Source organism: Paraburkholderia monticola (assembly GCF_001580545.1).
In the GTDB taxonomy this organism is placed as follows: Bacteria; Pseudomonadota; Gammaproteobacteria; order Burkholderiales; family Burkholderiaceae; genus Paraburkholderia; species Paraburkholderia monticola.
The window spans coordinates 572,006-628,687 of the sequence record NZ_LRBG01000004.1; the positions used below are offsets into that span (position 1 = coordinate 572,006).

General features: G+C 61.2%; 57 protein-coding genes and 1 pseudogene (2 of these 58 only partly in view). 39 read left to right on the top strand and 19 right to left on the bottom strand.

The features are described 5' to 3' along the window. Together CI15_RS07435 and CI15_RS07440 are read right to left on the bottom strand one after the other, a co-directional pair. On the bottom strand, nt 1-53 hold the 5' portion of the coding sequence (locus CI15_RS07435) for a DUF3108 domain-containing protein (RefSeq protein WP_062125695.1). 1,303 nt of this gene lie to the left of the window's left edge; only the first 53 of its 1,356 coding nucleotides appear in the window; it begins with the start codon at nt 51-53; its stop codon lies beyond the left edge, outside the window. Nucleotides 54-93: 40 nt separating this feature from the next. Continuing rightward, the gene (locus CI15_RS07440; protein WP_062125696.1) at nt 94-1,020 is read right to left on the bottom strand and encodes an IclR family transcriptional regulator; all 927 of its coding nucleotides are present in this window, start codon (nt 1,018-1,020) and stop codon (nt 94-96) included. A gap of 147 nt (nt 1,021-1,167) precedes the next feature. Here CI15_RS07440 and CI15_RS07445 point away from each other — a divergent pair, with 147 nt between their 5' ends. The 6 genes from CI15_RS07445 to rfaE2 all read left to right on the top strand — a co-directional run bounded on the left by CI15_RS07445 (nt 1,168) and on the right by rfaE2 (nt 7,401). Beyond that, nucleotides 1,168-2,151: a fumarylacetoacetate hydrolase family protein gene (locus CI15_RS07445; RefSeq protein ID WP_062125697.1), complete on the top strand. Its 984-nt coding sequence runs from the start codon at nt 1,168-1,170 to the stop codon at nt 2,149-2,151. 164 nt (nt 2,152-2,315) lie between these two features. After that, nucleotides 2,316-3,545 (top strand): ABC transporter substrate-binding protein, encoded by a 1,230-nt coding sequence (locus tag CI15_RS07450; protein WP_062125698.1) that lies wholly within the window; start codon nt 2,316-2,318, stop codon nt 3,543-3,545. A gap of 53 nt (nt 3,546-3,598) precedes the next feature. Beyond that, nucleotides 3,599-4,456: an enoyl-CoA hydratase/isomerase family protein gene (locus tag CI15_RS07455; protein ID WP_062125699.1), complete on the top strand. Its 858-nt coding sequence runs from the start codon at nt 3,599-3,601 to the stop codon at nt 4,454-4,456. Nucleotides 4,457-4,537: 81 nt separating this feature from the next. Further along, the gene (locus CI15_RS07460) at nt 4,538-5,317 is read left to right on the top strand and encodes a PhaM family polyhydroxyalkanoate granule multifunctional regulatory protein (protein WP_062125700.1); all 780 of its coding nucleotides are present in this window, start codon (nt 4,538-4,540) and stop codon (nt 5,315-5,317) included. A 576-nt stretch (nt 5,318-5,893) separates the two neighbouring features. After that, a complete protein-coding gene (locus CI15_RS07465) occupies nt 5,894-6,772 on the top strand; it encodes a ferritin family protein (RefSeq protein ID WP_062125701.1) in 879 nt (292 codons plus the stop codon). Between the two features lie 146 nt (nt 6,773-6,918). Next, nucleotides 6,919-7,401, top strand: coding sequence for a D-glycero-beta-D-manno-heptose 1-phosphate adenylyltransferase (gene rfaE2 / locus CI15_RS07470; RefSeq protein WP_062125702.1), 483 nt, complete (start codon nt 6,919-6,921; stop codon nt 7,399-7,401). A 67-nt stretch (nt 7,402-7,468) separates the two neighbouring features. On the opposite strand, the gene CI15_RS07475 is transcribed toward rfaE2, so the two are convergent. The 3 genes from CI15_RS07475 to CI15_RS07485 all read right to left on the bottom strand — a co-directional run bounded on the left by CI15_RS07475 (nt 7,469) and on the right by CI15_RS07485 (nt 9,552). Beyond that, the gene (locus CI15_RS07475; protein ID WP_062125704.1) at nt 7,469-7,708 is read right to left on the bottom strand and encodes a hypothetical protein; all 240 of its coding nucleotides are present in this window, start codon (nt 7,706-7,708) and stop codon (nt 7,469-7,471) included. Between the two features lie 96 nt (nt 7,709-7,804). Next, a complete protein-coding gene (locus CI15_RS07480) occupies nt 7,805-8,638 on the bottom strand; it encodes a type III pantothenate kinase (RefSeq protein ID WP_062125706.1) in 834 nt (277 codons plus the stop codon). After that, nucleotides 8,635-9,552: a biotin--[acetyl-CoA-carboxylase] ligase gene (locus tag CI15_RS07485; RefSeq protein ID WP_062125708.1), complete on the bottom strand. Its 918-nt coding sequence runs from the start codon at nt 9,550-9,552 to the stop codon at nt 8,635-8,637. Before CI15_RS07485 ends, CI15_RS07480 begins: the two co-directional genes overlap by 4 nt. Before the next feature lie 135 nt (nt 9,553-9,687). Here CI15_RS07485 and CI15_RS07490 point away from each other — a divergent pair, with 135 nt between their 5' ends. The 10 genes from CI15_RS07490 to CI15_RS07535 all read left to right on the top strand — a co-directional run bounded on the left by CI15_RS07490 (nt 9,688) and on the right by CI15_RS07535 (nt 18,492). Next, entirely contained in the window at nt 9,688-10,821 is a 1,134-nt protein-coding gene (locus CI15_RS07490; RefSeq protein WP_062125709.1) for an MlaE family ABC transporter permease, read from the top strand. Continuing rightward, nucleotides 10,818-11,696: an ABC transporter ATP-binding protein gene (locus tag CI15_RS07495; RefSeq protein ID WP_062125711.1), complete on the top strand. Its 879-nt coding sequence runs from the start codon at nt 10,818-10,820 to the stop codon at nt 11,694-11,696. The genes CI15_RS07490 and CI15_RS07495 overlap by 4 nt, the downstream gene beginning before the upstream one ends. 46 nt (nt 11,697-11,742) lie before the next feature. Beyond that, nucleotides 11,743-12,714: an MlaD family protein gene (locus tag CI15_RS07500; protein ID WP_062125713.1), complete on the top strand. Its 972-nt coding sequence runs from the start codon at nt 11,743-11,745 to the stop codon at nt 12,712-12,714. A gap of 30 nt (nt 12,715-12,744) precedes the next feature. After that, nucleotides 12,745-13,371, top strand: a complete 627-nt coding sequence (locus tag CI15_RS07505; protein WP_062125715.1) for an ABC-type transport auxiliary lipoprotein family protein — start codon at nt 12,745-12,747, stop codon at nt 13,369-13,371. A 31-nt stretch (nt 13,372-13,402) separates the two neighbouring features. Beyond that, nucleotides 13,403-14,560 carry a VanZ family protein gene (locus tag CI15_RS07510; RefSeq protein ID WP_062125716.1) on the top strand — a complete coding sequence of 386 codons (1,158 nt, stop codon included), beginning with the start codon at nt 13,403-13,405 and terminating at the stop codon, nt 14,558-14,560. Nucleotides 14,561-14,715: 155 nt separating this feature from the next. Then, a complete protein-coding gene (locus tag CI15_RS07515; protein ID WP_062125718.1) occupies nt 14,716-15,039 on the top strand; it encodes a (2Fe-2S) ferredoxin domain-containing protein in 324 nt (107 codons plus the stop codon). Between the two features lie 32 nt (nt 15,040-15,071). Then, a complete protein-coding gene (locus tag CI15_RS07520; protein ID WP_062125720.1) occupies nt 15,072-15,716 on the top strand; it encodes an alpha/beta hydrolase in 645 nt (214 codons plus the stop codon). A 323-nt stretch (nt 15,717-16,039) separates the two neighbouring features. After that, nucleotides 16,040-17,269 (top strand): D-alanyl-D-alanine carboxypeptidase family protein, encoded by a 1,230-nt coding sequence (locus CI15_RS07525; RefSeq protein ID WP_062125722.1) that lies wholly within the window; start codon nt 16,040-16,042, stop codon nt 17,267-17,269. Nucleotides 17,270-17,282: 13 nt separating this feature from the next. Continuing rightward, the gene (locus tag CI15_RS07530; protein WP_062125724.1) at nt 17,283-18,251 is read left to right on the top strand and encodes a D-amino acid aminotransferase; all 969 of its coding nucleotides are present in this window, start codon (nt 17,283-17,285) and stop codon (nt 18,249-18,251) included. After that, nucleotides 18,223-18,492, top strand: coding sequence for a DUF493 family protein (locus CI15_RS07535; RefSeq protein WP_062125726.1), 270 nt, complete (start codon nt 18,223-18,225; stop codon nt 18,490-18,492). Before CI15_RS07530 ends, CI15_RS07535 begins: the two co-directional genes overlap by 29 nt. 21 nt (nt 18,493-18,513) lie before the next feature. On the opposite strand, the gene CI15_RS07540 is transcribed toward CI15_RS07535, so the two are convergent. After that, nucleotides 18,514-19,497 (bottom strand): transcriptional regulator GcvA, encoded by a 984-nt coding sequence (locus CI15_RS07540; RefSeq protein ID WP_062126176.1) that lies wholly within the window; start codon nt 19,495-19,497, stop codon nt 18,514-18,516. 98 nt (nt 19,498-19,595) lie between these two features. Here CI15_RS07540 and CI15_RS07545 point away from each other — a divergent pair, with 98 nt between their 5' ends. The 7 genes from CI15_RS07545 to CI15_RS07575 all read left to right on the top strand — a co-directional run bounded on the left by CI15_RS07545 (nt 19,596) and on the right by CI15_RS07575 (nt 27,797). Further along, nucleotides 19,596-19,922 carry a DUF2917 domain-containing protein gene (locus CI15_RS07545; RefSeq protein ID WP_062125729.1) on the top strand — a complete coding sequence of 109 codons (327 nt, stop codon included), beginning with the start codon at nt 19,596-19,598 and terminating at the stop codon, nt 19,920-19,922. 117 nt (nt 19,923-20,039) lie between these two features. Continuing rightward, complete coding sequence (lipB, locus tag CI15_RS07550; protein ID WP_062125731.1) at nt 20,040-20,789, top strand: lipoyl(octanoyl) transferase LipB; 750 nt, start codon at nt 20,040-20,042, stop codon at nt 20,787-20,789. A gap of 13 nt (nt 20,790-20,802) precedes the next feature. Continuing rightward, nucleotides 20,803-21,810 carry a lipoyl synthase gene (gene lipA, locus CI15_RS07555; protein ID WP_062125733.1) on the top strand — a complete coding sequence of 336 codons (1,008 nt, stop codon included), beginning with the start codon at nt 20,803-20,805 and terminating at the stop codon, nt 21,808-21,810. Between the two features lie 109 nt (nt 21,811-21,919). After that, nucleotides 21,920-22,672 (top strand): glycerophosphodiester phosphodiesterase, encoded by a 753-nt coding sequence (ugpQ, locus tag CI15_RS07560; RefSeq protein WP_062125735.1) that lies wholly within the window; start codon nt 21,920-21,922, stop codon nt 22,670-22,672. Between the two features lie 372 nt (nt 22,673-23,044). Further along, nucleotides 23,045-24,325, top strand: a complete 1,281-nt coding sequence (locus CI15_RS07565) for a dicarboxylate/amino acid:cation symporter (RefSeq protein ID WP_062125736.1) — start codon at nt 23,045-23,047, stop codon at nt 24,323-24,325. A gap of 45 nt (nt 24,326-24,370) precedes the next feature. Continuing rightward, on the top strand, nt 24,371-26,416 hold the full coding sequence (locus tag CI15_RS07570) for a sensor histidine kinase (RefSeq protein ID WP_062125738.1): 2,046 nt from the start codon (nt 24,371-24,373) through the stop codon (nt 26,414-26,416). 31 nt (nt 26,417-26,447) lie between these two features. Further along, entirely contained in the window at nt 26,448-27,797 is a 1,350-nt protein-coding gene (locus CI15_RS07575) for a sigma-54-dependent transcriptional regulator (protein ID WP_062125740.1), read from the top strand. A gap of 60 nt (nt 27,798-27,857) precedes the next feature. Here CI15_RS07575 and CI15_RS07580 read toward each other — a convergent pair whose 3' ends face one another. Next, nucleotides 27,858-28,394, bottom strand: coding sequence for a peroxiredoxin family protein (locus CI15_RS07580; RefSeq protein ID WP_062125742.1), 537 nt, complete (start codon nt 28,392-28,394; stop codon nt 27,858-27,860). A 201-nt stretch (nt 28,395-28,595) separates the two neighbouring features. Between CI15_RS07580 and CI15_RS07585 the strand changes: the two genes are divergently transcribed. Continuing rightward, nucleotides 28,596-29,279, top strand: a complete 684-nt coding sequence (locus tag CI15_RS07585; RefSeq protein ID WP_062125744.1) for a hypothetical protein — start codon at nt 28,596-28,598, stop codon at nt 29,277-29,279. Between the two features lie 332 nt (nt 29,280-29,611). Here CI15_RS07585 and CI15_RS07590 read toward each other — a convergent pair whose 3' ends face one another. Next, nucleotides 29,612-30,973, bottom strand: coding sequence for a YifB family Mg chelatase-like AAA ATPase (locus CI15_RS07590; protein WP_241495809.1), 1,362 nt, complete (start codon nt 30,971-30,973; stop codon nt 29,612-29,614). Nucleotides 30,974-31,302: 329 nt separating this feature from the next. On the opposite strand from CI15_RS07590, the gene CI15_RS36405 reads away from it, so the two are divergent. The 6 genes from CI15_RS36405 (at nt 31,303) to CI15_RS07615 (ending at nt 38,547) form a co-directional block, all read left to right on the top strand. Then, complete coding sequence (locus tag CI15_RS36405; protein WP_153041067.1) at nt 31,303-33,003, top strand: site-specific integrase; 1,701 nt, start codon at nt 31,303-31,305, stop codon at nt 33,001-33,003. Next, the gene (locus tag CI15_RS36410; protein WP_153041068.1) at nt 32,993-35,284 is read left to right on the top strand and encodes a hypothetical protein; all 2,292 of its coding nucleotides are present in this window, start codon (nt 32,993-32,995) and stop codon (nt 35,282-35,284) included. Before CI15_RS36405 ends, CI15_RS36410 begins: the two co-directional genes overlap by 11 nt. Further along, on the top strand, nt 35,274-35,912 hold the full coding sequence (locus tag CI15_RS07605; RefSeq protein ID WP_062125750.1) for a hypothetical protein: 639 nt from the start codon (nt 35,274-35,276) through the stop codon (nt 35,910-35,912). The genes CI15_RS36410 and CI15_RS07605 overlap by 11 nt, the downstream gene beginning before the upstream one ends. After that, a complete protein-coding gene (locus CI15_RS07610; RefSeq protein ID WP_062125752.1) occupies nt 35,902-37,137 on the top strand; it encodes a site-specific integrase in 1,236 nt (411 codons plus the stop codon). The genes CI15_RS07605 and CI15_RS07610 overlap by 11 nt, the downstream gene beginning before the upstream one ends. A gap of 109 nt (nt 37,138-37,246) precedes the next feature. Next, nucleotides 37,247-37,438, top strand: coding sequence for a hypothetical protein (locus tag CI15_RS36415; RefSeq protein ID WP_153041069.1), 192 nt, complete (start codon nt 37,247-37,249; stop codon nt 37,436-37,438). Nucleotides 37,439-37,908: 470 nt separating this feature from the next. Beyond that, the gene (locus tag CI15_RS07615; protein WP_062125753.1) at nt 37,909-38,547 is read left to right on the top strand and encodes a toll/interleukin-1 receptor domain-containing protein; all 639 of its coding nucleotides are present in this window, start codon (nt 37,909-37,911) and stop codon (nt 38,545-38,547) included. Nucleotides 38,548-38,627: 80 nt separating this feature from the next. On the opposite strand, the gene CI15_RS36420 is transcribed toward CI15_RS07615, so the two are convergent. Next, nucleotides 38,628-39,362, bottom strand: a complete 735-nt coding sequence (locus CI15_RS36420) for a hypothetical protein (protein ID WP_153041070.1) — start codon at nt 39,360-39,362, stop codon at nt 38,628-38,630. Between the two features lie 724 nt (nt 39,363-40,086). Here CI15_RS36420 and CI15_RS36425 point away from each other — a divergent pair. The 4 genes from CI15_RS36425 (at nt 40,087) to CI15_RS07630 (ending at nt 44,725) form a co-directional block, all read left to right on the top strand. Then, complete coding sequence (locus CI15_RS36425) at nt 40,087-40,380, top strand: hypothetical protein (protein WP_153041071.1); 294 nt, start codon at nt 40,087-40,089, stop codon at nt 40,378-40,380. A 107-nt stretch (nt 40,381-40,487) separates the two neighbouring features. Beyond that, entirely contained in the window at nt 40,488-41,225 is a 738-nt protein-coding gene (locus CI15_RS07620; RefSeq protein ID WP_062125755.1) for a hypothetical protein, read from the top strand. 328 nt (nt 41,226-41,553) lie between these two features. Beyond that, nucleotides 41,554-42,714 (top strand): patatin-like phospholipase family protein, encoded by a 1,161-nt coding sequence (locus CI15_RS07625; protein ID WP_206597764.1) that lies wholly within the window; start codon nt 41,554-41,556, stop codon nt 42,712-42,714. Nucleotides 42,715-42,727: 13 nt separating this feature from the next. Then, nucleotides 42,728-44,725 carry a TRAFs-binding domain-containing protein gene (locus CI15_RS07630; protein WP_153041072.1) on the top strand — a complete coding sequence of 666 codons (1,998 nt, stop codon included), beginning with the start codon at nt 42,728-42,730 and terminating at the stop codon, nt 44,723-44,725. Nucleotides 44,726-45,263: 538 nt separating this feature from the next. On the opposite strand, the gene CI15_RS07635 is transcribed toward CI15_RS07630, so the two are convergent. Then, on the bottom strand, nt 45,264-45,542 hold the full coding sequence (locus CI15_RS07635) for a hypothetical protein (protein ID WP_062125761.1): 279 nt from the start codon (nt 45,540-45,542) through the stop codon (nt 45,264-45,266). 219 nt (nt 45,543-45,761) lie between these two features. Between CI15_RS07635 and CI15_RS07640 the strand changes: the two genes are divergently transcribed. Next, complete coding sequence (locus CI15_RS07640) at nt 45,762-46,493, top strand: hypothetical protein (protein ID WP_062125763.1); 732 nt, start codon at nt 45,762-45,764, stop codon at nt 46,491-46,493. Between the two features lie 17 nt (nt 46,494-46,510). Beyond that, complete coding sequence (locus CI15_RS07645; RefSeq protein ID WP_062125764.1) at nt 46,511-46,708, top strand: hypothetical protein; 198 nt, start codon at nt 46,511-46,513, stop codon at nt 46,706-46,708. A gap of 50 nt (nt 46,709-46,758) precedes the next feature. Here the strand turns inward: CI15_RS07645 and CI15_RS07650 are convergent, their stop codons facing one another. The 7 genes from CI15_RS07650 to CI15_RS07680 are packed head-to-tail and all read right to left on the bottom strand — an operon-like array spanning nt 46,759 to nt 53,062. Continuing rightward, nucleotides 46,759-47,082: a hypothetical protein gene (locus tag CI15_RS07650; protein ID WP_062125767.1), complete on the bottom strand. Its 324-nt coding sequence runs from the start codon at nt 47,080-47,082 to the stop codon at nt 46,759-46,761. Nucleotides 47,083-47,084: 2 nt separating this feature from the next. Next, nucleotides 47,085-47,267 carry a hypothetical protein gene (locus tag CI15_RS07655; protein WP_062125769.1) on the bottom strand — a complete coding sequence of 61 codons (183 nt, stop codon included), beginning with the start codon at nt 47,265-47,267 and terminating at the stop codon, nt 47,085-47,087. Between the two features lie 13 nt (nt 47,268-47,280). Further along, nucleotides 47,281-49,800, bottom strand: coding sequence for a hypothetical protein (locus CI15_RS07660; RefSeq protein WP_062125771.1), 2,520 nt, complete (start codon nt 49,798-49,800; stop codon nt 47,281-47,283). Beyond that, entirely contained in the window at nt 49,787-50,800 is a 1,014-nt protein-coding gene (locus tag CI15_RS07665) for an AAA family ATPase (protein WP_062125773.1), read from the bottom strand. The genes CI15_RS07660 and CI15_RS07665 overlap by 14 nt, the downstream gene beginning before the upstream one ends. Continuing rightward, on the bottom strand, nt 50,800-52,173 hold the full coding sequence (locus tag CI15_RS07670) for a TIR domain-containing protein (protein ID WP_062125776.1): 1,374 nt from the start codon (nt 52,171-52,173) through the stop codon (nt 50,800-50,802). Before CI15_RS07670 ends, CI15_RS07665 begins: the two co-directional genes overlap by 1 nt. Before the next feature lie 55 nt (nt 52,174-52,228). After that, complete coding sequence (locus tag CI15_RS07675) at nt 52,229-52,540, bottom strand: hypothetical protein (protein ID WP_062125779.1); 312 nt, start codon at nt 52,538-52,540, stop codon at nt 52,229-52,231. A 9-nt stretch (nt 52,541-52,549) separates the two neighbouring features. After that, complete coding sequence (locus CI15_RS07680) at nt 52,550-53,062, bottom strand: DUF805 domain-containing protein (protein ID WP_153041073.1); 513 nt, start codon at nt 53,060-53,062, stop codon at nt 52,550-52,552. A 1,002-nt stretch (nt 53,063-54,064) separates the two neighbouring features. On the opposite strand from CI15_RS07680, the pseudogene CI15_RS37505 reads away from it, so the two are divergent. Next, nucleotides 54,065-54,184: pseudogene (locus CI15_RS37505) on the top strand (ATP-binding protein); the annotation flags it as partial. Nucleotides 54,185-54,421: 237 nt separating this feature from the next. Continuing rightward, nucleotides 54,422-55,162: a hypothetical protein gene (locus tag CI15_RS07685; protein ID WP_062125784.1), complete on the top strand. Its 741-nt coding sequence runs from the start codon at nt 54,422-54,424 to the stop codon at nt 55,160-55,162. Here the strand turns inward: CI15_RS07685 and CI15_RS36430 are convergent. Next, complete coding sequence (locus tag CI15_RS36430) at nt 55,091-55,555, bottom strand: NERD domain-containing protein (protein ID WP_153041074.1); 465 nt, start codon at nt 55,553-55,555, stop codon at nt 55,091-55,093. The genes CI15_RS07685 and CI15_RS36430 overlap by 72 nt on opposite strands. A gap of 278 nt (nt 55,556-55,833) precedes the next feature. Next, entirely contained in the window at nt 55,834-56,172 is a 339-nt protein-coding gene (locus tag CI15_RS35030; protein ID WP_206597765.1) for a helix-turn-helix domain-containing protein, read from the bottom strand. A gap of 236 nt (nt 56,173-56,408) precedes the next feature. Between CI15_RS35030 and CI15_RS07700 the strand changes: the two genes are divergently transcribed. Then, a protein-coding gene (locus CI15_RS07700) for a hypothetical protein (RefSeq protein ID WP_062125790.1) crosses the window boundary here: on the top strand, nt 56,409-56,682 show its 5' portion. Its footprint extends 203 nt past the window's final position; the window shows 274 of its 477 coding nt (coding positions 1-274); it begins with the start codon at nt 56,409-56,411; its stop codon lies off the right edge, out of view.

Sequence of the window (56,682 nt, forward strand, 5' to 3'; positions counted from 1 at the left end):
CTGCCCAATGGTGGCAGGCGATCCTGACGGCGGGAGGCGGAAGCAAAATCCATCGGCGCTCGAATGGTTGAGGGTTGCGGGACCGGCCGTGTATCAATCGTTATCGCTACGCGGCGTCGCGCTATAGCCGAGTTCGTACGACAGCTTGTGCGCGCATTCGCGCAACGCTGTGTCGATCTCGCCGCCCCAGCGAATGTCGAACGCGCCTTCATGGCCGAGCGCGACGAGACCGAGCGCGAGCTCACCAGTGGAATCGAACACCGGCATGCAGAACGCGTGGATCGTCGGCAGCAGCATGCCTTCGACGCGCGCGGCCTCGTGCTCGCGCACTTCGGCGAGCAGCCTGTCGACGTCTTCCCGGGTGCGCGGTGCGCCGTGATAAGCCGAGCGCCGCGAGTCGGTCAGCTCGCGCTCGAGCATCGCGGCGGTCTTGCCGGACGGCAGGTAAGCCGCGAACAGCAGGCCGGTGGCGGAGCTGAGCAGGGGCATCACGTCGCCGAGTTTCAACGATGCCTTGGCCGGATAGCTCGATTCCATCCAGTGCACCATCGTCGGTCCCTGATTGCCCCACACCGCGATGCCGACCGTCAGATCGAGCCGGTCACGTAGTTCGGCGAGCGCGATGCGCGCGAGCTTCACGCCATCGACACGCGCAAGCCGCGCGAGCCCCAACTGCAGCGCAAAGCCGCCCAGTTCGTAGCGGCCCGACAGCGGGTCCTGCGCGACCACGCCGAGGCGCAGAAAGCTGACCAGATAGCGATGCGCCTTCGCCGGACTCATGCCCGCGCGCTGCGCGAGATCGCGCAGCATCATCGCGCGCGGCTCGTAGGTCAGCACGTCTAGCAGTCTGAAGCCGACCTCGATCGACTGGATGCCCGAGCGCAGCTTCTCTTCACCCGCTTCGCCGGTTTCATCGTCGACGCCGGTTGCGTCGGTGACATCGGCGGAGTCGAGCAAAGCGTCGGCCGACGCGGGGTCGGTGCGGGTGCGGATCGTGCCGGAGCGAGCGTTGGCGGACATGTGCAAAAAGCGCGGGCAGCGCGGTCGGTTTGGTAATGGCGTCAGTTTCAATGACAACGACGACGAACACGCAGATACTGGGCCGCGCGGATTCACCATCGTAGAATAGATTCCCTCCATCGTCACTAATACACGGTTCACAGCTCTATGAAACTTGCTTCGCTGAAGGACGGCACGCGCGACGGTCAACTGATCGTCGTGTCCCGCGACCTGCACACCGCGGCCATCGCCGACGCGATCGCGCCCACGTTGCAGCGCGTGCTCGACGACTGGGCCTTCTACGCGCCGCAACTGCACGACCTGTACGACGCGCTCAATCAGGGCCGCGCGCGCAACAGCTTTTCGTTCGACGCGAAGGCGTGCATGGCGCCGCTGCCGCGTGCGTTCCAGTGGGCCGACGGCTCGTCGTACGTGAACCATGTCGAGCTCGTGCGGCGCGCACGCGGCGCGGACATGCCGCCGGAGTTCTGGACCGATCCGCTGATGTACCAGGGCGGCAGCGACGACTTCATCGGTTCGCGCGACGACGTGGTGTGCGCATCGGAGGAATACGGCATCGACTTCGAGGCCGAGGTGGCGGTCATCACCGGCGATGTGCCGATGGGCGCGACACCCGACCAGGCACTGCGCGGCGTGCGGCTGGTGACGCTCGCCAACGACGTGTCGCTGCGCAACCTGATCCCCGCCGAACTCGCGAAGGGCTTCGGCTTTTTCCAGAGCAAGCCGGCCACCTCGTTCGCGCCGGTCGCGGTGACGCCCGACGAACTCGGCGAACACTGGCGCGAAGGCCGCGTGCATCGGCCGATGATCGTTCACTGGAACGGCAGGAAGGTCGGCCAGCCCGACGCGGGCACCGACATGGTGTTTCACTTCGGTCAGCTGATCGCGCACGCGGCGAAAACGCGCAATCTGCGTGCCGGGTCGATCGTCGGTTCGGGCACGGTGTCGAACAAGGACGCGAAGCGCGGCTACTGCTGTATCGCCGAGAAACGCTGCCTCGAAACGATCGAGCACGGCGCGCCGCAAACCGAGTTCATGAAGTACGGCGACACCGTGAAAATCGAAATGCTCGACGAAGCGGGCAAGTCGATTTTCGGCGCGATCGAGCAGAGCATCGCGCCGCTCGAATGAAGCGCCGGCCGCGAAAGGGTTTCGCCCGATGCCGCCGCCTGCGGGCGCGGCTACACTGACTGGCGCGCCGGCTGGGACGGCGCGACAGCATAGCGTGCAGCGACGCATCGGTAGCACATCGGCAATACATCACAACGAAAACCCGACGTGAGGAGACAGCAAGCATGCCGCGATTGGACTTCCCCGCAGCTGAAAACCGGCGCGCCCGCGCGTGGCCCGTTGGCGCCCGCACGAGCCGCCGCTTGCTCAAGCGCGCCGCAACGCTGTGCGCCGCGCTCGCCTGCGGTTTGCCGCTGACCTCGTTCGCTCAGGTGAAGATCGGTCTCGTGCTGTCGCTGACCGGGCCGGCCGCGTCGCTCGGCATTCCCGCGCGCGACACGGTCGCGCTGCTGCCCAAACAGATCGGTGGCCAGAACGTCGAATACATCGTGCTCGACGATGCGTCGGACACGACCCAGGCCGTGCAGGACACCAAGAAGCTCATCAGCGAGAATCACGTCGACGCGATCATCGGCTCGTCGATCACGCCGAATTCGCTCGCGATGATCGACGTGGTCGCCGAGGGCGAAACGCCGATGATCTCGCTTGCGTCGTCCGCGAAAATCATCGAGCCGGTCGACGCGAAACGTCACTGGGTCTTCAAGACGCCGCAGACCGACGCGATGATGGCCTCGGCGATCGCCGAGCATGCGAGCGGACACGGCGTGAAGACGATCGCCTTCATCGGCCAGGCCGACGCGCTCGGCGAGACGTTCTACGCCGAGGTCGCGAAGTTCGCGCAGCTGCATCACATCGATGTGGTCGCGAGCGAGCGCTTCAATCGCACCGATCCGAGCGTGACGGGCCAGGTGCTGAAGATTCTCGCGACCCATCCCGACGCGGTGGTGGTCGGCGCGGCCGGCACGCCCGCCGCGCTGCCACCGAAGACGCTGCGCCAGCGCGGCTACAAGGGCGTGATTTATCACAACCACGGCGTCGGCAATAACGATTTCCTGCGCGTGTGCGGCGCCGATTGCAACGGCACGTTCCTGCCCGCGAGCCCGGTGCTGGTCGCCGCACAATTGCCGGCCGATCATCCGGCGAAGCGCCTCGCGCTCGACTACATCGCGCGCTTCGAGGGGCAGCATGGCGCGGGCAGCGTGTCGGCGTTCGGTTCGTACACGTGGGATGCGGGCGTGCTGCTCGAACACGCGATTCCGCTTGCACTGAAGGCCGGCGCGCCAGGCACGCCGCCGTTTCGCCGCGCGCTGCGCGATGCGCTCGAAGGAACACGCGGTCTCGCGGATACCAACGGCGTCGTCAACATGAGCGCGGCCGATCATCTCGGCCTCGATCAGCGTGCGCGCGTGATGGTCGAAATCAACAACGGCAAGTGGCTTTATCAGCCGCATTGAACGGTCGCGACACATCGTGCGCGACTGGGTCACTCTCATACGGATTGCTCATCATGTCTCAGCCATCGCAACCGAACGACGCGTTCTACGCGCACTACCAGTCGCTGCGTTTGCAGCGTCATCCGCACGGCGTGCTCGAAGTCGTGATGAGCGGCGAGGGCGCGAACAGGAGCGGGCTCGCGACCGCCAATGCACGCATGCATTACGAGCTCGCCGAGATCTGGCGCGACATCGATCGTGATCCCGACACGCGCGTCGCAATCATTCGCGGCGAAGGCAAAGGCTTTTCGGCGGGCGGCGATCTGCAACTCGTCGAGGACATGGCGAACGATTTCGAGGTGCGCACGCGCGTGTGGCGCGAAGCGCGCGACCTCGTCTACAACGTGATCAACTGCGGCAAGCCGATCGTCTCGGCGATGCATGGGCCGGCGGTCGGCGCGGGGCTCGTCGCGGGGCTGCTCGCGGATATTTCGATTGCGGCGAAGACGGCGCGCATCATCGACGGACATACGCGGCTGGGCGTCGCCGCGGGCGATCACGCGGCGATCGTCTGGCCGCTCCTGTGTGGCATGGCGAAGGCGAAGTACTACCTGCTGCTGTGCGAGCCGGTGAGCGGCGAGGAAGCGGAGCGCATCGGGCTGGTGTCGCTCGCCGTCGACGAAAGCGATCTGCTGCCGAAGGCGTTCGAAGTCGCACGCAAGCTCGCCGACGGGTCGCAAACCGCCATCCGCTGGACCAAGTACGCGCTGAACAACTGGCTGCGCACGGCGGGGCCGGCCTTCGATACCTCGCTCGCGCTCGAATTCATGGGCTTCGCGGGACCGGACGTGCGCGAGGGCCTGAGCTCGTTGCGCGAGCGGCGCGCGCCGGATTTCGGGGCGGCCGATCCACGCGACGACAAACGATCCTGACGCCACGTCCCGCACGGTATGATCGAATCGACGCGCGCGGCTGCGCGCCCCCACCTATCTTCAAGCACCGAGGCGACAAGCATGACCGACACCACTGGCTCCACGCCGCCCTTTCCCGGCTTTCCCGGTTTTCCGCCCGCTGAAATGCTCGATCGCATGTGGAGCATGATGCGGCTGTCGCCGTTCGGTGCCGCCATGACGGGCGCGCAACCGGGCGGCGGCACGAGTCCGTCGCTGTCGATGATGTCCGACATGATGGCGCCGCTCACCAGCGTCGAGGAGCTCGACAAGCGCATTACCGACATGCGCGCGGTCGAGCAATGGCTGAAGCTGAATCTGAGCATGTTGCAGTCGGCGATTCAGGCGCTCGAAGTGCAACGCGCGACGCTCGCGACGCTGCGCGCGTTCGGCGCATTCGCGCAGTCGTCGATATCGCAGGCGGCGGCTGCGTCGAGTGCCGCCGCCGGCGAAGCGCCGAAACCTGCCGCCAGCCCCGCGCCGGCGCCGAGCTGGACGAAGCCGGCCGAGCCCGCGCCCACAAGCGCCAAGCCGGCCGAGAGCGACGAAGAGGAGGCGCCTGCCACGCCCGCGTTCGATGCATCCGCCTGGTGGAATCTGCTGCAATCGCAGTTCAACCAGATCGCGCAGTTCGCGGTGACGCAGCCGTCGGTCGCGGTCGCCGCGGCAGGCGGGGGCACGCAGGGCAAGCCGGAGCAGTCGAGCGCAGCCGAAGCGCCGGGCGCCGCAGCGCAAAACGCGAAGCCCGCCGCCAAACGGCCGGCCGCGAAGCGCGCCACGCCGGCGGCCAAACGCGCGGCCGGCGAGGGTACGAGCGCGGCAACGCCGAAAAAGTCGTCGTGAGCGGGCGGTGCGGGCAACGGGCTCGCACCCGCTGCGACAGCGACAGCAACGACAAAAGGGGCGCGGTCGAATCCGCGCGTCCTGCCGTCTCGACCTGGCAATTAGCGCGCGATGACCGAAGCGACTCATGGTCCCGCGCTTTTGCTCCGGTTCCAGCGCCGGCGGTTCCGCCCTCGCGATCTGCCGACTTTGTTGCGAAAGGTCAATACCAGTGGGCGCTCGCAGCGTTTCTGTCACGGGTTTCGTCAGGCGCGCGTGCTATCATCTGTAAGCTTGATCTGGCTTTGGGGCGGTCGCAGAAAAGAACCAATCGCACCGCGCTCGCATCAGTTCCAGACTGGCTCGACCTCAGGCAAAGGGTATCCCTCACCCACGGTTGGCCGCGGTGCCTGCTTCACGCTTCAGGCGCCGATACAAAAGCCCGGACTTCTTTGCTGCCCGATGCTTCTGGGCGGCCGGTTAACGCGTAAAATTGAATGCTTGGCCGATAAACGGCAGGTCCGTTCGTCGTAGGCAAAAACGGCTACACGTAGCAGCAACAGACACACACAGTATGTGCAGAACAGGGGTGGGACTATGAACACCATGCTTTATCCGGAACTTTATAAATCGCTCGAATCCGTTCGATGGGACATGGAGAAGGACATCCCCTGGGACAAATTCGATGCATCGCTATTGACCGACGAGCAGGCCGCGACGATCAAGATGAACGCGATCACCGAATGGTCGGCGTTGCCCGCAACGGAAATGTTTCTGCGTGACAATCATCACGACAGCGATTTCTCCGCGTTCATGAGCGTGTGGTTCTTCGAAGAGCAGAAGCACTCGCTGGTGCTGATGGAGTACCTGCGCCGCTTCAAGCCGGAACTGTGCCCGACCGAAGAGGAACTGCACGCGGTGCGCTTCGAATTCGATCCCGCGCCGCCGCTCGAAACGCTGATGCTGCACTTCTGCGGCGAAATCCGCCTCAATCACTGGTATCGCCGTGCCGCCGAATGGCACACGGAACCGGTCATCAAGCACATCTACGAAACCATCTCGCGCGACGAAGCCCGCCACGGCGGCGCCTATCTGCGCTACATGAAGAAGGCGATGGTGCAAACCGGCGACATCGCACGTGCCGCGTTCGCGAAGATCGGCGTGCTGATGGCATCGGCGCGTCGCACCGAAAAGCCGCTGCACCCCACCAATCTGCACGTGAACCAGGCACTGTTCCCGCGTGACACGATCCAGTCGCGTCTGCCGGATCCGGAATGGCTCGAGCGCTGGCTGGACGAGCAGATCCGTTTCGACGACGGCTGGGAAAAGAAGGTCGTCGAGCGCATTCTGCACAACCTGTCGCTGCTGTTCGAACGCACGTTCAACACCGCGCAGGAACTGAACCGTTATCGCAAGGAAGTGGTCGCACGCCTGCAGGCCGCTGATCAGAACCCGGCGCATCAGCAGCCGGCGTAACGGGACTCAACGGTTTCAGACCAGCTTCAAAAGACGGTCCGGCAGGCGCGAGCTTGCCGGACCGTTTTGCTTCGCGCCGTCCAGCGTGTATCGTGACGGCACTTTGCATTCCTCTTCCCGTAACTCCGCAACTCTGTGACTTTGCGATGACCGCCATCTTTGAACGCAAGATTCTGACGCGCGATGCCCTGGTGAAACTGCGTCCTTCGCTGCGCGCGCCTGTCGTGTTTACGAACGGCGTGTTCGATATCCTGCATCGGGGTCACGTGACCTATCTGGCCGACGCGAAGGCGCTCGGCGCGTGCCTGATCGTCGGTGTCAACAGCGACGCGTCGGTGCGGATGCTCGGCAAGGGCGACGACCGGCCGATCAACGTCGAGGCCGATCGCATGGCCTTGCTCGCTGCACTGGAAAGTGTCGACTACGTGGTGGGCTTCGGCGAGCAGACGCCGGTCGAGCTGATTTCCGCGCTGCGCCCGGACGTGCTCGTCAAGGGCGGCGACTACGACATGGACGCGCTGCCCGAATCGGCGCTCGTGCGAGGCTGGGGCGGCAAGGCGCTTGCGATTGCGTTCGAGCATGATCGCTCGACGACCGCGCTGTTGAAGAAGGTGCGTACGCAGGGTTGAGGCTGCTAATCGTCGCGGGAGAACGCGGCGGACTGCTGACCATCTGCCGCACCTCCCGGTCACATCGTTACTGCGGCAATTCCGAGGTCGAAATCGGCGCCTCCGGTGCCGGGCCGCCGACCACTGCCTGATCGGCCGCATCGGCGGCGCTGACCGGCCGCACCTTCAGCCAGTCCGGATGAATCTGGCGGTTCAGATGATTCGTCTCGCGAGCGCTGGCGATGGGCGTCGGGCCGAAGACACCGCGCAGCGCGACGAAAGCCAGCACGTTGACGACAAACAGAATGGCGATCGGCCAGCGAAGCATGGTGCGTATTTCCAATCCAGAAAGAACTTGAGGCGAGGGCGCGAGAGCGAGACGCGGGCGAGACGCAGACAAAACGCGGACAAAACGCGGGCGCCGCTACGCGCGTGCCGACTCTTCGGCGGCGATCAGCGCCAGCCCCGACAGCACCAGCGAATCGTGGCGAGTATGCTGCACTTTCAACGCGCTCGCCACTTCGTCCGCGGCGCCGCCGCTGACCACGAGACGCACCGGCACCTGCCACTCGTCCTGCAGATCGCGCCACATCCGCTCGATCAGTCCCGCCTGCGCGAGCGTGCAGCCCGCCGACAGCGAATGCGGCGTATCGGTCGCGAAGAACGGGCCGCGACGGGCCGCATCGGCCGCATCGGCCGCATCGAGCAGGCCGCGTGCGCGCGTGGCGTCGAGCGTCGGCAGTTGCGCGGTGTGCTCGCCAAGCGAGCGCATCATCAGCGTCCAGCCCGGCGCGATCAATCCGCCGATAAACGCGCCGTCCGCGCGCAACGCCTCGAGCGTCGTCGCGGTGCCGAAGGTGGCGAGCAGCAGATGTTCGCCCGGAAAGGCTGCGTGCGCGCCGATCATGCCCGCCCAGCGGTCGCTGCCGAGCGCGTGCGGTGTCGTGTAGCAATTGGTGACGCCGCATTGCTGAGCGCTCGCGCGGATCGTCGTGAGCGGCAGTTGCGGCCAGTGTGCGTCGACGAGCGCGGCGATGCGTGTCGCGACCTCCGCGCCCGCCACATTAGAGAGCCACACGCCGCACGGCGCCGGCCAGTCGCTCCAACCGGCCTGCAGACCAGATCGCGCACCTGGCCCGGCCACGTCGTCATGCGCGAGCGCGCCGCTCGCCAGTTGCGTTCCGTCCGGCTGCACCAGCGCCCATTTGATCCGGCTATTGCCCGCGTCGATCAGCAGATAAGGCGCGCGCTGCGTCATGCGGCACCGTCGGCGAGGCGCAGCGACACGTCGCCGGTCGCGATGCTCTGGCGGCCTTCGGCCGTGTCGAGCAGCAGCTGGCCACGTTCGTCGACGCCCGCCGCCACGCCGCGCGCGAGTTCCTGACCTTGCTCGAGCAGCACTACTTCGCGGCCCGCATAAGCATGCACGGCGTTCCAGCGCGGCTGGAACGGTGCGAAACCCTCCGCGCCGAAGCGCTGCAGCATCGGTTCGAGCGCGCTCAGCTCGGCGGCGAGCGTGTCGGTGAGATTCGCGTTCGGCAGCGCGCGCTGCAACGCGGTGGGCACGGTGCCGCGCGCCTGCGGCGGCACCTCGGCAGTCAGCGCGCCGACCTTCGCCGCCAGTTCGTCGGCACCCTTCACGTTGGTGCCGATCCCGATCACGACCGCGCTCGCATCGTCGGTGCTCCACGCGGTTTCGATCAGGATGCCGGCCAGCTTGTCGCCTTCGAGCAGCACGTCGTTCGGCCACTTCAGCGCGATCTGTCCGGGACCCGCGACCGGCAGCGAACGCAGCCCGTCGACGAGCGCCACACCCACCGCGAGGCTCAAGCCCGCGAGGCCCTCGAGCGGGCGCGGCAACACGCACGCGACCGAAAACAGCAGCGCGTTGCCCGGCTCCGCGTACCACGGCCGGCCGCGCCGGCCGCGGCCGGCCGTCTGCAGATACGCGACGCGCACGATCGGCCGCGGCAGCGCGTTCGCGCGGCGTGGCAGTGCTTTCACGTGAGCCATCAGGTCGGCATTGGTCGAGCCCGTTTCCTCGACGATTTCGATCGGCCAGTCATGCGCATGCGCGCCGAACAGCTTGACCGCGCGTTCGCGATCGATGCGCCAGTCAGTGCTGGCGCTTGCGGCCGAGGGCTGGGAGGTGGGAGTCTTGGAGGCATTCATGCCTCATATTGTAGCGACAGCGAAGCCGATCGGGACTCGCCGCGGACCAATGCGGATCAGTGCCGATCAGTGCGGACCGCCGGCCGAGCCTTCGCTACAATGGCCCTTAATCCGATAACCAGATTCACACGATCCTTGAACTACGACACTCCGCCCGGCCTTGAAGTCGCGGCAGGCAGCCAAGGCAAGATCGTCCGTCTCTCGGGCCAGTGGACGGCGCTCGCGCTCGCGCGCGATCGCGACACTGGACGGGTGATTCCGCAACTGCGTTCGCTGACCGGCGCGCAAGGCATCGGCGAGTGGGACCTGTCGCGCGTCGACAGCATGGACCACGTCGGCGGGCAGGCGCTGTGGCGCGTGTGGGGCCGCAAAATGCCGCCCGGCACGGCGCTCACCGACACGCAGCGCGATATTTTCGAGCGCATCGCGCTGCTCGACGAGGTGCGCGAGAGCGCCGAGCCGGTCACGCGCCTCGATCCATTCACGCGTCTCGGCCTCGGTCTGTTCTCGTTCGTCGAGCATATGCAGGGCGGCGTCACGATGCTCGGGCGCGTCGTGCTCGATCTGCTCGCGATCATCCGCAAGCCGAAGCTCACGCCGTGGACCGAAATCTCCGCGAACGTCTACAACGCCGGCGCCCGTGCGCTGCCGATCACCGCGCTCGTCGCGTTCCTGATCGGCATCGTGTTGAGCTATCTGTCGGCACAGCAATTGCGCATCTTTGGCGCGAACCAGTTCATCGTCAACATTCTCGGCCTCGCGGTGATTCGCGAGCTCGGCCCGGTCCTGTCGGCGATTCTGGTGGCGGGCCGCTCGGGCTCGGCGATCACCGCGCAGATCGGCGTGATGCGCGTGACCGAGGAGCTCGACGCGATGCGCGTGATGGGCATCCCGCACGGCCTGCGGCTGATCCTGCCGCGCGTGATCGCGCTGTCCGTGGCGATGCCACTCCTCGTGATGTGGACCAACGTGATCGCGTTGACGGGCGGCGCGCTTGCCGCGAAGCTCGTGCTCGGCATCGACATGAGCTTCTTCGCGCGGCAGTTGCCAACCGTCGTGCCGATCGCGAATCTGTGGATCGGCCTTGGCAAGGGCGCGGTGTTCGGCATGCTGATCGCGATCGCCGGCTGTCATTTCGGCTTCCGTATCAAGGCCAATTCGCAGAGTCTCGGCGAAGGCACGACGACCTCGGTGGTGACGTCGATCACCATCGTGATTCTCGCGGACGCGGTGTTCGCGATTCTTTTCCAGAACGTGGGGCTCGGATGATTGCACCACTGACAGAAGCCGTGCGCGGCCAGCCCGTGCCGTCGATCGCCGAGCCGGTGATCGAGGTGATCGACATCACCAAGCGCTACGGCCGCAACATCGTGCATCAACATCTGAGCTTCGAAGTGCGGCGCGGCGAGATCGTGTCGATCGTCGGCGGTTCGGGCTCCGGCAAGACCACGCTGGTGCGGCAGATTCTCGGCCTCGAACGGCCGTCGAGAGGCACCATCAAGCTGTTCGGCGAAGACCTCTCGACCATCTCGCCCGATACCGCGCTGCTGATGCGCAGCCGCTCAGGCATGCTGTTTCAGCGCGGCGCGCTGTTTTCGTCGCTGTCCGTGTTCGACAACGTCGCGCAGCCGGTGCGCGAGCTCGGCAAGGTGCCCGAAGACCTGCTGCGCGACATCGTGATGCTGAAGCTCGAAATGGTCGGGCTGCCGTGCAAGCATGCGTCGAAGATGCCGTCGGCGTTGTCGGGCGGCATGATCAAGCGGGTCGGCATCGCCCGTGCAATCGCGCTCGAGCCCGAGCTGCTGTTCCTCGACGAACCGACCGCCGGCCTCGACCCGCAGGCGTCCGAAGAATTCGTCGAGCTGATCTCCGGGCTGCATCGCGCGCTCGGCTTGACCGTCGTGATGATCACGCACGATCTCGACACGATGGTCGCGCTGTCGACGCGCGTGGCCGTGCTCGCCGATCGCAAGGTGCTGATCAACGCGCCGGTCGAGGAGGCCGCGGGCGTCGACCATCCGTTCATCCGCGAATATTTCCTCGGCCTGCGCGGGCGCCGGGCCTTGCAGGCGTTGCCGCCGGAGCGCCGCGCGAAGCTGCCGCAGGCGGCGCTCGAACCGGCGTCCTCCGAGTTGCCGTTGTGAAGCAGGCCGCCATGAACCGGGCCGCTATGAACCAGGAAACCTGACGATGGAAAACAAAGCGTATGCGTTCTGGGCCGGGCTCTTCACGGTCGTGCTGACGGCGGCGATCGGGCTGACCGCGTATCTGTTCAACGTCGACCGCACCGTGCGGGTGCCGTACGACCTGCTCGCACGAACCAACGTGACGGGCCTCTTTGCCGATGCGGCGGTGCGCTTTCGCGGCCTCGACGTCGGCCGCGTGCAGTCGATCAAATTCGACCCGACGCATCCGGGGCAGATCCTGATTCGTATCATGGTCGACGAGCATGCGCCGATCACGCATTCGACCTTCGGCAGCCTCGGGTTGCAGGGCGTGACCGGCATCGCATTTATCCAGCTCGACGATAGCGGGCGCGACCAGAGGCCGCTGCCGTCGTCGCCGCAAAACGTCGCGCAACTGCCGATGCGCCCGGGCCTGTTCGACCAGTTGCAGCAACGCGGCGACGTGCTGCTGCGCAAGCTCGAAAAGGTCACCGACAACGTCAACGACATGCTGTCGCCGGAAATGGTCGCGCAACTGCACGATACGGCGGCGAGCATCGAGCAGGCGGCTTCCGGCGTCGCGGCGCTGACCCGGCAGGTGGCGCCGGTCGTCGCCAAGCTGCCAGGCACCGTGGATCAGCTCAATCACACGCTCGCGTCGACGAATCAGATGATCACGGGCCTGAACCGTCCGGACGGACCTTTCGAGCGCAATCTGAACAAGGTCGGCACGGCCGCGCAACAGGCGGGTGACGCGCTCGCGCAGATGAACACCTCGCTGCAGGACCTGTCCGCGCGGGTCGGCTACGAAACGCTGCCGCGCGTGAATTCGCTGACCGAGGACGTGCGCTCGGCCGCGCAATCGATCGACCGCGCCGCCGACACCTTCAGCACCAACCCGCGCAGCGTGCTGTTCGGCGCGCCGCGCGCGGCGCCGGGTCCGGGCGAGGCCGGCTTCACGTGGCCGACCGCTGCCGCCGCCCCCGCAGCCCACTAAATCCGCAGGCCAGAACAGAGGAAGATGCTCATGTCACGCTCGATTCACCGACTGTTGTCCTCGCGCGCCGCGCTCGCGGCGCTGCTTGCGTTCGGCGTGCTGGCGGCGGGCTGCGCGGGCAGCTCCGCGGTGGTGTCGGACATCCGCTACGACTTCGGGCCGCCGCCGCAGAGCGCCGCCGCGAGCCGGCTGCCGGCCGTCAAGGTGCTCGAGGTCGGCGCGCCACCCGTGCTCGAATCCGACCGCCTGATCTATCGGCTGAGCTACGCCGACGCGCAGCAGACGGCCACGTACGCGAACAGCCACTGGACGATGATGCCGTCGCAACTGCTGACGCAGCGCCTGCGCAATGCGCTGAGCGAGCACGGCACCGTTCTGACGGGCGCCGACGGCGTGGCCGCGCCGGTGCTGCGGGTCGATCTGACCGAATTCGAGCAGGTGTTCGACAGCCAGACGAACAGTCGCGGCGCCATCGCCGCGCGCGCGACGCTGATGCAGGGCGGCAAGGTGGTCGGCCAGCAGACGTTCGTCGCGAGCGCGCCGGCCCAATCGGCGGATGCGGCCGGCGGCGCGCGGGCGCTCGCCGCGGCCAGCGACGACCTCGTCGCGCAGATCACCACCTGGCTCGGCTCGCAGGCGCTGGTCGCCGCACAATGACAGGCCGGCAGCGCAGGCGACGGAGCGCTGCATGAGCGATCGCCCATGGCTGCGCCGCCCGTCGACGCTGGCCCGCCAGGCGCTGCTGCTGTACACGGCGCTGATCGTCTATGGGTCGTGGTATCCGTTTTCCGGCTGGCGCTCGCTCGGCATCGCGCCGTTCGCCTATCTGTTCGATCCGCTGCCGCAGTATCTGACGGCGTTCGACGTCGTCACCAACGTGCTCGGCTATATGCCGTTCGGCGCGCTGGTGGTGCTCGCGGTGTATCCGCGCTGGCGCGGCACCCTGGCCGTCGCGCTCGCGTTCGTGCTGGGCGGGCTGCTGTCGGGCACGATGGAAGCCGTGCAGACGTATCTGCCGACGCGCGTCGCCTCCAATCTCGATCTCGCCGCCAATACGCTCGGTGCGCTTCTCGGCGCGGCGATCATGTCACCGTTGACCGGCGCGCTGCTCGATCGCGGCCTGCTCAGGCGTCTGCGGCTGCTGTGGTTCGAGCGCGGGCATGCGGCGCTCATGTGCCTCGTCGCCGCGTGGCCGTTCGCGACGATGTATCCGGCGCCGCTACTGTTCGGTCTCGGCAACTGGCCGCGCGCGCTGTGGCTGAGCTTCGATCCGCTCACCCAGGAGGCGCTGCTCGCGTGGACGCCGTCCGCGTGGCACGTCGGCGCATGGCCAGCGGTGGTGGCCGCGTGGCTGCCCGACGACACGTGGGAAGCGCTGATCACGACACTGAACCTGTTCGCGGCGCTCGCGCTGGCGTCGCTGCCGGCGCGCCGTCATGCGCCGCGCGTGCGGCTGCTATTCGTGTTCATCGTCGCGACCTTGTGCGTGAAGGTCGGCGCGACGTTCCTGCAATCGCAATCGGGCCTCGCGTTCGACTGGGCGACGCCCGGCGCGCTGCTCGGACTCCTGTGCGGCAGCGTCGCGGCGCTGCTCGCGCTGCCGCTGCGGCGGCGCCTGCGGGCGACGCTCGCGGGGATCGCGCTGGTCGTCGCACTCGTGTTCGCCAATCTGCTGCCGGTGAATCCGTATTTCGACGCCGTGCTCGCCGACTGGCGGCAGGGGCGCTATCTGCATTTCAACGGGCTCGCGCGCTGGCTTGCGTGGATGTGGCCCTATGCAGCGCTGGTGTGGCTCGCGTTCGCGGTCGAGCGGGCGTGGCTGAAGCGGCGCGCGAAGCCGGCGTGAGACGCCTGCGCGGAACCGGCCAAGTGGCGGCGCCAGCGCGGTCCGCTCGCTATAATCGTCCGCACGACGGGCGCTTCACGTCACGCATGACCGCGTGCTGACCGCGCGCTGACGGCGCCCTTGCACCCCCTTTCAGCCTCGCTCCCCCGGACATCATGGATTCCTTCTACAAGCACCACGTTTTTTTCTGTCTGAATCAACGCGAACCCGGCGCCGAGCGTCCGAGTTGCGCGAACTGCAACGCGCAGGCGATGCAGGAGTACGCGAAAAAACGTGTCAAGCAACTCGGCCTCGCCGGCCCCGGCCAGGTGCGCATCAACAAGGCCGGCTGCCTCGATCGCTGCGAGCTGGGCCCGACGCTCGTCGTGTATCCCGAGGCTGTCTGGTACACCTATGTCGACGAAAGCGACATCGACGAGATCGTCGAATCGCATCTTGCGAACGGCAAGATCGTCGAGCGTCTGAAGATCGATCAATAACGCGAACCACGAAACGATCCGCAGGCATCCTGATGAACGTCAACACGAAGAAGTACCTGATCGACGGCCCGGTCGGCAAGATCGAGGTCGCGCTGGATCTGCCCGACGAGGTGCGCGAAAAGGGCGCCGCGCCGCGCGGGATCGCGCTCGTCGCGCATCCGCATCCGCTCTTTGGCGGCACGATGGACAACAAGGTCGCGCAGACGCTCGCGCGCACGCTCGTGCAACTGAACTACGTCACGTACCGGTCGAATTTCCGCGGCGTCGGCCAGACCCAGGGCGAGCACGACGCGGGCGTCGGCGAGCGCGACGACCTGTGCGCGGTGCTCGAGCACATGCGCGCCGATACCGATTACGGCGATCTGCCGCTCGTGCTGGCCGGTTTTTCGTTCGGCACCGTGGTGCTGTCGCACGTCGCGGCGAAGCTGCGCGACGAAGGGCAGGAGATCGAGCGCATCGTGTTCGTCGGCACCGCGGCGAGCCGCTGGGAAGTCGCGCCGGTGCCCGAGAGCACGCTCGTGATTCACGGCGAAGTCGACGAGACCGTTCCCATTCAATCGGTTTACGACTGGGCGCGGCCGCAGGAACTGCCGGTGGTCGTCATTCCGGGCGCCGAACACTTTCTGCATCGCAAGCTGCATATCCTGAAGCGGATCATCGTCGACGCCTGGCGCTGAAAACGCGCGTCGCGCGCGTTTTGCGGGGGACAGGTGCGCGCAAACGTGTGCGAAATCGACGACACGCGTGCAAAGCGGACCAGGTTGCACGCGTATAATGAGCGCTCTTTTTTTGGGCACAGCGCCGCCAATCCGGCAAACTCGCGCGCCGCGGAGTCGTTTCGCGCGCAGCGCGGCCGGATGCGCGGCGCTGTGCTCGCGAACCGATCGTGTCGCCGTCAGTCCAACGGGCGCCCGCCGTTTTACGGCCAGAAGCCCCGCCGACCGGCTCCCCCAACTCCGCGCGCTGTCGCGCAAGCTATTTTTCCGCACCAATCGACCCTATGCGTTTCTTCTCCTCTGGCCGCACGTCATTCCCGTCAGTCGCTTCTTTCGTTCCCACTTCGCTCAATCGTGCCATCGTCGCCAGCCTCGTGCTGCCGGCCACGCTCGTCGCGGGCACCGCGTTCGCGCAGGTGCCCCCGCCGGGCGTCAATGCGCGCTCGTGGGTGCTCGTCGATGCGACCAGCAACCAGGTGCTCGCGTCCGCCAACGCGGATGAGCGCGTCGAGCCGGCATCGCTCACCAAGCTGATGACCGCGTATCTCGTGTTCGAGGCGCTCGACACGAAGAAGATCACGATGGACCAGAGCATCGAGCCGAGCGAAGCCGTGCGCCGCGTGCGCAACGACGAATCGCGCATGTTCATCGAGGCGCTCAAGCCGGTCACCGTGCACGACCTCGTGTACGGCATGATCGTGCAGTCGGGCAACGACGCGGCGATCGCGCTCGCCGAACTGGTGGGCGGCAGCGAGGCGCAGTTCGTCAACATGATGAACACCGAAGCGCAGAAGCTCGGCATGAAGAACACCCATTTCGCCGACGTGAACGGCATGCCCGACCCGCAGCACTACACGACCGCGGGCGATCTCGCGATCCTGTCGGCACGCCTGATCCGCGACTATCCGGACTACTACAACATCTTCTCGGTCAAGGAATTCACGTACAACAAGATCAAGCAGCCGAACCGCAACCGTCTGCTGTGGATCGATCCGAGCGTCGACGGTCTGAAGACCGGCCACACGCAGGCGGCGGGCTACTGCCTGATCGCGAGCGCGAAGCGTCCGCTGCCGGGCACGACCGACGCGTCGCGCCGTCTCGTCTCGGTGATGATGGGCGAACAGAAGGAGCACGACCGCGTGCAGGACAGCCTGAAGATGCTGAACTACGGCTACACCGCGTACGACACGACGCGTCTGTACAAGGCGAACCAGGTCGTGGCCACGCCGCGCGTCTACAAGGGTGCGCAGGACAGCGTGCAGGTCGGCGTGAAGGGCGACCAGTACATCACGTTGCCGAAGGGCGCGGCCGACAAGGCCAAGCCGCAGATCGAACTCACCGATCCGCTCGTCGCGCCGCTCGCGAACGGTCAGCAGGTCGGCACCGCGAAGCTCGTCGCCGACGGCAAGGTGCTCGCGCAGTTCCCGGTGGTCGCGTTGCAGCCGGTTCCGCAAGCCGGTGTGGTCGGCCGCGTGTGGGATTCGATGATGCTGATGTTCAACAAGAAAAAGTAAGGGCTGTGTCGCAATGTCCGCTTTCTCCGATGTTTCGCTGGACCCGATCGTCTATCTGAACGGCGAACTGGTGCCGCTGTCAGAAGCGCGCGTGCCGGTGCTCGACCGCGGCTTCATCTTCGGCGACGGCATCTACGAAGTCGCGCCGTTGTACGCGCACGCGAGCGGACGTCGCACCGCGTTTCGTCTGAGACAGCATCTGGCGCGTCTGGCGCGCTCGGTCGGCAAGATCGGCATCGCCAATCCGCTCGACGACGCCGGCTGGCGCGAGCTGATCGGCCGCGTGGTCGAGGCCAACGAAGCGGACGGCGGCTTGCGTGCCGATCAGGACGCGATCGCGTACATCCAGGTCACGCGTGGCGTCGCGAAGCGCGCTCACGCGTTTCCGGCCGACGTCAAGCCGACCGTGTTCGTGATGGTCACGGCGCTGAACCTGCCCGGCGCCGCGCAGCGCGCGAGCGGTGTGGCGTGCGTGAGCGCCGAGGATCGTCGCTGGCTCAATTGCGACATCAAGTCGGTGTCGCTGCTCGGCAACGTGCTGATGGCGCAATACGCGGCCGAAAACGATGCATTCGAGACGCTGCAGTTCCGCGATGGCTTGCTGACCGAAGGCTCGTCGTCGAACGTGTGGGTCGTGAAGGATGGCGTGCTGGCCGCGCCGCCGCGCAGCAACAAGATTCTCGAAGGGATCCGCTATGGGCTCATCGAGGAACTGACGGCCGAATGCGGGATCCGCTTCGAAGCGCGCGACATCACCGAGGCGCAAGTGCGCGCGGCCGATGAAATCATCGTCAGCTCGGCGACCAAGGAAGTGCTGCCGGTCACGCGTCTCGACGGCGCGCCGGTCGGCGCGGGCAAACCGGGCGCGGTATTTGCGAAGCTGTATGCGGCGTATCAGCGAGCCAAGGCAGCCGAAGCGGCCGCCGTGGCCGCTGCGGAAGAAGGAGTAGAGAATGAATCCCGAGAACGACTCACTGTTTGAATTCCCCTGCGATTTCCCGATCAAGATCATGGGCAAATCGCACCCCGAGTTTGCCGCGACGATCGTCGAAGTGGTGCGCCAGTTCGATAGCGAGGTCGATGCGTCGCGCGTCGAGACTCGGCCGTCGAGCAGCGGCACCTACACGGGGCTGACCGTCCACGTGCGCGCGACGAGCCGCGCGCATCTCGACGATATCTATCGCGCGCTGACCGGCCATCCGATGGTCAAGGTCGTGCTGTAACACCGCGCGCGGTTTTTCACCTCACGGCGCGACGCGCAACGCGTCCGCCGTCACGCCCTCCGTCGCGAGGCGCGCACACGTCGCCGGGCCTGCCTCGCAGGCGAGATCGAACAGCTGCCTGAAGCGCGCCACCTCGTCGAACACCCAGTTGCGAAACGCCTTGACCCGCGCGGTCTCCAGCAACTGCGGCGGACAGATGAAATAGTATTGCCACGGGCTTGGCCCATCCACATCGAACAGCCGCACGAGCCGGCCCGCCGCGATTTCGTGCATGGCGAGCGAGCGGCGCGTGAGCGCGATCCCCTGGCCGTCGACGGCCGCCTGCAGCAGATTCGACGAATCCTGATACAGCACGCCGCGCTTCGGCTCCGGCCAGTCGGTCAGGCCGGCGGCGTCGAACCACGGGCGCCATAGCTCGTCGTCGGAGCGCAGCAGCGGGGCTTTGGCGAGATCGGCCGGGGTTTGCGGCAGCTTGCCGCCGTTGAAGTTGGGCGAGCAGGCCGGGAAGAAAATCTCCTCGAGCAGCAGCTCCGCATGCAGCCCCGGATATTTGCCGAAGCCGAAGCGGATTGCGGCGTCGACGTCGTCGCGCGCGAAGTCCGTCAGCGCATTGGTGGACAGCAGTTCGAGATCCCACTGCGGATGCGCCTCGATAAAGCTGCCGATCCGCGGCGTCACCCAGCGCGCCGCGAACGACGTCAGCATCGACACCACGAGGCGCCGCTCGCGGTCGCCGGCGCGGATCGCGCGGGTCGCGTCGGCGAGCCCAGTCAGCGCGGCGCGCACCTGCGTCGCGTAGCGGCGGCCGGTTTCGGTGAGGCGCACGCGCTTGCCGTCGCGCGCGAATAGCGACACGCCGAGCTCGGCCTCGAGCGCGCGTATCTGATGACTGACGGCGCCATGCGTGACGAAGAGCTCGTCGGCGGCGCGCGAAAAGCTCTCGTGGCGGGCGGCGGCTTCGAACGCCTTGATCGCGTTCAGGGCGGGGAGATGACGCAGGTCCATCGCAATATTTCTCACATAGACGTGAAAATTGATCGTTTTGCCCAAGTCCTTGCTGCACCTAGGATTCTAGTCACGAAACGATTTTTGGCGAGGGCATCATGCGAGAAATTTCCTCTAGCATTGCATATGAAATCCGCACCGGCGACACCCTGCCGCTGAAGGTGGCGCGCAGCACCAAGCTGCGCGTGCACGGCGGCGCGGTGTGGGTCACGCGTAGCGACGACACCAAGGACTACTGGCTGCAGCCCGGCCAGACGCTGCATCTGCGGCGCGGTGAACGGCTCTGGCTCAGCGCCGAGGGCGCCACTTTCGCGAAGGTCGCGTTCTCGGTGCCGACGCGCTGCGACGAGCGCGCGCTGAACTGGCTCGCGCGCATCGGCGAGCGCTGGATGATGCGGGTACGTGGCGGCTGGCGCACGGTTTGAGCATCGAGCGGCCGGAACGCCGTGTTTGACGAAGGGGCTGGCAGCGCGCCAGCCCGCTACTTCATGTTCCAGCCGTGTCGGGCGCGGTTTCCCAGATTTCGGTAAACTCCCGGAATCATGTGTGCCACCCCGGTTTCCCCGTCTCCGCTGCCCGCCATTGAGCCGCCCATGCTGCGCTGGCTCGGCCGCGAACCCTACGAAGCCAGTTTCGACGCGATGCGCGCGTTTACAGACACCCGCACCGCCGACACCCCCGACGAAATCTGGCTCGTCGAACATCCCCCCGTCTTCACGCTCGGCCAGGCCGGCGATCCAGCCCATCTGCTCGCGGCCGACAGCAACATTCCGCTCGTCAAGGTCGACCGTGGGGGACAGATCACGTATCACGGCCCCGGCCAGGTGGTCGCGTATCTGCTGCTCGACCTGCGCCGGCGCAAGCTGATGGTGCGCGAGCTGGTCACGCGGATCGAGCAGGCCGTGATCGACACCCTGGCGGCGTATAATCTCGCCGGAGAACGCAAGGCGGGCGCCCCCGGCATCTACGTGGCGTCCGGGTCCGAAGCGGGGTCCGAAGCGGGGCCCGACGCCGGGCCGCATGCCGGCGCCAAGATCGCGGCGCTCGGCCTGAAAATCCGCAACGGCTGCAGCTATCACGGCGTGAGTCTGAACGTGAACATGGACCTGCAACCGTTTCTCGCGATCAATCCATGCGGCTACGCGGGGCTCGAAACAGTCGATATGGCGACGCTCGGCGTCGCCGCCGGCTGGGACGACGTGGCCCGTACCCTCGCAGCAAGTCTCACCGCAAACCTCGACGGCAGTCCCGCGGCCGTCCCCCAACCGCAGGCCGGTGCGCTCACCGCCTGACTGGATCGAACGAATGACTGACGTAACCGCGAATCCCGCAGCAGCCAACCCCGCGCCCGAAGGCGTGCCGGCCCCCGCCGCCTACGACGCTACCGCGAAGCAGAAAGCGCAAGCCAAGACCGCGCGCATCCCGATCAAGATCGTTCCGATCGAAAAGCTGAAGAAACCGGACTGGATCCGCGTGAAGGCGGCCACCGGCAATTCGCGCTTCTACGAGATCAAACAGATCCTGCGCGAGCACAATCTGCACACGGTGTGTGAAGAGGCGAGCTGCCCGAACATCGGCGAATGCTTCGGCAAGGGCACCGCGACTTTCATGATCATGGGCGACAAGTGCACGCGCCGCTGCCCGTTCTGCGACGTCGGCCACGGTCGTCCCGATCCGCTCGACGCCGACGAACCCGCCAACCTCGCGCGCACCATTGCCGCGCTGAAGCTGAAGTACGTCGTGATCACCAGCGTCGACCGTGACGATCTGCGCGACGGCGGCGCGGCGCACTTCGTCGAATGTATCCGTCAGACGCGCGAGCTGTCGCCGCAAACGCGTATCGAAATCCTGACGCCGGACTTCCGCGGCCGCCTCGATCGCGCCCTCGGCATCCTCAACGCGGCGCCGCCCGACGTGATGAACCACAACCTCGAAACGGTGCCGCGTCTGTACAAGGAAGCGCGCCCGGGATCGGACTACGCGCATTCGCTGAAGCTGCTGAAGGACTTCAAGGCGCTGCATCCGCACGTCGCGACCAAGTCCGGCCTGATGGTCGGCCTCGGCGAGACCGAAGAGGAAATCCTGCAAGTGATGCGCGATCTGCGCGAGCACGACGTCGACATGCTGACGATCGGCCAGTATCTGCAGCCGTCGGAGCACCATCTGCCGGTGCGCGCGTACGTGCATCCGGACACCTTCAAGATGTACGAGGAAGAGGCATACAAGATGGGCTTCACCCACGCCGCGGTGGGCGCGATGGTTCGTTCGAGCTATCACGCCGATGTGCAGGCGCATGGAGCCGGCGTGGTCTGACGCGCAGACGCCTCGCTTCATGCCCCCAGCATGCACGCAGAAACGAAAAAGCCCGCCGATGTGCGGGCTTTTTGTTTAGACCGTTCTTCTATCCGCAAGGAAACCACAGATGGCAACTTCGATGGATTGCGGGAGCTCCGCGCAATGGCCTTATCCGCGGCTCGTCGCGCATCGCTGCGGCGGCACGCTCGCGCCGGAAAACACCTTGGCGGGTTTCGACGCCTGCGTGCGCTACGGCTATCGCATGGTCGAATTCGACGCGAAGCTGTCCGCCGACAACGCGCTGTTCCTGCTGCACGACGACACGCTCGAGCGCACAACTAACGGTCACGGGCCGGCGGCCACACACACATGGCAGCAACTCGCGGCGTTGGATGCCGGCGCGTGGCGCGGCACGGAGTTCGCCGGGACACGGCTGCCGACGCTGGCGGACGCGGCCGAGCGATGCGCGCGCGACGGCATCGCCGCGAACATCGAGATTAAGCCTTGTCCGGGCCGCGAAGTCATCACCGGCACGCTGGTCGCCCAAGGCGCGCTCGCGCTGTGGCAGGGGCAGACGCCGCCGCTGCTGTCGTCGTTCTCGTTCGATGCGCTCGCCGCCGCGCGCGCTGCCGCGCCGTCGCTGCCGCGCGGCATGCTGTTCGAGCAGGTGCCGGCGGACTGGCTGCGTATCGTGCGCGAACTCGAGTGCGTGTCGCTGCACGCGAGTCACCGCTATCTGAGCGAGCCGCTGGTCGCGCAGATCCGCGAGGCGGGCCTGCGCGTGCTCGCCTACACGGTGAACGAGCCGGCGCGCGCGCGCCTGCTCGAACAATGGGGCGTCGACATGATTTGCACGGATCGGATCGATCTGTTGACGTGACGCCGTGCGCGCAAGCCCCGCGCAAACCCTTGCGGGTTTCCCCGCAAGCGCGTGCGCACTGGATTCCGGATTCCCCGACAGCGGTCGTCCGGATTTCCGGAATCCCGGACGGCGCGCCTCGGGCCTTGCTGGAAAATCCATAAGAATCAAGGCTTCCCGCCCGTTGTCGAACTGGCATCGACCTTGCAAAATAAAGCGCGTGGCCGCCACGGCCCGACAATAAAGCAAGGAGACAACGATGTCCGATTTCCCTTCCCGGTATTTCTGAATTCGTCGTCTTGCAGCGGCCCGCTAGCGTGCGCCCGCGCGACGACGTTTCGTTCGCGTGTCGCGCACTGCGGGTCATCAGCTCACCCCCTCGCAGGAACCATCGTGAAGAAACCTATCCATAAAGTGCTGTATGTCCAGGTGATCGTGGCGATCATCATCGGCATCCTACTCGGGCATTTCTACCCGAACCTCGCCATCGACATGAAGCCGCTCGGCGACGGCTTCATCAAGCTGATCAAGATGGTGATCGGGCCGATCATCTTCTGCACGGTCGTGACGGGCATCGCCGGCATGGAGGACATGAAGAAGGTCGGACGCGTCGGCGGCAAGGCGCTGTTGTACTTCGAAATCGTCTCGACCTTCGCGCTCGTGCTCGGCCTCGCCGCCACGCACCTGCTGCGGCCCGGCGCCGGCTTCAACGTCGACCCGGCCTCGCTGGACAGCCGCGCGGTCGCGTCGTACGCCGAGAAGGCGCACGGCCAGTCGACCGTCGACTTCTTCATGCACATCATTCCGGACACGCTCTCGTCGGCGTTCGCGCAGGGCGAGATCCTGCAGATCCTGCTGATCGCACTGCTGTTCGGCGCCGTGCTCGCGACGGCCGGCGAGAGGGGCAAGCCGGTGATGAACTTGATCGAAGGGATCTCGCACGTCCTGTTCGGCATGGTTCGCATCATCACGAAGCTCGCGCCGATCGGTGCGTTCGGCGCGATGGCCTTCACGATCGGCAAGTACGGCATCGGCTCGCTGCTGCCGATGCTCAAGCTGGTCGGCACGTTCTATCTGACCTCGATCGTGTTCGTGGTGTTCGTGCTCGGCGCCATCGCGAAGATGGTCGGCTTCAACATCCTGCGCTTCGTCGCGTACATCAAGGAGGAGATGCTGATCGTGCTCGGTACGAGCTCGTCCGAAGCCGCGCTGCCGCAGCTGATGCTGAAGCTCGAAAAGCTCGGCTGCTCGCGCTCGGTGGTGGGCCTCGTGGTGCCGACCGGCTACTCGTTCAACCTCGACGGCACCAACATCTACATGACGATGGCGGTGCTGTTCATCGCCCAGGCGACCAACACCGACCTCACGTGGGGTCAGCAGCTGACGCTGCTTGCGGTGACGATGCTGACCTCGAAGGGCGCGAGCGGCGTGACCGGCGCGGGCTTCATCACGCTCGCGGCGACGCTCGCCGTGGTGCCGACGATCCCGCTGTCGGGCATGGTGCTGATCCTTGGCATCGACCGCTTCATGAGCGAGTGCCGCGCGCTGACCAACATCGTCGGCAATGGTGTCGCGACGGTCGTCGTGTCGGCCTGGGAGAAGGAACTCGACCGCAAGAAGCTGAACGAGGTGTTGCGCGGCGATGTGGAAGTCAAAGAGCCGGCCGGCGTTTGAGCCGCGCCACGCCAACCCTGTCGTGACCAGCGCGGACGCTTGCCTATGAAACCGGCGTCCGCGCGCCCCGGCGAAAGCGGCGGCGAAACCCGCGGCCCTGCTCGCCACCCGTCTGGCGGCGAGCCCTTGCCGCCCTATGCCACAATGTCCGATCCCCATCGATCGGACCTTGCCAACGTGACCCGCCGCCTGCTGATCCTGTTCGCGCTCGCAGCCGGGCTCGTGGCGGCATGTTGGCTGACCTACAGCCTCGCATGGAGAAGCGGCGTCGACACGCTGCGGCGCAACGCCGCCGTGCGGGCCGAGCGCACCGCGAGCGTGCTCAAGAGCACGCTCGAGCGCTACGAATCGCTGCCTTATCTGCTCGCCGAGCATCCGATCGTGCAGGACGTGTTGATCGATCCGAATCCCGCCAACGTCGAGCGCGCGAATCTCTATCTCGAAGACCTGAACCGCCATGCGCGCGCGACGGTCACCTACATCATTTCCGTCGATGGCTACTGCGTCGCCGCCAGCAACTGGGGCGGACCGGGCAGCTTCGTCGGCGCGGGCTATCAGTTCCGGCCGTATTTCGTCGATGCGGTGAACGGCGGCGTCGGCCGCTTTTTCGGCATCGGCACGATTTCACAGGCGCCCGGCTACTACATCTCGCAGCCGGTGCGGCGCGACGGCAAGATCGTCGGCGTGGCCGTCGTCAAGCTCGATCTCGAATGGTTCCAGGGCGTCGATGCGGCCGAGCCGCTCGTCGTCACCGACGATCACGGTGTGATCTTCCTGTCGTCGGTACCGGCCTGGAAGTACCACACGATCCGGCCGCTGCCCGGCCAGATCGCCAACTCGATTTACCAGGCGCGCCAGTACGCGCAGCAGCCGATCGCGCCGCTACCCGTGACGGTCGAGCGCACGCTCGAAGGCAATGCGCAGATCCTGCGCGTCGGCGGCGGGCGCTCCGCGCCGCGCTACCTCGCGTCGCGGCGCGGCATGGGCGAGCCGGACTGGCATCTGATCACGATGTCGCCGGTCGATCCAGTCGATGCCGACGCGCGCAAGGCGACCATCGTCACCGGCTTCGGCTATGTGTCGGTGGTGCTGCTCGCGTTCTACTGGCGCATGCGGCGCGCGCGCGTGCGCGAAATGATCCGCAGCCGCGCGCTGCTGCAAAAGGCCTATGCCGAGCTGAACGAGCGCGTCGCCGAGCGCACCGCGGATCTATCCGAGGCGAACGAGCAGTTGCAACGGGAAGTCGCCGAGCGCACGCGCGCCGAGCAGGAGCTGCGCGCCGCGCACGACGAGCTGATCCAGGCGAGCAAGTTGGCCGCGCTCGGCCAGATGGCGGCCGGCATCACGCATGAGTTGAACCAGCCGCTCGCCGCGCTGCGCAGTTTCTCGGACAACACCCGGGTGCTGCTCGAACGCGGCGATCAGGCATCGGCGCGCGAGAATCTCGAAGCGATCGCGGCGCTCACCGAGCGCATGGGCAAGATCACGAACCAGCTGAAGCTGTTCGTCGGCCGCGCGCGGCCGCGCAGCGCGCGCGCGCCGATCGTGCGGGCGTTGCGCAACGTCGTCGCTTTGCTGCAAAAGCGTTTGCAGGGCGTCGAGCTCGAATTCGTGCTGCTCGATGTCGCTGCGAATGCCGGGGCCGCCGATGCACGAGGCGCCGTGCGCGCACCGCTGAATCTCGCCGACGATCACCCGGAGCTGGTCGCGAATTGCGACGATCTGCGGCTCGAACAGGTGTTGATCAACCTGCTCGGCAACGCGCTCGACGCCACCGCTGGCTTGAGCCCGCCGCGCATCACCGTCGAGATCGAGGCCAGCGACGCGACCCTGTCGATCGCAGTCGGCGACAACGGCCCCGGCATTCCCGACGACGTGCTGCCGCGCCTCTTCGAACCGTTCTTCACGACGAAGGAAATGGGGCAGGGGCTCGGCCTTGGCCTCGCGATTTCCTCGTCGATCGCGCGCGATTGCGGCGGCTCGCTGGTCGCGCGCAACGCACCGGATGGCGGTGCATCATTCGTGTTGACGCTGCGTCGCGCGCGCGTGCTGACGAGCCCCTCGCACGATCCGCTGACCGCGGGCTCCTGATTTCACAACGAAGCATCACCCGGAACACGCAATGAACGACGGCCTGCAGGTGCTGTATATCGAAGACGACGAACTGGTCCGGCGCGCGAGTGTGCAGAGCTTGCAACTGGCTGGCTTCGACGTGATCGGCCACCCTTCGGTCGAGGCGGCGGCGAAGCTGATCAGCGCGGACTTTTCCGGCGTGATCGTCAGCGATATCCGCTTGCCCGGCGCGAGCGGCCTCGATCTGCTCGCGCAGTGCCACGAGCGCGCGCCCGACGTGCCGGTGATTCTGGTCACCGGCCACGGCGATATTTCGATGGCCGTGCAGGCGATGCGCGACGGCGCCTACGACTTCATCGAAAAGCCGTTCGCGTCCGAGCGGCTGATCGAAACGGTGCGGCGCGCGCTGGAGCGCCGCAAGCTCGTGCTCGAAAACCTCGCGCTGCGACGGGAGCTGGCGGGGCAGAACGCGGTCGCGCCGCGCATCATCGGCCGCAGTCCCGCGATCGAGCAGGTGCGGCGCCTGATCGCCAACGTCGCGCCGACCGATGCATCGGTGCTGATCAACGGCGACACCGGCGCGGGCAAGGAACTGATCGCGCGCAGCCTGCACGAGCTGTCGCCGCGACGCGACAAGCCGTTCATCGCAGTGAACTGCGGCGCGCTGCCCGAGCCGATGTTCGAGTCGGAGATGTTCGGCTACGAGCCGGGCGCGTTCACCGGCGCGGCCAAACGGCGGATCGGCAAGCTCGAACATGCATCGGGCGGCACGCTGTTTCTCGACGAGATCGAGAGCATGCCGCTCGCGCTGCAGGTCAAGCTATTGCGCGTGCTGCAGGATGGCGTGCTGGAGCGGCTCGGCTCGAATCAGCCGATTCGCGTCAATTGCCGCGTGGTCGCGGCGGCGAAGGGCGACATGGCCGAGCACGTCGCCGATGGCTCGTTCCGGCGCGATCTGCTGTATCGGCTCAACGTGGTGACGATCGCGCTGCCGCCGTTGGGCGAGCGTCGCGAGGACATCGTGCCGCTGTTCGAGCATTTCCTGCTCGATGCAGCCGTGCGTTATCAGCGGCCCGCGCCGATGCTCACCGATCGCCAGCGTGCGAACCTGATGCAGCGCGACTGGCCGGGCAACGTGCGCGAGCTGCGCAATGCGGCCGACCGCTTCGTGCTCGGCATCGCCGACGAACCCGCACTGTCTTTCGACGACGACGGCGGTGCCGCACACCCGCTGAAGGAGCGTGTCGAGCAGTTCGAGCGCGCGATGATCGCCGAGGCATTGGAACAGGCGGGCGGCGTGGTCGCGGTCGCGGCGGACCGGCTGCAGCTCGGCAAGGCGACGCTGTACGAGAAGATCAAGCGATATGGCCTGGCGGCCAAAGGGGAAGGGGAGCGGTGAGGAGTGGTGGCGCCGGCGGCGGGAGATCGCGCCGGCGCGGTTGGACCTGCTAGACCGGGCTCATGCCGCGTTGCCCTTGAGCGCCTTCGCGAGCAACTGGTCGAGTTCCGCGAACTGCGGCTCGCCGACGTAGCGCTTCAGGATCTTGCCGTCTTTATCGATGACGAAGGTGGTCGGCGTGAGCTGCACGTTGCCGAACTGCTTGGCGGCCGAGCCGTCGTCCATGGCGACCTTGAACGGCAGCTGACGCGTTTGCGTGTAGTTGGTCACGTACATCGGCGCGTCGTAGTTCATCGCCACCGCGACGAATTCGAGGCCCTGGCCCTTGAAGCGGTTATAGGTCTCGACCATCTGCGGCATTTCCTTCATGCAGGTGTCGCAGTTGGTTGCCCAGAAGTTGACGAGATAAACCTTGCCTTTCAGGTCCGCGGTGGTGAGCTTCTGCCCTGACAGCAGCGTGAAGGTCGCATCGGGCACGCGTTGCTGGCCGGCGAACGCGAAGTAACCGGCGACGGCGAGCGCAACGGCCACGGCCACCGCGATCAGATAGCGAAGCGGGTTCGTGCGCCGGGCGGCGCTCGGTGAATTGGAACTCATGAACGGAACCTCGTGAGTCGCGCGCGGCGCGGAACAATGGGTCTGGATGGTGGCCGTCGGGCCGGTGCTGCATAGCTTGACTATTGTAGACCCAATGGGGCTGCTGCGCCGAAATGGCGGGATGTCGTCGCTGCGCACCGGCCCGGCAGCCGATCAGCGGATAATGGCGCTTTATGCTCCGCGAGTCCGATCTTTCGTCCCATGCTCCGCACTGTTCTCAGCATCCGCCGTTTTATTGCCCAGGTTTTGTGCCGTTTTCCGTCGATCAGCTATGTGCCCGCCCGCCGTGTGAGCGTATTCCTGCCGGTGCCCCTCTTCCGTCGTGCCTCTCCGCTTGCCGGTCGCGCTAGAACCCTGGCCGGCACGGCAGCGGCTGCGCTCGTGTTCGGCGTTGCGCTCAGCGCCTGCTCGCCGACCTTCGACTGGCGCACCGTGATGAACAACGACAACGGCTACACGGTCGACTTCCCGGCCAAGCCGGGCAACGACCAGCGCGCGGTGCAGATCGGCGGCACCCCGATGCAGATGGCGATGCAGACCGCCGAAGCCGGCAATGCGGTCTTCGCGGTCGGCACCGTGATGCTGCCCGACGACAGCGACGCCACGCAGCGCGCCGCGCTCGAATTCCTCCGCGCGGGACTGGCGCGCAACGTCGGCGCGGCACCCGAGGCGCACGCGGTGCAGATCCCGCTGGCAGCGGGCGGCAAGACACCCGGCCTCGAGATGATGGTGAGCGGCGCGGCGGGCGCCAATCATGAGTCGCGCACTGTGTACGCGCGGCTCGTCGCGCGCGGTCGACACGTGTATCAGGCGGCGATCGTCGCCGATCAACCGCTGCCGCAAGATCAGGTGGACCAGTTTTTTTCGTCATTCCAGCTGTACTGACAACGGCATTTTTGGCCGATCGGGGGCGCTTCAGAGTGTCTCGGGCAGTGAAAGTTCCTTCGCAGGTTTGTGCGCTAATTATCGGTTTACGTTGAGATTTCCGAGTTATACGCACAGCCTGTGGATAACTCTGTTGAGAAGTCGGCCTCAATGGCCGCGAAAGCCCATCAGACGGGCCTTTCGTTAGAATGCGCGTGCGCGGGCCGTTTTAAAAAAGTCAATGAAATCAAGGCGCTTTTGAGGCGCTCGTGTGTGCGCCTTTCAGTTGTATCAAAATCTGTCAGCTGCTCGAACATGTGTATAAGTCAAGTCTTGACAGTCGTTTTTTCTCGTCATATCGAGCCAAAAGCGCGTCGGTATTGAATCGCCTCGGCGACCTGCGCGGCGCTCGGCATCGCCGCGCCTGCCAGGTCGGCGATGGTGCGCGCGACCTTCAAAACCCGGTAGTACGCCCGCGCCGACCAGCCGAAGCGCTCGCCGGCTTCGCGCAGCAGCGCCTCGCCCGCCGCGTCCGGGCGACACACCTCGTCGACTTCGCGTCCGTCCAGCTCACGGTTGGTCTTGCCTTGCCGGGTCAGTTGCCGCTCGCGCGCGGCGCTTACGCGTTGGGCGATCGTCGCGCTGGCTTCGCCGGTCGTGGCGGCGCGGGTGGCGAGCTCGGCGGCGCTGAGCGCCGGAATCTCAAGCTGGATGTCGATGCGATCGAGCAGCGGTCCCGACAATTTGCGCAGGTAGCGCGCGGCCACTTCCGGTGTGCAGCGGCAGCGCCCGCCCGGATCGCCGCGCCATCCGCACGGGCACGGGTTCATTGCGGCGATCAGTTGGCAGGCGGCGGGGAAATCCGCTTGCCAGGCGGCGCGCGAGATCGTGATGCGGCCGGCTTCGAGCGGCTCGCGCAGCGTTTCGAGCACCACGCGATCAAACTCGGGAAGTTCGTCCAGAAATAGCACCCCCAGATGCGCGAGCGTGATTTCGCCGGGCTGCGGCGGATTGCGTCCGCCGACCAGCGCGGCCGCGCTCGACGAATGGTGCGGCGCCCGAAACGGCCGCTGCCGCCACTGCGACGGCTTGAAACCGATCCGGCTCGCTGACAGCAACGCTGCGGAGGCGAGCGCTTCGTCGTCGGTCATGGGCGGCAGCAGGCCGGGTAGGCGTGCCGCGAGCATCGACTTGCCGGCACCGGGTGGTCCGATCAGCAAGATGTGATGGCCGCCGGCCGCGGCGACTTCGAGGGCACGCCGGGCAGCGCGCTGGCCGATCACGTCGGCCATGTCCGGCGCCGCGGTGGCGGCATGCTCGCGGAGTTCGGGGGTGGCGACAGGACTCAGGCGCGCGTCGGGCGACCCCGCGAGATGCGCGCATAGTGATGGCAGATCGGCGGCGCCGAACACGTCGACGCCGGGCACGAGCGCCGCTTCCGCCGCACTTGCGGCTGGCAGGTAAAGCTGTGAGGTGGTGTCGGGATCAGTAGCGCCGGCGCTCGAAAGACCGCCGCGCGCGGTGCCACATGCCATCGCGAACGCGCCGCGCATTGGCCGCAGCGCGCCGGTCAGCGACAGCTCGCCGGCAAACTCGCGATCGAGCAGCGATTCGGCTGGAATCTGCCCGCTGGCGGCGAGGATGCCGAGCGCGATCGGCAGATCGAAACGCCCCGATTCTTTCGGCAGGTCGGCCGGCGCGAGATTGACCGTCACCGACTATGTCGCCTCGAAACTGAGCTAGATAGGCGTACCCTATGGTTACGCGTACATAGGAGACCTCTGGTCAGATCACTATGAGTAAAGCGACGAGTGGGAAAACTTTAGTTTTCATGTGTCGAGACGCCATGTTCGGGCGGGAGTATTTTCGGGAGCTGTCAGTGTCTCTCGCGGACCTAGGCAATATTAGGCTGAACTCCTGGATTTATGATGTTCTTACTTCATATAGCCAGGCGTCGACTCTTAATCCCTGCCGAAGTCCCGAAACGCGATCCTTTCTTCGAAGTGTACGAGTGTGCTTGGAGAGACCTGCAACGAGGAAGTATTTGACGCGCACCTCGGAACAAATAGGGCGCAATGATTTTGTGAAATTTTGCGATGCCTTAGAGGATGCTCTTCAACAAAATGCAGAGTCATCATGGGACGAGTCCTACCTCTATTCTCAATCTGCCATGTTCAGAAGGTGGGCGCTAAAGCCACTGCTCGGCATTTCAGCCGATGCGGCGACATGGGCCCGGGGAAAGTTCAAAACGAGATTCAACCCAAGACCTCCCTCGCGCCGCACTTTGAGTGAGGGCCCTGCTGAAACCGCAGACGGTCACTTAAAGAATCCTCTTGGTGCGATGCCTCACGCGAATCTTGCTCAACTTCGTGAGCGGGATATCGAACGGCTACTCTCGGACATCCAGAAAGTGCAAGACGGATTTTTCTTGGAACTCCGATACTGGCGCGGCGTGCGCGAGCGACTTCTCGACATTGCCCGACGCAAGCCGAGCGTTAGGGAAAACGAATTAGCAAAAGCCTATCTGGACGGTCGTTTGCAATTAAGAGGCGAAATCGATGAGTTTAAGGCGTGCGATTCGGCTGGACTTTTCTCTGCAATCGTACGTTTTGCAAATAAAAAGAACTTTGCGCGAAATCCTACCCGTCAGTCCAAGAGTGCGATATCGACCGGTATGCAATCACGAATTCCCGATGTTTTGCAGATTTCTTCTGAAAAGATGAAGGGGGTTTTGCCGAGGCACGTATGTTTTTTAACGAGAAATTCGCTGACGCGAGAGCTGATATGTGCTTTTTATATCTTATTGATTCACACGCGATTCAATGTCGGAACGTTACGGGATTTGCGTCGAGAACATATTAAATTTGAAAATGGCATATATACGATAAGTGGCTATAAATCGCGATCGGACCAGCCGACGCCGATCGTTGATATTACCGCGGAAAGCTTGGCTGCGTTCGAATCTATGCAGTTGGTACTTTGGAATCACGATCAAATGACGCGCTTTGGCCAAATAGAAAAAAACGAAAATCGCCTTTGGTTTACATGGAATCACAGCGGGAGGCAAAAATGCTTACATCACCCGTTAAGCAACATCGACAAGATCAAAGCAATTCTTCTGAAACAAATGGACGTCCCCTGGTTCAGCGACGAACAGATACGCGTTCACATGCTTACGTTGGACCAACTGTCGGGAAAAGCAGACATCAGAGTCGTCCGGGATACGGCGGGGCATGCGAGCGAAAATACTACGGCTGCGTATTTTCGGAACCTTCCGACGGCACGCCGTCTATCGTCAATAAATCTGGAATTTCAAAGAAGAATCGACTCAACCATTAAATTCCAAATCGCCAAGGAACGGAACACGTTTTCCGATAAGTTCGATCCTCAATATGTCGACGAGGGACTGATGTTTCCTATTGGTGATGGTACCAGTTGTGCGTCTCCTTTCGATCCTCCAGACCGGGCATGGATCGAAGACGGGTTTTGCAACGGTAAAAATTGCCACAAAGGACAAGGCTGTCCCAACAACAAGATCGTTATCAATAAGAGCCGGGTCATCGAAGTTTGGGCTACAGCTAAATATTATGCGTCAAACTGGAAGGCGCTTCTTCAGAAAAACGAGGAAGGATTTTTGACGATGCACGGCCCCGCGATGATTTTCAACTTGATACTTAAAGACTACATTAGATCAAGTTCGCAGTGGGATTTGGTGAAGAAAATCGTCGAGGACTATGATGAATAAAGCAAACAAAACGCCTTTTGTTGCCCTCACAGACAATCGGAAAAAGTATTCGACCACAGCAATAAATATGGCCATTCGGGCGCAAGGCGATTTGTCGCTGACGAAAGATTGGGTGCTTAGATTGAGAAGACCAGAAGCGCGTCCCGAGGAAAGCCAGTATTTTGAAAGAGATTTCAAGAAGACGTTCCTGCCGCCGAATGGCCTTTACTCCATACCTGTTTCGCTATCGGATCGAGGTGACCTCGTCGCAGCGATAGTGCTTGGGATCGATGCGTTTGTCGCGCGGGTGTCCGATAGCGTTACCCGAACTCGGCGCGCGGCCGTGCACCTCAATACGATAATCAATTTTTTTGAGGCGATGTGGCTCCGCGACATAACGTCGATAGACGCGATGAGCTACGAAAATTTCGACGAGATTATCAGACAAGTTGCGAGTGGAGGATGGCCTCTCGCTTTACGTTTGAAAGTGCGGCTAATCGCGGCCCATGTGAAAGCGGCGGACTGCAAAGGTGTATTCGCTGGTAGAAATTTGAGGGCGTTGTTATCCACAAACTATAGGACGGTTGCCGCCTTCGCTCTTCGTACATTCGAAGCTGAAAATGACACTGACGAACGAAAAAGGCATGATCATCCGAACGATGATCGCGACACCGACTCGGAGGATTCATCCGAAGTCAAGGCCCTCTTCTCCCGAAGCATGTTTACTTCGATATGTCAGGCGGCCAACTTTCTTTATGATGCTGGCTCTCGATACGGCCTATCATTTTGCCCGTTTCCAGAAAGTAACAAATTGGCCCAACAACTGGGTATAGCGGGGGGGAGGACCTCAAATCTCGAAATAGGATTCGTAGGAAGGCTTTGCCGTATTTCGATGATATGGTTGTATGAAAGGGGCCCCGCACTTCTCGCACTCTTCCAACGATTGACATTGTGTATAGAGGAAAATACGGGGCCGTCGCCCAAGACTGTTGGAAAGCGGCTTTACGAGACATTCCTTGATTGTGCTGAACGAGAAGAATTGGAAGCATTGCTTCCATTTCCCCTCGTCAACTTGGATTTCACTCACGGTGCGCATAGAGATTACTCGTTGCGACGCGCATTGACATGTTTCATGGCATCATGTTTTGTGCTGATCACCTTTATGAATGCCCGCCGAAGAGGGGAGGTAATTCACAAAAAAGTGGGACTGATGCGTGGCGCGCTTCAAGTGCACAGCGAAAAGATGAAGATATACGAGGTGGCGTTTTACATTCTAAAAACATATAAGAAGAAAATACCATTTTATGTCAATGAGACGACCTGCTTGGCCATAAGAAGCCTCGAGGTGATCCAAACGTGTTACAGCCGCATTGATACTGCGTTGGGTCATTCTGATGCTTTGACGTCGCTAGAAGACATACCTCTATTTTCATATAGGAGATTCAGTGTTGCAGAATGCGTAGGAGCAACCCTAAAATTTTTTGGTTTTAGTGATTACGCAAGGGATCAAGACAACCCAACTAACATAATTATTGAAGCGGGCGGGGATCGTGGTCTCATGTTCACAGATACCCACGTTTTCCGTCGTATGTACTGCTTGGTCGCTTTTTACCGATATGAAAACAGAGATATTATGGCGATTAGCTGGCAGATATGTCATATGGATCTTAAATCGGTACGCACTTATCTCACAGACCCGATGTCAAGAAAAGATGTCGAGACGATATATGCAAAAATGCCGACCGAAGCTGAGGACCGACGTCGGGCATTTATCGCCGAGGATGCGGATCTCGAGAGGGAGATGACTCGCGTTGGCAATCTAAAAATGGCCGAAGAGATTGATGAAATTATCTCTGGTGAGAAATATACCGGCGGGTTTGCTAAATATATTCGAAAGATTCATGCGCGATTTTCAAAGGTGGTCTCCTTCGAAACGGATAATCTCGTTGAGTCGGTCTACCATGCGATTAAACGACGGGGCCATTTCCCGCGGCCATACTCCCATGGGGAGTGTATGCTCGGATCTGTTGGCAACAGAAAAGCAGCGCGTTGCTACTCAATGGCGGACGACCGTCACCATTTCGAGGATGCGAGTCCGTCCAAATGTGGTGGCTGTCGATTTCACCTCACGAAGGTTGCTTACGTCGAAAACTTGCGGCTTGAGGCGTCGGCTCTCAGGCGCGAAATAGAAGAAGGTGGGCTGGATGGATTTGCGCTTGCTCGTAAGAAACGTGATCTGAAGGCGCTTGAGACTTCGATTGCGTCGCTCTGCGAACGACTGGAGATAGAAAATGAAGGGTGAGCAAAGCCTTATCAGTCGGCGCAAAGGGAAAAAGCCTGCCTCCGCATATGCCTCGGAAGATGCAGCCCGGCTCAATATCCAGCGCAAGGCCCAGCTGTTGGAGGAAGTTATTGATTGCGCGCATAAGAGCGCAGACGACGCCGTGCGTGTGGCTTTATTCCTGAGGAATGCACCGAGGTCACATTTTCCTCGCTCGTTGAGGCAGTTTCATCTTTGGATCGACACGGACCCGTTGAAAGCTGTCATCAAGCATCCGATCCCGGAGATCAGGAGGATTGGGAATGGCACGCTATCCCGAAACGCGGAGTTGCGGGTACGTGTCGAGCAGGCTCTCTCGGCAGTGCGCACTTTGGAAAATAATCAAGATGAAGCATCCGGGGTGGATCGACCAGCGAAATTGACCCGGGAACTGAAAGCGGCGAAAAGCCAAATTGATGTCCTAGAGCGCGAGCTTCTTTCGATGAGGCAGAAGATCAGGCTGGTCGAGAAAGATCGCGACGACACCAAAAGATTGTATGAAAACTTGAAGCGCAAATACCGTGAAGAACTTGAGGACGCGCTTGCAGGGAAGACGTACCGCGGTGGTGCCACGGTAACTCGAATACGTGGGGGCGAGGATGGCCACTGAATTGGATGAGCTCCAAACAAAAGTTTCGCTAAAGGAAATCAACGGGCGAACTTATGCCGTCGTCTATGACGCTGGTCTTGACGCGGTCGTATGGGAGATTGTCGAATACACCATGTTTCTGGCCGATGAGCTGATGCAGCAGCGCTCCGCGATTGAAGCTGCCGTTCTCGCAGTTGCAGCATATCGGAACTTCCTCGTTAAACAAGCGCTGACTGATAACCTCAAGCCGTCGAAGCGTGGCGCACTCCCCCGTTACGAATTCTACGAATCTTCGGACGATCTTTTGAAGCGGTTTCGCGATGCCGAATACGCGCGGGTCATTTCGAGGTCAAGCTCGAATCACGAAAGCCACGCGGCAAAGCGAACGGTCAACGCGAAGCTGGTCCAGATTTATCATTTTCTTAACTGGTATCAATACGAATATGGGTGGAACTTCCTGGGGGACGTATCAAGGGCGGTAACGAGCAGTCTGAAACGCGCAAACGTTCGACATCGAAAACACGGCGCCAGTGGGGCCTACGACCGATTTCCGGCGCTCGAGAGGCGCGTCGGACATGGGGCGAGGCGAGGAAGGGGGTATGAGGCGAGCGCGGACGATATTGACAAGCTGAAAGACTATTTTTTCTCGAATTTCACGAGCTATGTTGCTGTTAGAAATATCCTGATGATGGACATTGGTGACAGTTTGGGGTGGCGTCGCGGGACGATAAATTCGCTGCAATGTCATCAATTCACGCCCGAAGCACTGGAAAAGATGACGGCCAGAGGGTTAGCGTGTGTTCCGGACCGGCAGAAGAATGGATATAAAGATTCGTTCTATGTGTCTCCAGATCTGGCGACGAGAATTAGCGCATTTATCCACGACACAAGGCAGAAGTTGATAGACCATGCATCCTTGGCGGAAAGCAAAATAGATGATGCAGTGTTCGTTTCAGCTAGGGACGGACGCGCGCTATCAGACAAGGCGATTTCCAAGATATTTGGCCGAGCGTTCGTGGCGATTGGCGCCCCGAAGCGAGCCGGCATGCATAGCTTTCGGCGAAAGTTCGCCAATGACAGCATCGCTGCGGAGACCCGCGCGAGGCTGGCAATGGGACTGGATACCAGTCCTGAGTCTGTCGCAGCAGCGGTCTCCATGGATCTCGGGCAGAAGAATCCGGAGTCGATCGTTCCATACGTAAGCGCCAATCAGACTCGTCTCGTCAGTCGCAATCGAAAACCCTAAGAGAGAGCTAGGCCGCCTCACTTTGTCGCCGAAGATCATGCCGGACCGCGGGGTCCAGTCTTCGTCCATGCGCCGGGTTGCAAGCGCCTTTCATCGACACCTGATAGTTATGAACTATCATCGGCAAATGAACCCGAAAAATCGAATTCTTTCCCACATCAGCCAAGGCCCCACGCGTGCAGGCATGGTGACCGCCGTGCGCGACCAAGGCACGAAACAGGTCGCCAGTGCGGGAGCCAACGCCGTCGATCTTCTGGCGGCCGCTCGCGCGCGTGGACGACGCTGGGCCGTCGAGGAATAGGAGAGCACCGATAACCTCGAGCTGCGCGAGGCCCGCGACTACGTAGAGAGTACCGAACAGACGATCAACGAGCGATGGAAAAACGGCGAACTGTTTGGACTGCTGCCCTCGGGAAAGGGACGTGGATTTCGCTATTCGAAGTGGCAATTCACCGCCGACCCGCGGCGGTTGGCAACTGTGCTGCGTCAGTTCGCAGACGCGCAGGTGAACGCTTGCGACTCGACTGGGGAGCACGACGGGTGAATTAACGCGTGAAATCCTGCTCGCAAGAAATGATTTCCGTCAGGGTATCGCCTACGAGCGCTTGCTGAAGATTTTATGCTGGCTTCGCCTGTGAAGTTTTGGTACACGATAGCCGGTCGTTATACGTGTTTTTACTTTGGACATGGCATTCGGTCCAGCCCAATACTAGTCCTGTCTTGTATATCGACCGCTGCAAGATGGAAGCGGGGCTCTAATGGAGGATCACAATGAGCACGGTTTTTTTGAGCTACGCAAGGCAGGACCATTTCTTTGCCGAATTGCTCGAGATCAAACTTGCAGAGGCGAAGATCGTCTTATGGCGCGACCAAGGGATCCTTCGTGCTGGAGCCGATTGGCGAGATGGAATCGAACGAGGGATCTCAGCCTGTACCGCTGTTCTTGTCACGCTAAGCGGCCATTCGACGCAGTCTTCGTACGTCACATACGAATGGGCGTATGCAATGGGAAAGGGCAAGCCGGTGATACCCTTGAAGCTGGCGGAATGCACGATGCACCCAAGGCTTGAATCCATTCAGTATCTTGACTTTGTTGTTCCTGGGGCATCACCCTGGATATCACTTGTCGAACGAATCCGGCAGATAGAATCTGAACCTCAGCAAAGTGATGGCGAGGCGGAAACGTTGCTCAGTTCGTCAAGCGATGAAGATGAGAGCACCGCCAAGGCAATACTTGCGTATCTGAATGAGCGCGGATACCAAATGGCGAGCTTTGAAAGGTTGCGACGGCAAATTGAGCAGAAGATGACGGACGAGGAATTTGAAAAATTCATTCAGAGGAACTCTCGAATCTTTCGCCCCGCAACGCTTCGCGAAAACAGGCGTGGGGTTGCCAAGCGTATTCCCTAATAGATGCCCCATCTGTTGCCCGCAATCGTCCGCGTCAGCCGATGAGATTTTCTCTGCATCTTGCACCGCCCAAATCACCTTCATTGCGAACATGTTGGTGTGCCGGACGCTGCCGAATCGATCCGCTTCATACGAAGAGCTATCTGGCGTTCAAATTTAAGGGGCCATGCTTTCCAAACACGCAACGGGATAGCTCTCGAAGTGAAATACATTGCGAAATCAAAATCGTTATCGCATTCACAGTCAATGTAAGTTCTTAGCGCACTTTGCAAGCTCGAATGTGCGTCTTTGCTGTATTCGATGATCAGAATGAGCCTGTCGGCAGGTAAAAGCCTTAACGCCTCCGAAAGCTCCCAGCGAATGGCGTCAGAGGATGCCGTTATATCGATCACAGCTAAGTCGCAAGTTCGTAGGAATCTGGTTACTTCTGTATGCCAATCTCCACGAGCAACCAAGTGTTCTTCGACGTCGGTTAAGAATCTGGAGTGCATCGCTCCGAGTATGTCTGCAGCGGCTTTTTGCGTTGGATTTCTTAGTGCGACAAGACGACCATAGCAACCGATAACGGGAAATATTTTCTTGTAGAGCGAAGCGTGACTCTCTTGATAAAAGCTTCGAAGTAGCAGAATTCTGCACGCTTTTCGCGCTCTAACCTTTGAAAGGGTCGCGAACCAAAAAACGGCGATCGACCCCAATGCAACTCCCCAACTGCTAAGAAATGCAACTCCCCAACTGCTACGATGCAGTGGACTTTTCGGCCAACCTAGATGGTCGAGAAGTTGAACAATTGCCAACGAAGAGCCGATCAATACCACGTGACGCCAACTCCAGACGCAAGAGCTAACAAATGCCCAGCGAGTATAGGGCTGCGCAAGCTTGCGTCGAGGTTGCGCATCTAACGACGGCCCTGCAATCATTATTCATAATTGTCCCCATTTTTGCCACTATCCAGCCCCATCCCACATACTGAATGATGAAATCGGGTAGCGCTCGCCAGCCTACGCCTATCGATTTACAGTCGAAGCGACTTGCAGTTGATCTTTTGCGCACCACTATCGTGCTATGGGGAGCGCATAGTGCCAGAAATCGTTGGCGCCGCCACGACACTCTGGATTTGCCTAATAGGCAAGCGTGTCGCCCGAGACAAATATTCTTGTATTTTTGGTGAAAATCGCCGAAATGCATGCAGAGAGTAGCCGATCATTGTCCTTCGTTGTGTTTTGTGATGGTCGGCGTACATACATGGCACGAAGTCTGCTGAAAATCGATCGGGTGGGATCGTCCCTTGCTTGGAGGTTCGAGCAGGGTCTTGAGGGCTACGGAAATGTGCAAAGAGTTCGTTCGTTTTGCCAATCCTGACGCGAAAGACGAAGTGCATCATTTCGGTCCTGGACATATGATCTTTGCACTGAACTGCCCGAGGGGACCTGTCGATACGCTGTACGTCTGGGGTTTGGACGACGACAAAAAAATATCGGAAATCGAGGCCAAGGCTGCGCGCTGCGTAAAAAGCCTATGTCTCCCCGGAGGGAACCAGCCATGAATACAGGCAATTCGAAGTACCGCGATGCACTAGAACGTGGAAAGCGCGAAAGCCTTCATTACGCGACGGAAGTACACGTCGACGGCCGAAGCGTGGTTTTAAGTTTGGTTTCGGGGCAACAAGTAACGTTTCCGGTTGACTTGGCGCCGAAACTCAGCGATGCACCGCAGAGCACAATCGAGTCAGCTACGCTGGTTTTTGGCGGAGCGGGGTTGCAGTTTGGACAGGCGGAAGATATGACGTTTTATGTGCCCTCGCTGGTGCGCGGCAACTACGGCGCGAAAGCATAGTTCTGGCTCCGTCTTGATGTAGGAGCTTTTGCTTGGGGGGAATCTCCTAGCGATCGGTGGCTTGCCAGTGAAGACCTGGTGCCTGAACGTGACTTGAGCGACTATCGATGCGTTCAAAAGAAGGCTGCGTTGCGCTTATCGTCGCATGTTACGTTTTGGCATTGCTCGTGTGGCTTTTTGTCGCCGTCCTTTACTTCTTACACCGCCCCGGCACGGATTGGAACGTCGTTTCTGCGATTGCCAGCGCGGCGGGCGCCCTTGCGACAGCGGTTGCTGCGCTAGCCACGGCGGCAGGAGCCTTCGGGGCATTCAGAGCGGTCAGTGTCGCTCTTGCAGAGGCGAGGACTCAAGAACGCCTACGACTCGAATTGGAAAAGCGTCGGGCTCATCTCATAGCAGTAACACTGGCTCCTCTGCTCTCGCAAATGCTAGTTGACGCGTTAGCCCTGCGTGGAGAACTGCCCACCGCACAAGCTAACCTTTCCACTCCGTCGGGTACCAGAAACAGGACCTATGAGAGGCAGTTGAGAATTCTGATCTCAGCTTTGACGTCGAGAGTTGCTCCAAGTGACATTGCTGACCTTGCCGCGGTCTCACCGGCTTGCGCGGACAGCCTTGCCAAGGCAGTGAGTGTGACTCGTATTTTGGAGAATGAGATTGTTCTCAAATGCCTCAATTTCATGGATCAACGTCACCGATCCGGTGAGCGTTTCAAGCCGTATCAGAAGCGGTGGTTCCGCTTAGCTGAGGAATTGTCTGTTTCCGTCAGGGAGGCAGAGACGGAGTGCCGGCGCATTCTCTTGAAGCAGACACTCAAAAATCCCGCTCAGACTCAGACGAAGTGAAGTGGCGACCGCGATGTGCCAATGCATATGCATGAGTGTGATTGGTTCGCGTAACTTTTTCTTCTCACGGACTGCACTTCCACCTGCATTACCGGCGCCTTCACTCTCGGGAGTTTCGGCCGGTGTGTGATCCGACGCACATCTTCCCCCAGTTCTGTTTCGCTTTCAGCCTGCTCGGCGCATGTTTGTTGCTAACCGTAACCGACCCGGTATCCTATCCTACTTGAGAGCGTACTCTTTGCGCTGCGGTTTCAGTGAGTGCGTTCAATCAGTTATCCGATCTTTATAGTGTCGATCGATGAGGTGTCCCGTGCCCCAAGCCCCATCCGTGTTTGACATCAAAATCGATAAGAAGCCTCCGTACAAACTGCTCGCGCTCGACGGTGGCGGCATCCGCGGGCTCATCACAATAGAGGTTCTCGCGGCAATCGAAGCACTGCTCAAGCAATCTCATCGCCTAGGCGAGACTCTCGTGCTTGCCGATTATTTCGACTATGTCGCAGGCACTAGCACTGGCGCGGTGATCGCCACTTGCGTCGCGCTCGGTATGCGGGTGGACGAGATCCGCGCGATGTACGTTGAGAGCGCCGAACTGATGTTCGACAAGGCCTCGCTCCTGGACCGGCTGCGCTACAAGTACGAGGACGAACCGCTCGCCAGAAAGTTGCGAACGGTGCTTGCCCTTCAGACCGGCGAAGCGGAGCCGACGCTCGGTTCCTCCGGGCTGAAAACACTTCTAATGATGGTGCTGCGCAACGCGAGCACCGATTCGCCATGGCCGCTCTCGAACAACCCACGAGCGACGTACAACTGCCCACTCGACCGGCCGGGCTGCAACCTGCACTTTCCGCTATGGCAGGTCGTGCGTGGCAGCACCGCCGCGCCGACCTATTTCCCGCCCGAGCAGATTCTCGTGGGCGAACGACAGTTCGTGTTCGTAGATGGCGGCATCACACCGTACAACAACCCGGCTTTCCAGTTATTCCTGATGGCGACCGCCGAGCCTTATCAGTTGTGCTGGAAGACGAAGCGCCCGGAGGACATGCTTATCGTATCGATCGGAACCGGCACGAGCCCGCAGGCCAACGGCCGTCTCGATCCGGACGACATGAACCTGCTGTTCAACGCGACGACGTTGCCTTCTGCCCTGATGTTTGCTGCGCTCAACGAGCAGGATCTGCTGTGCCGGATGTTCGGCAAATGCCTGACCGGCGACATTCTCGACCGCGAGGTGGACACCATGGTGTTCGGGTCGGGCGCGCATGGCAGCGGCGGTCCCGTCGATCCGAAGCTCTTCACATATCTGCGCTACAACGTGGACTTGACGCAATCCGGCCTCAGTGCGCTCGGGCTCGGGGACATCGATCCGCGCGACGTGCAGAAGCTCGATTCGGTGGAGCACAAAGACGCGCTCCAGGAAATCGGCGCACGGCTTGCCGCGCGGTGCGTGAAACCCGCGCACTTCGACGGCTTTATCGAGGGGCGCTGAGGTGGGACATCACGTGTTCGTCGCGATGCCTTATGGCACGAAGGAAGGCCTAGATTTCAATGTCATTTACAACGATCTGATCCGGCCTGCGCTCAAGAACGACGGCTTCACGGTGTTTCGCGCGGACGAGGAAATGCGCGCCGGCGACATCCGCCGCGACATGTTTCAGGAACTACTCATTGCCGATATCGTCGTCGCCGATCTCACGATCAACAATCCGAACGTCTGGTACGAGCTCGGTGTGCGGCACGCATTGCGCAAGCGCGGCGTAATACTCGTCAGTGCGCGTGAAGGCGCGATGCCGTTCGACAACGCGTCAAACCGTACGCTGCGCTACCGCGTGAAGAACGGCGTGCCCGATCCCGAATTCGTCGAGCATGACCGCGCGCGGCTCGCGGAGATGGCCCGTGAGACGGTGAAGGCGTGGTACGGCCGCATCGTGAGTCCAGTGTACGAGTTGCTGCCCTACCTAGAGGAGCCTAATTGGAAGACGCTCGCAGTTGGCGGCGCGGGGGAATTCTGGAGCAAGCAGCGAGCGTGGACGGATCGGGTCTCCGTCGCGCGCCGCAAGCAATGTCCCGGCGACATCCTGGTGCTCGCCGAAGAGGCACCCATTCAGGGGCTGAGACTGGAGGCGTACCGAGTCGCCGCCCGAGCGTTGCGTCAGGTTGAGCAATTCGAGTTCGCGCTGGAACAGATCGAGCACGCGCTGGAGATCGCGCCGGACGACATCATAAGCCGCCAGGAAAAAGGCATGCTGCTCGGAAGGATCGGTCAGTTCGAGAATGCCAAGGAATGGCTCAAGTCGCTGGCGCAAGACCATCCCACCGATGCTGAGACCTGCGGGCTGCTCGGCCGCGTCGAGAAGGACGAATGGGTCAACACGTGGAGGGCCAGCCCGATGAACGCGGACGAGCGGCGTGTCGCAGCGCGCGAAAACATCGGCCTGCTGCGCGAGGCGCTGGACGCCTACGGCGCTGGATTCCGCAACGATGCCACAAGCTATTACTGCGGCATTAACGCGGTTACGCTGCTGCATCTACACCGTCACCTGTTGACAAATGAGAAGGACGAGGATACCGCTGCACGCGAGAAGATGGAAGGCGGTGTGATGTGGGCGGCTATCTCCGCGATCTCGAAGGAAACGCCACAGCGAAGGGATTACTGGGCACGCGTGACGCTCGCAGAGCTCGCGACGCTGTGCGAGGATCCGAAGGCCGTCGACGATTCGTACAAGTACGCGCTAGCCGTGGCCGACAAGGATTGGTTTTCGCTCAATTCGACGATCCAGCAACTGACGTTGCTCGCTCAACTGGGATTCAGGCCGGATTCGGTCGATGCGGCGATGAACACTGTCGAGCGGGCGATAAGAAAGCTAGTGCCGCCTTTCGTTCCGCGCCGGGTGTTTTTGTTCACCGGTCACATGATTGACGCACCGGACCGCCCGACCGAACGCTTTCCCGAAGACATGACTGACTTCGCGAAAGCGGCGATCGAAAGGGCGCTCGACATGTTCGGCGCGCAGGAGGGCGATCTCGCTCTCTGCGAAGGCGCGTGCGGGGGGGACCTACTATTTGCGCGTGCCGCGCTCGATCGAAAGTTGCACCTTCAATTGCGTCTGCCTTTCGACGAGCCGACCTTTCTGCGAAAGTCTGTGAGCTTCGCTGGCCCGAAATGGCGAGATCGCTATTTCGACGTGAAGGCGCAAAGTGCGGAGACGCGCGTGCTGATCATGCCAGCGGAACTCGGACCGACGCCCGAAGGGCACAGCGATTTCGAGCGCGCGAATCTCTGGCAGTTATACAGCGCGCTCGCCTGGGGACCGCAGAAGGTTCGCGTAATTGCGCTATGGAACGGCGAGGCGAGCGGCAAGTGCGGCGGCACGGACCACATGATCAGGGCCGTAGAGGCGCGCGCAGGACAGGTCGAAATCATCGACACGAAGAGGCTTCTGCGGGAGCTTCGGTCGCAGCGGGAAGCTGCAGGACGAAGTTCTGGCGCAGAAGGGTGACGGCTTCGGGTTTTCTCCTCGAGGCGATCGCGCGAACCCTCAGGCTAAGTGCCCAGAAACAAATTTCTGATTAGGCCAAATTCCAGTGTGAAAGGAACCGGAAGCCTATCGCTATGCTTTAGTTGACGCGTACGCTTTCTATACACGTAAAGCCACTATACGGGCGGCCCGCCTATATGCATGGCGCCTATGGCATCTTGCCTACCCTGCTGGCGCTGGTGTGACTTCAGATCACACGAACGAATCCCCGGCAAAAGTTAAGATTATCGAAAGACTAGCTGCACCAGCAAGTCACGCCAGCTTGGTTGCGCCTGCAACGATGCACCCTAATGAAGGCTACAGGCGGCCCGCCGTTGGGAAGGGGCCGGGTATCAGTAGCGGTGCGGGAGGCCCAGCTAGGGGTATTCCGTGGGCCATTTGGGGTTTTCCTTGTTTTTGGCCTCGACCCTCCCTCCGCCAGCTTTCCGAAAAAATCGGAGTTTCCAAACGTTAATGCAAGGGGGCCGTTTGTCAAATCACCAGCTTGTCACCCGATGGACTAGGAAAGACTTTTGAATCCCGCTCTAACCCAAACCGTCGCACCCGCAACTGCCCACAACAGCAGGACCGGCAACGCACCGAATAAAACCATCATGTCTATCTTGGGGACCAGCACCGCCACCGCCAAGCCCTGCTGATGATCTATGCCCCACCGCCAGAAAAAGGTATCGCACTCGCCTAGATACGCGTTAAAGGCCGGACAGCCAGTGGCTTGCTTGGTGTATGCCTGATAGATCAGGATTCCGATGGCGAGTAACACCCATGTGATGCTGATCACGATCAGTAGCCGTGTTATTCCTTTTGACATATCGCCTCCCCCGCATTGATCCCGCGCGAGTCTACCGCAATCCTTTACTGCTGCTGTGTTATCTGGCCCACCTCAGCGCCACCCGCAATTGCAATTGATTGCAATCGGCAGGGTCTGACATTTACCTTGCAGCGCTGTTGACAGCGGAGCATCCCCCGTAGGACATTGCCCGCTGTTCCGGGGGCATAGATGAACGAAAAACTAGGCATTACAACGGCTGTAGGGCTGTTCGGGTTGTTGGTCGCAACGATTTACCTGATCACCTACTGGGGTTCCTTCAGCTTCGATATCTTTCAGTTTGCGGGATTGACAGACTTCGCAAAGCTAGCGATACAGCCACTTGCAGTGGCGATGCTGGGGTTTGTTTTGGGGATGACCATAACGGCGGTGTTAGTTCCCGCTGAAAGGCTGTCGCGGGTGCAGCCATTACGGTGGCCGCCGCCGACGACACTGAGAATCATCCCGGCAGTTTCTGTTCTTGGCATCATTCTGGTTCAAACCCTCGTTCATGCCCAATGGCGGTGGCCGGTAACGGCGGTGCTGTTGTGCCCCGCAGCTTCCATGATGTCGTTTCATCCTGGAGTGCACCGGCTGATGCCGGGTTATTTGCTTCGCATGAATTCTGTGCTGGTGCTTTTGCTACTTCCGGTATTCGCTGCGGCGATTGGTTCCCTACACGCCAAGATGGTCAAAGATGGCACGACAACACTGATAGTGGATAACACGGGAGTCGCCGCCAACCTGAAATCGACACCCGAGCATCCACTTACCTACGTGGGTTTCGTCAGCGATACCTTTGTCATCTATGAAACTGCAACCGGTAACCTGATCCTGCTGAAGCAATCGGACACTGCGCCTTTGGTATTGAAGCCAAATCCGAAGGCCCACAGCAGCCTTCGCTTAAGCGATCTACTCGAATAATCCGAAGCGAACAACACATGACACCCAGCAAACCCGATCCCGCCAACGATAGCGAACTGAACGTAATCAATGCTGCGCTCCAGCATGCCCAAGCCGGTATCGAGTGTGCGCGCAAGGCTATCTGCGAGTTGCGCCCCTCTGATGAGTATGTGAAGGCACTGGATGCATTGGAAGCGGCTAGGGTTACGCTGGAGCGAGTCAGTCAGAACACCTAGCCCCCGCCCGATTGCAATCAATTGCAACAGGATGGGGGAAGACCGGGCGGCTAGTCCACCACATTCCAGAAACGGGCTTCGCTGAACACGGCAAAGCAGCGAGTCTCACCCACTACTTGTGAAACCTCACCCTGTATCGTCTTTCCAAGGGCGGATTCACTGCTACCGGTTTCCTCTGCATGGGCGGATAGGGTGATGGAGGTAGCAAGGCTGGCCACCCCCGTAGAGGCTTCGCCGGCGTATGCGCTGGGTAACCGGGTGGAGTCTGCCAGTGCCTGACTATTTTCTGTAGCTACCGCCGCCAGTACGATATGGGTGGTGAGGCTGGCGGTGCTGGTAGTGGATTGGGAAGCGCTCGCATAAAGCGTAGTCATGGCTACTCCCCCGGATTGCAATCAATTGCAATTGCCGCTTTCTCTGCGGCGGCCAGCTTCGCCTTCTGGCGCTGGTAGTAGGCCCGCCGTCTGGCGTTAAGGGCTTCGCGGTGCGTTTGCCGGTACGCCTTGAGGGCAGCCTTGCCAGCCTCACTTTGCGCATACTCCCGTTTGGCGATGGCCACGCATACACCGCTATCAGTTCGGCTTGCTTTTCTTGTCGACACGGTCGAACCGGGTCGCGCGATGTGGAAATCCCTCGACAGGTGAGAAAGTGGGAAATTCATTGAGACAAGGCTTGAAGCGGCGGAGAAGTAACGAATCGATCAGAAGGAACGGAAGGATGATCCAAATACACACGACGGCGACGGCCACTTCAAGCTGGTACCCCTTCAAAATCGAATCCGCAAAGGCAAACGCCGCAACGAAGATGAACACAAAGTTGAGAAGTGCAACTCGGACTACGAGTTGTCCGCGATAGACGAGGTGCGCAGCTGTGGCCTGATCGAGCAGTTTCGCTTGCCGGCCGCCAGTGGGCAGAAAAAGAAAGTATTCATCGGTGAGGTTGACCTGCTCACCCGAAGAATCCGTGAACGACTCGACCGGTCGAAATCCCGCTTGCTCACCGAAAACGCGGTGTGCACCGCGGGATACGCTAACAGAGGTGACCGCGGCCTCTTCCAGCGTAGCCGATAGAGCCACTCCGTTCTTGCGAGCTTCCACCAGGGGCGCCCCCGACATGGCGCGTCCCCGCACCCACGGCGCTCTACCTGACAGGAGAACCGAGCTGATTTTGGTCGGCAGGCCGAAGCGCACGCGATTGCGTTTTGGTGGCCGGCTCATGAACTCGGCCAGTAATACGTCTTTCATGAGATCATTGGTATCCTCGCGCTGCCGTAGCGCTGCGGGGAGCTGGCGGTCAATCGCAACGTCGAGTTGCACTGTCTTGCGCGAAAAATCGAAGACGGTGAGAAGAAGCTTCGAGTAGATTTCGTGAACCGTTGCGTATTCTTTTTCCGTGAGTGCGTTCACCAGACGTTCGCGCAGCCACGCTGGCATGCTTCCTTCCCTGAACCACGGCAGCGCCGACAGCAACAGCAGCCGCTGTGGAGTGATCACGGGCTTGCCATCCTGTCCGCGAAGCGACTGCCCGACATGGAGCGTCAAATTCCAGCTCAGTTCCGGATAGACAGCGCAAGCGGCCATCCAGTGAAACCCGTCATCTGTGAGGATGTCGCGCGTGAGCGTGTCGAATTCGGCCATCACGAATTCGGATGGTGGCGCCGACGACAGCCAGCGAGTCGGCCTATCTTCAAGTATGTCTGCGAGGCGGTTCAGGGCCTGTTCCTGCTCTGGAGCATACCCCCGCGCCGCAAGCGCGAATGCCGCGTAGCGTGGCTCATCTTCGCCGGACAAGATTTCTACCGCCGCCGGAATGCTTTCGGGCAGCAACGGCAGCACGGTCATGTCCAGTGTGCTCGATATCACGAGTTCGCGAAAGCCCCATAACAGCGGGGGCGCCGGAGTCAGGCAGACCCGGCGTCGGAACAGAGTGACCTGAAGCGCCCAATGGCCGATCTTCCCGGATACCGGATCGAGCATGCCGTTGCCATTGGTGAGCAGAATCAGGCGATGCCCGGCATATCGTCCGCACAACTCGTCGAATGCGAGACGAGGTGCATCGTTGCTGCGGAATACGCGTCGGAAGTCGGTCTCGAAGTAGTAGACGTCGACATAGGTCTGCGCCGATTTGAGCGTTTGCACCAACGAATTGGCGAAATGCGTAACGTGGTCTTCCCGTCCGCAACGCTCGATCAGAATGAGGTACTCCGGAGCGAGGGGACGTCGGGCGTATTTCGGCGTGAATAGGCCCATGTTTTGGAGCGATGCATCGAGCGTCGCGTCGATATCGATTTCCGCCGATTCGGTCATGACCGGACGGCGAAGTGCCTGCACGGCGCGCAGCGTCTCGCCTCTTCCGAAGGGCGAATAGCTGCTCGAGGTGAGCAGCAGCCGCACCAGCTCGGGACGCCCTTCGACCTTGCGGCGCCCGACGAAGGCACGGCGTTGTTTCGCCGGAACCACTGCCCATAGCGCTAGCGCGGCGAAGGGCATGAATGTGGCGAACAGGATGCCTGTTCCCATCAGGGACTCGGCAGACAAAATGCGTTGGGGGGCGTGCAACGAATCGAATCTCGGCCAGTTGATCCTCGGCACCAGCGAATGCCAGTTCCAACTAATTTCGGGTCGCTGAAAATTGGTCTCAATCTCGAGATGAAAGGACAACAGTCGCAGAAGCACAGGCAAGACAATCAGCAGCAGTGCGCAGATGATCGCCGCCTCGATCATGCGAATCACGCTCGCGAGCTGTTCTCGACGTTGCAATTCGAGCATGGCCATGTCACGACGCACGCTATCGTCGTCCTGACCTTCGGGTAGTAAGGAGGCGGAGCCATCCACCTGAGATTTGCTTGCGATGTAATGCGTGGCGCCGAAGAAATACTCGAACCTTTGATGGAAATGCTTGTATTGCTCGTCGTTCGTGCTCAACACGGCGGCCAGCATACGGCAGAGGCGTTCCGAATCCCTCGGAAACGCTCCTTGGGCGTGGAGATGCAGGATCAGGTCATACACGCGCTGCTGCTCGACCAGCCCAATGGCGAAGCCGTGCGCCTTCAGTTCGCGCAGGAAGGCCGGCAGTCTCTCATGCTGAAACATGATGGCTGTGGCCTGAACTCGCGAACCAACGCGAGAATTCGTCGCCTACGCGATCCTGATCCTCAGCCACCTTCGCGAGCGCGGACAGAGCACGGCGCGCCTGCCATTGACTTCTCAGGGCGGCCGAAGGTTCACACCCGAACTCCAACATCGCAACGAGCCAGTTGAGGAGTTCAGCTGTCCCCGGTTTCTTACGCAGGCCGGTGCTATTCGCCCGCAGTGTCATGAAGAATTCGATGGCCTCGCTCATCAGCGGCGAACCGGTCGCGAGCCGACCGCTCAGGCGCGTCAGCACGATTTCTTCGAGCCGGTCCGGTTGCGGAAACGGGATGCTGTAGAAGATGCAGCGCCGCAGAAACGCTTCCGGAAGACTCTTTTCCGAATTGCTTGTCATGATCAGCACGGGACGAAAGCGGTCGTCCGCCCTTATCAGCATTCCCCCGGCCTCAGGGACTCGAAAAAAGAAGCGTTCGACTTCGTTGAGAATGTCATTCGGGAAATCGCGAGGTGCCTTGTCGATTTCATCGATTAGAACGACTGACCGGCGTTGGCCGGGATGCGCATAATCGCTTGGAAGATAGTGCCTCACCGCGTTCTCCTCGTTGGCAAGGATGATCGCCTCTCCGAGCGCGTTGAAGCTGATGAATTCGCCGAGGTCTTCGGTGTCCTTGCCGGCTTGCGCGGCGCGAAACCTCGCCACGTTGTCGAAGGTGTAAAAGAGATCCCGTGCCACTGAAGTCGACTTGGTCTCGAAGTTGAGTGGATCGGGCAGTCCAAGCTGATAAGCGACGCTCCTGGCGAGTTGTGTTTTGCCCGTGCCCGGTTCGCCCGTCACGAGAAGTGGCTGGCGGAGGATGAGAGCGACGTTGACTGCATCTACCAGCCCCTCATCGGGGCGGTAACCGGCGGGATCTTCAGTTTCGCCCAGCAATTCGGCCACATGCTCCTGCGGGGCGGGGCGTGCGGGCGGCGGGAGTTCGGAGTAGAGCAAAGCGGTCATCAGAGAATTCTCCTGACGTCGTCGCCGAGGAAGCTTCTGAAAACGAGCGAGAGCGGCTCCATGGGCAGGCGCTGTCCTTTGTCGCGATGTTTCAGGATAACGTCGAGCTGGCCAATCAGCCGTTCGACTGGCGGCCCTGTTAGCAAGGCGCGTATCTGCTGTTCGGCTTCCTTTCGGGGACTTCGGAAGATGGCACGTACCATCACCTTGACCCTCTCCGGATCGTTGGGTCTCAACACTTCCCGCACCCAATCCTCGGCGTCCCCCAGCGACAGGCTAGTCAGTTGGGGCAACACGTACACGCGAACCTGTTCTCCGTCCAAAGCTTCGATGTTCTTCGACCAGGAGTGGAGTGGATCACGCGCGCTTCCCTTGAAGAAGATGCGCGAGAGCATCGACGGCGTCTCCTCGTGATAGGAGATGCACATGAGCACGATGACCGGTTGAGAGGGCGCCGGAACGTCTGGCAACGCGCCCCATGCCTTGATGGTGGCCGCGAGCAGTTCGGCCTCGTCTTCCTGCCACGAGTCCGGACTCACGATGCTTGTGACTGAAATGGGTTGCTTGAGCTTGCCGATGTGCCGCATCAGCTCGACGTCATCGTAGGTCAACGGTAATTCGAGCCTCTTGAGCAGCGAGCGCCGATACATTTGCGCGCGTTTTCCGGCATCCGATTTCTCGTCAGAGCGTTCTGGCCAACGAACGAGCTTCTTGTTCAGCTCGGTCGAATTCTTTTGGCTTGCCAGGCATGTCGGAATGGCGTCATCGACCAGACGGTCGACGAAACCGTCGCAACACTGCTGCTCGGTTCCGTGCACGACGAACACGATTGGACGATGCGGCGCGTGCTTTAGATGCTCCGTCAGCTTCTCGATGACGATCTGTTCCTGGGTGTCACGGTCGGCGAAATACGGAAGAATGTTACTGTCGACAGGGCGTTCGCGCCGCTTTTCATAAGTTCTCGGCACGATCCCGTGATGGCGCAGGGCGGTCTCCACGGCTTCGATCCACGGTCCGGACTCGGAGATCGCTCGGATGTACTGAAGCAACGAAAGGCGAAACTGGAAAGACGGAGGCGGCTCGAGATTCTCTTGCAGCATGAGCGGAATGACGGCCAGCTTCTTAACGTTCAGCGCGATTTCAAGTTCCCGACTGACCTGGTCGCTATCGAAGGCCTGACTGGTCGCCATGAGCAACAACGCTTTGCAGCTTCCGATGGCTCGCACGATTTGGTCTGCGTAATCTGTGCCGCCCGGAATGGTGCCACAGTCGGGCGCGAACCAGATTTCGAAGCCGCGGTTGCGCAACGGCTCGAGTCGCTGACGCACCAGCGCTTCGTTCGCGCTCGCATAGGAAACAAAGAGATCCGGCATAGTTCTGGACTCTGCACTCCGTTCTGGATACCGTCCATAGCGACGGGACTCGATGTCACGCGATCCATGGCTCTGCGAACATATACAGCACGCGCCCCGCCGCGTAGATGCAAAGCAGCTTCGCGGCTGCCGCCCAGTGTTTGGCGCCCTGCCAATACGTCGCGCTTCGCCAGAGGCCAGGGAGGACGAAGATATTGAAAATCACAATCAGGGCGATGTAAAAGCGAATAAGGAATGCACTCTCGGAAAATCTGATAAGGGTAACACCCAGTTCGTCGACGATGAGCCAGTCCACGATGACGAGGCCGCCCCAGAAGGCGACGGGCAGTTCCAGTTCCCCACGCCAGAAAAGTTTTAATAGCATCATCGCGAATTACTAAAGATCGTCCCACTTCGATGTTGCTTCGGTTTTTGGTGGCCGGCCTGCCCAGCCGGCCTCTGCGCCGAAGCGATTGGGGTTAGGATCACCAGATTTGAAGAGAAAGTAGAGGGGACCTAGCAGCCCCAAGAGAGGAATAAGTCCCAGTAGGTTGAACAGAAGCACCGTGCCGAAGCCTCGACCGAAGTCGTGCGCGCGCTTCAATTGTGTCGCCCAGTTCGACCAGATCACCAGGATGAGACCGGCAATCTGAGCCGAGGCGCTCAACAGGTCATTGTCGTTGACTCGTAACGACGAAGCGGCTGGTCCGAATATGCCAGTAAAGAGATACGGCAGCAGCAAGAGGCAATATCCCACTGGGAAACAGAATAAAAAGGTCAATCGCGACATGCGTCCTCGCATGCTGAACAACGCCCAGACCGCCGACGCCAGCCAGTTGCGGATCTTGGCCGAGTAATGGTCGCCTGCATTGACAGAGGCAGACGGTAAGGGGGGCGTCGAGTCGCTCATGATCAACCTCTACTGGCCATATCAAACCTACGTTGTCTGGAACATTGCGCGCGCGGGGTATTCCGGGTTTTAATTAGGAATTCATAGTCAACGAGACGTGAGAAGTCAATATAGGGCGACGACGTGAGCGCGGTACCGTACATAACCGGCGAGGACCTCCTAACTAGGAAATCTTTTCAGGATTGTAATTACATCGATGAGTATGGGTCTTGAAAAGTAAGCGCGTATTAATTCGAGCTTATTTAGTCAGTTACAGACTAGTAGAGGCGGACATGGGGCAAATCCGGTAAGCTCGAACGGTACGCCTGAGCAGGGTGCAAGACGCGGGAAAGGCGATATGTAGCCGCCTGCGGGAGACCAAATTTAAATGACAGCTGTGCTCGGCAATCGGATCGGTCGATTTTGCTTGGAAATCGGAAACAGTCGTGGCCCGTTGCGGCGATCCGGTTGACGGTCGAAAAGCGAACAAACTAATTCGCTTTCAGCGCGACCGCAAAAACGTGTCCACCGAATACACGAACCTGCGCACGACTACTTATCTGTACGACGAGCAGGCCTTTAACTCGCCCGCACCTTCCCAGCCAGTCGCGTTGACCACCCGAAACGGTCACAACGAGCGTTGGCTGCAAGAGCGGATGTTGAGCTTCCCTCGCTGCTGCCCATGACCTAGTTGTTCGGCCACGACGATCCTTGCGGAATGCCGCGTCCGCTATCTCTGGTCTCAGCCGTGCGTTTCTCCCGACCTCGATCATCGGTTTCTTCAATAGGGCATTCCAGCCACATCTTGATCAGATGCTGATCTCGTGCAGTTTCAGCAACGCCTCCTCGGCGTTGCCTCGCTTGCACAGGATCACGAGATCGTCCGCGTAGAGCGGGTGCAAGCGTCGCCCAGCAGCAGCTCCAACCGGAAGCAACCGGAGCAGCTATGGAGGCAACGAAGTGGCTGAAGCCTTTGGTGATGCGTGTCACGAATTGGCGACAGCGCGATTGTGCAGGCCGTAACTCGACCTGCTCTTGCATCACGCCCGTATCGTCAAAATCACTGGCGAGAGCTACCGGCTCAAGGACAAGCGAAAAGCTGGACAAACAGGAGCGCGGACACGCGCGAAAGCAGCCGCGTGATACAGGACCCGGGTGGGTCAGATTTACTTCGGCGAATCGCCGAAAAGATGGGGATCCGAATTCAATCGGGGCTGACCCATTGAGGAATTCCCCCGCTAGCGGACATCCCAGCCTGCCTCGTGGCGTCCGGGTTATTGGAGTTGTGATCCGGACCCGGCTGAGGCAATTTCCTTGTCCGATGGCGGATTCCGACAGCATAATTTCTGATTTGATATACGTTACATATAGGTCACCGCCATGGTTGATTACGAGCTTGGAAAGAGAGTCCTCGCGCTACGAGAGAAGGTCGTCGCAGATTTTAACGCTGGAGATTGGGAGGAAATCGGTCTTCTTACGGGCTTTTCTGACCAAATTTCTAGGCACCCGCGTCTATTGCGTAGTCTCGCTTGGGGCGACGAAGATTACGCTGGAAATGCACTCACGATGATCAGGGAGACTGCAGAACAAGACGAGAATGCCTTTGAAATTTTCGAGAGGTGCGTAGCCGAGAAATATCCCGAAGAAAGCCAATTCGTATCGGCCAAGCCATCCGAACGGAAGATTACGTTCGCTCCGAACGTCTTCCAGGTCCCGGAAAACATGACCATAGAAACCGACTTGGTTGCTGTAATGATGCCGTTCAACGCTGCGTTTAACGCAGTGCACGAAGGAATTCGTCGTGCTTGCACAGCAGCCGGGTATCGCTGCTCCAGGGTGGACGACATTTGGGAGGAAAGTACTGTGATTCAGGACATTTTTAACTTGATTTTCAGGGCACATGTCGTGGTCGTTGATTTCACGGGAAAGAATCCAAACGTGATGTACGAAACTGGGATTGCTCACACTCTTGGGAAGCATGTCGTTCCGATCTCTCAATCCCTCGACGACGTTCCATTTGACATGGCACATCACCGAATTCTGAAGTACCTACCGAATGGCGAAGGCATTGAGGGTATGGTTGGTACTCTTGCGAACAAGCTTCGTCAGGTGAGCGTGTGACGTATAGCTCCGTTGAACGGCGGGTATCAAATGCGCAATCTGGCCGGTTTGGATCGAACCGGTCAGCCGCAATTGCGGCATGAACCCTTTCTTTTCGTATTTCACCGACCCACCGTACTTGTCATACGATTTGAGCGTCCCGTTGTCTTCAAGCTCCGCAGTGCCGCTCCAGTGTTTGAGCTCGCTGATGCGTGCCTCTTTTGGGCCGACCAGCACGAAATCGAGCTCAGGGCGATCCGTCTCGACACGGGCGGGTACACGGACACTGGTAAAACCACTCGCGTCTTCTGAAGAGAGCGTGAACCTGTCGCTTGTATCGAAATAGATGCGTCCCTGAACTCTCGTAAGCGCGTCCTCATTTGCTGGTGCCGCGCTTACGAACTCTCTATCCAAGCGCGTCTTTACTTATCGAAACATCCTTCGCAATGACACACCTTGCCATCACGGACGCCTGGCGGAAATTGAGGCCCTTTGACTTTCGCGCCCTGGTAATATTCGCGGTCTGTAGATTCAAACGAACTGATGTTTTGCACGGACGTCTCAGTGGAAGCACCTGCAAAAGCCTGGTCCTGAGTAAGGGTGTATTCGTCTAAAGGCCTCGCTACTTCGTGGTAGGCATGGCGAACGGAACGGCCTCGGGATGGGTCTCAACTGCCGAGCAGGAAAGCCGCTTAGTTCCCGCGTCGGGGTCGCCGGTCTGTGCGAGCGGTCGTCGCGCTGCCAGGTTTGTCAGCGGTGGCTTTCACCCGCTTTCTGACCAGCTTCGGCGTCTTGCTGATTGAACGAGGAGCTTTTTTGAGCTGCTGTTCAACCTCGGCGACTAGTTCACTGGGCGAGCATTTCAATGCGGCTGCAAGCGAAAACAGCATTGTCAGAGTCGGCTGGTGCTGGCCAAGTTCCAGCATGCTGACGTAATTGCGCCGTATATCCGCCTCAAAAGCGAACTGCTCCTGTGTTAGCTCGGCGCGAATGCGGTGCTTGCGCAAGACCGCGCCAAAGACTTCGGCCAACTCCAAAATTTTCTCCCAGTGAAATGGGAGCACTGTCCAGTTGACGCTATAATTTGTCTTCCCAGTAAACTGGGAATTAGATGTGTGACGCTTGACCGATACCTATATGCGATGAGGGTTTGGGGAGTTTTTGATGGTGGCTGGATGTTCTCGAGTGGGATGGTTGACTCTCATGAGAACACTGACGTCGTCATCGACGGGTGATTGATAGAGAAAGCGTTTGGGGTAGAGGCTTTATGTTTGTGACAAGTGAAAATAACCGTCTGCCGGTGTCGGAGGTCCCGTTCGTGCCGGAGGGTACCGACGTGTGGGGGGTGGTCTCGCAACTGGTGCCGCGCGACGTGCTGATCCTCCGGGTCTCGCCGCGGCGCTCGCGGGACATGCCGACGATCGTGATGATGGACCTGACAGGAAGCGCGCCGTCGCTTGACCAGTTCGCGGACGGCGATACCGTGCTGCGCGGCGCTGCGGTGCTGAGCACGCGCCAGGCCCGCGAAGTCGAGCAGTGGA

Bases quoted from the DNA above. Each gene is read 5' to 3' on its own strand.
- CI15_RS07570 (WP_062125738.1), top strand. From the start codon at position 24,371: ATGAAACCGGCGTCCGCGCGCCCCGGCGAAAGCGGCGGCGAAACCCGC.
- CI15_RS07535 (WP_062125726.1), top strand. From the start codon at position 18,223: ATGAATCCCGAGAACGACTCACTGTTTGAATTCCCCTGCGATTTCCCG.
- CI15_RS07485 (WP_062125708.1), bottom strand. From the start codon at position 9,552: ATGAATGCCTCCAAGACTCCCACCTCCCAGCCCTCGGCCGCAAGCGCC.
- CI15_RS07670 (WP_062125776.1), bottom strand. From the start codon at position 52,173: ATGCCGGATCTCTTTGTTTCCTATGCGAGCGCGAACGAAGCGCTGGTG.
- CI15_RS07665 (WP_062125773.1), bottom strand. From the start codon at position 50,800: ATGACCGCTTTGCTCTACTCCGAACTCCCGCCGCCCGCACGCCCCGCC.
- CI15_RS07660 (WP_062125771.1), bottom strand. From the start codon at position 49,800: ATGTTTCAGCATGAGAGACTGCCGGCCTTCCTGCGCGAACTGAAGGCG.
- CI15_RS36410 (WP_153041068.1), top strand. From the start codon at position 32,993: ATGATGAATAAAGCAAACAAAACGCCTTTTGTTGCCCTCACAGACAAT.
- CI15_RS07680 (WP_153041073.1), bottom strand. From the start codon at position 53,062: ATGAGCGACTCGACGCCCCCCTTACCGTCTGCCTCTGTCAATGCAGGC.
- CI15_RS07615 (WP_062125753.1), top strand. From the start codon at position 37,909: ATGAGCACGGTTTTTTTGAGCTACGCAAGGCAGGACCATTTCTTTGCC.
- CI15_RS07460 (WP_062125700.1), top strand. From the start codon at position 4,538: ATGACCGACACCACTGGCTCCACGCCGCCCTTTCCCGGCTTTCCCGGT.
- CI15_RS07450 (WP_062125698.1), top strand. From the start codon at position 2,316: ATGCCGCGATTGGACTTCCCCGCAGCTGAAAACCGGCGCGCCCGCGCG.
- CI15_RS07580 (WP_062125742.1), bottom strand. From the start codon at position 28,394: ATGAGTTCCAATTCACCGAGCGCCGCCCGGCGCACGAACCCGCTTCGC.
- CI15_RS07505 (WP_062125715.1), top strand. From the start codon at position 12,745: ATGTCACGCTCGATTCACCGACTGTTGTCCTCGCGCGCCGCGCTCGCG.
- CI15_RS07605 (WP_062125750.1), top strand. From the start codon at position 35,274: ATGAAGGGTGAGCAAAGCCTTATCAGTCGGCGCAAAGGGAAAAAGCCT.
- ugpQ (WP_062125735.1), top strand. From the start codon at position 21,920: ATGGCAACTTCGATGGATTGCGGGAGCTCCGCGCAATGGCCTTATCCG.
- CI15_RS07465 (WP_062125701.1), top strand. From the start codon at position 5,894: ATGAACACCATGCTTTATCCGGAACTTTATAAATCGCTCGAATCCGTT.
- lipA (WP_062125733.1), top strand. From the start codon at position 20,803: ATGACTGACGTAACCGCGAATCCCGCAGCAGCCAACCCCGCGCCCGAA.
- CI15_RS07520 (WP_062125720.1), top strand. From the start codon at position 15,072: ATGAACGTCAACACGAAGAAGTACCTGATCGACGGCCCGGTCGGCAAG.
- CI15_RS07500 (WP_062125713.1), top strand. From the start codon at position 11,743: ATGGAAAACAAAGCGTATGCGTTCTGGGCCGGGCTCTTCACGGTCGTG.
- rfaE2 (WP_062125702.1), top strand. From the start codon at position 6,919: ATGACCGCCATCTTTGAACGCAAGATTCTGACGCGCGATGCCCTGGTG.
- CI15_RS36415 (WP_153041069.1), top strand. From the start codon at position 37,247: ATGAACTATCATCGGCAAATGAACCCGAAAAATCGAATTCTTTCCCAC.
- CI15_RS07480 (WP_062125706.1), bottom strand. From the start codon at position 8,638: ATGACGCAGCGCGCGCCTTATCTGCTGATCGACGCGGGCAATAGCCGG.
- CI15_RS07575 (WP_062125740.1), top strand. From the start codon at position 26,448: ATGAACGACGGCCTGCAGGTGCTGTATATCGAAGACGACGAACTGGTC.
- CI15_RS07645 (WP_062125764.1), top strand. From the start codon at position 46,511: ATGACACCCAGCAAACCCGATCCCGCCAACGATAGCGAACTGAACGTA.
- CI15_RS07545 (WP_062125729.1), top strand. From the start codon at position 19,596: ATGCGAGAAATTTCCTCTAGCATTGCATATGAAATCCGCACCGGCGAC.
- CI15_RS07455 (WP_062125699.1), top strand. From the start codon at position 3,599: ATGTCTCAGCCATCGCAACCGAACGACGCGTTCTACGCGCACTACCAG.
- CI15_RS36425 (WP_153041071.1), top strand. From the start codon at position 40,087: ATGAATACAGGCAATTCGAAGTACCGCGATGCACTAGAACGTGGAAAG.
- CI15_RS07640 (WP_062125763.1), top strand. From the start codon at position 45,762: ATGAACGAAAAACTAGGCATTACAACGGCTGTAGGGCTGTTCGGGTTG.
- CI15_RS07540 (WP_062126176.1), bottom strand. From the start codon at position 19,497: ATGGACCTGCGTCATCTCCCCGCCCTGAACGCGATCAAGGCGTTCGAA.
- CI15_RS07585 (WP_062125744.1), top strand. From the start codon at position 28,596: ATGCTCCGCACTGTTCTCAGCATCCGCCGTTTTATTGCCCAGGTTTTG.
- CI15_RS07515 (WP_062125718.1), top strand. From the start codon at position 14,716: ATGGATTCCTTCTACAAGCACCACGTTTTTTTCTGTCTGAATCAACGC.
- CI15_RS07530 (WP_062125724.1), top strand. From the start codon at position 17,283: ATGTCCGCTTTCTCCGATGTTTCGCTGGACCCGATCGTCTATCTGAAC.
- CI15_RS07620 (WP_062125755.1), top strand. From the start codon at position 40,488: ATGCGTTCAAAAGAAGGCTGCGTTGCGCTTATCGTCGCATGTTACGTT.
- CI15_RS07440 (WP_062125696.1), bottom strand. From the start codon at position 1,020: ATGTCCGCCAACGCTCGCTCCGGCACGATCCGCACCCGCACCGACCCC.
- CI15_RS07495 (WP_062125711.1), top strand. From the start codon at position 10,818: ATGATTGCACCACTGACAGAAGCCGTGCGCGGCCAGCCCGTGCCGTCG.
- CI15_RS07510 (WP_062125716.1), top strand. From the start codon at position 13,403: ATGAGCGATCGCCCATGGCTGCGCCGCCCGTCGACGCTGGCCCGCCAG.
- CI15_RS07445 (WP_062125697.1), top strand. From the start codon at position 1,168: ATGAAACTTGCTTCGCTGAAGGACGGCACGCGCGACGGTCAACTGATC.
- CI15_RS07610 (WP_062125752.1), top strand. From the start codon at position 35,902: ATGGCCACTGAATTGGATGAGCTCCAAACAAAAGTTTCGCTAAAGGAA.
- CI15_RS07475 (WP_062125704.1), bottom strand. From the start codon at position 7,708: ATGCTTCGCTGGCCGATCGCCATTCTGTTTGTCGTCAACGTGCTGGCT.
- CI15_RS07525 (WP_062125722.1), top strand. From the start codon at position 16,040: ATGCGTTTCTTCTCCTCTGGCCGCACGTCATTCCCGTCAGTCGCTTCT.
- CI15_RS07650 (WP_062125767.1), bottom strand. From the start codon at position 47,082: ATGACTACGCTTTATGCGAGCGCTTCCCAATCCACTACCAGCACCGCC.
- CI15_RS07685 (WP_062125784.1), top strand. From the start codon at position 54,422: ATGGTTGATTACGAGCTTGGAAAGAGAGTCCTCGCGCTACGAGAGAAG.
- lipB (WP_062125731.1), top strand. From the start codon at position 20,040: ATGTGTGCCACCCCGGTTTCCCCGTCTCCGCTGCCCGCCATTGAGCCG.
- CI15_RS07675 (WP_062125779.1), bottom strand. From the start codon at position 52,540: ATGATGCTATTAAAACTTTTCTGGCGTGGGGAACTGGAACTGCCCGTC.